This window comes from Streptomyces sp. NPDC098781 (genome assembly GCF_044759995.1).
Lineage (GTDB): Bacteria > Actinomycetota > Actinomycetes > Streptomycetales > Streptomycetaceae > Streptomyces.
Window position 1 is genome coordinate 57,672 of the sequence record NZ_JBIWAK010000013.1, and the last position, 48,603, is coordinate 106,274.

38 protein-coding genes are annotated in these 48,603 nt (G+C 68.5%); 22 read left to right on the forward strand and 16 right to left on the reverse strand.

Features of this window, described 5'->3' with window-relative positions; genetic code table 11:
• Positions 1-457 precede the first annotated feature (457 nt).
• From ACIQWG_RS38000 to ACIQWG_RS38025, 6 genes are all read left to right on the forward strand, one after another.
• Positions 458-1,564 carry a hypothetical protein gene (locus ACIQWG_RS38000; protein ID WP_404104775.1) on the forward strand — a complete coding sequence of 369 codons (1,107 nt, stop codon included), beginning with the start codon at positions 458-460 and terminating at the stop codon, positions 1,562-1,564.
• A complete protein-coding gene (locus ACIQWG_RS38005) occupies positions 1,551-4,235 on the forward strand; it encodes a nitrate- and nitrite sensing domain-containing protein (protein WP_404104778.1) in 2,685 nt (894 codons plus the stop codon). The genes ACIQWG_RS38000 and ACIQWG_RS38005 overlap by 14 nt, the downstream gene beginning before the upstream one ends.
• An 8-nt stretch (positions 4,236-4,243) precedes the next feature.
• Positions 4,244-4,663, forward strand: a complete 420-nt coding sequence (locus ACIQWG_RS38010) for a roadblock/LC7 domain-containing protein (RefSeq protein WP_404104990.1) — start codon at positions 4,244-4,246, stop codon at positions 4,661-4,663.
• Between the two features lie 74 nt (positions 4,664-4,737).
• Positions 4,738-5,091, forward strand: coding sequence for a DUF742 domain-containing protein (locus tag ACIQWG_RS38015; protein WP_404104781.1), 354 nt, complete (start codon positions 4,738-4,740; stop codon positions 5,089-5,091).
• On the forward strand, positions 5,069-5,674 hold the full coding sequence (locus ACIQWG_RS38020; protein WP_404104784.1) for a GTP-binding protein: 606 nt from the start codon (positions 5,069-5,071) through the stop codon (positions 5,672-5,674). Before ACIQWG_RS38015 ends, ACIQWG_RS38020 begins: the two co-directional genes overlap by 23 nt.
• Before the next feature lie 592 nt (positions 5,675-6,266).
• A complete protein-coding gene (locus ACIQWG_RS38025) occupies positions 6,267-6,686 on the forward strand; it encodes a hypothetical protein (RefSeq protein WP_404104787.1) in 420 nt (139 codons plus the stop codon).
• A gap of 726 nt (positions 6,687-7,412) precedes the next feature.
• On the opposite strand, the gene ACIQWG_RS38030 is transcribed toward ACIQWG_RS38025, so the two are convergent.
• Together ACIQWG_RS38030 and ACIQWG_RS38035 are read right to left on the reverse strand one after the other, a co-directional pair.
• Positions 7,413-9,026, reverse strand: coding sequence for an FAD-dependent oxidoreductase (locus ACIQWG_RS38030; protein ID WP_404104790.1), 1,614 nt, complete (start codon positions 9,024-9,026; stop codon positions 7,413-7,415).
• A 27-nt stretch (positions 9,027-9,053) separates the two neighbouring features.
• A complete protein-coding gene (locus ACIQWG_RS38035) occupies positions 9,054-11,456 on the reverse strand; it encodes a BTAD domain-containing putative transcriptional regulator (RefSeq protein WP_404104793.1) in 2,403 nt (800 codons plus the stop codon).
• Between the two features lie 113 nt (positions 11,457-11,569).
• Here ACIQWG_RS38035 and ACIQWG_RS38040 point away from each other — a divergent pair, with 113 nt between their 5' ends.
• From ACIQWG_RS38040 to ACIQWG_RS38050, 3 genes are all read left to right on the forward strand, one after another.
• On the forward strand, positions 11,570-13,642 hold the full coding sequence (locus tag ACIQWG_RS38040; protein WP_404104796.1) for an ATP-binding protein: 2,073 nt from the start codon (positions 11,570-11,572) through the stop codon (positions 13,640-13,642).
• Positions 13,643-13,692: 50 nt separating this feature from the next.
• Entirely contained in the window at positions 13,693-15,069 is a 1,377-nt protein-coding gene (locus ACIQWG_RS38045; protein ID WP_404104799.1) for an FAD-dependent oxidoreductase, read from the forward strand.
• Between the two features lie 688 nt (positions 15,070-15,757).
• Positions 15,758-16,096 carry a WhiB family transcriptional regulator gene (locus ACIQWG_RS38050; protein ID WP_404104802.1) on the forward strand — a complete coding sequence of 113 codons (339 nt, stop codon included), beginning with the start codon at positions 15,758-15,760 and terminating at the stop codon, positions 16,094-16,096.
• Positions 16,097-16,175: 79 nt separating this feature from the next.
• Here the strand turns inward: ACIQWG_RS38050 and ACIQWG_RS38055 are convergent, their stop codons facing one another.
• The 3 genes from ACIQWG_RS38055 to ACIQWG_RS38065 form a co-directional block, all read right to left on the reverse strand.
• Positions 16,176-16,391, reverse strand: a complete 216-nt coding sequence (locus ACIQWG_RS38055; protein ID WP_404104805.1) for a hypothetical protein — start codon at positions 16,389-16,391, stop codon at positions 16,176-16,178.
• Positions 16,392-16,849: 458 nt separating this feature from the next.
• Positions 16,850-17,161, reverse strand: coding sequence for a hypothetical protein (locus ACIQWG_RS38060; protein WP_404104808.1), 312 nt, complete (start codon positions 17,159-17,161; stop codon positions 16,850-16,852).
• Between the two features lie 33 nt (positions 17,162-17,194).
• Positions 17,195-17,800: a hypothetical protein gene (locus ACIQWG_RS38065; RefSeq protein WP_404104811.1), complete on the reverse strand. Its 606-nt coding sequence runs from the start codon at positions 17,798-17,800 to the stop codon at positions 17,195-17,197.
• A 451-nt stretch (positions 17,801-18,251) separates the two neighbouring features.
• On the opposite strand from ACIQWG_RS38065, the gene ACIQWG_RS38070 reads away from it, so the two are divergent.
• From ACIQWG_RS38070 to ACIQWG_RS38095, 6 genes are all read left to right on the forward strand, one after another.
• Complete coding sequence (locus tag ACIQWG_RS38070) at positions 18,252-18,944, forward strand: response regulator (RefSeq protein ID WP_404104814.1); 693 nt, start codon at positions 18,252-18,254, stop codon at positions 18,942-18,944.
• Positions 18,845-20,479 (forward strand): sensor histidine kinase, encoded by a 1,635-nt coding sequence (locus ACIQWG_RS38075; protein ID WP_404104992.1) that lies wholly within the window; start codon positions 18,845-18,847, stop codon positions 20,477-20,479. The genes ACIQWG_RS38070 and ACIQWG_RS38075 overlap by 100 nt, the downstream gene beginning before the upstream one ends.
• Positions 20,476-21,009 carry a hypothetical protein gene (locus ACIQWG_RS38080; RefSeq protein WP_404104816.1) on the forward strand — a complete coding sequence of 178 codons (534 nt, stop codon included), beginning with the start codon at positions 20,476-20,478 and terminating at the stop codon, positions 21,007-21,009. Before ACIQWG_RS38075 ends, ACIQWG_RS38080 begins: the two co-directional genes overlap by 4 nt.
• 339 nt (positions 21,010-21,348) lie before the next feature.
• Positions 21,349-21,864, forward strand: a complete 516-nt coding sequence (locus ACIQWG_RS38085) for a hypothetical protein (RefSeq protein ID WP_404104819.1) — start codon at positions 21,349-21,351, stop codon at positions 21,862-21,864.
• 306 nt (positions 21,865-22,170) lie between these two features.
• Positions 22,171-23,082: a glycoside hydrolase family 19 protein gene (locus tag ACIQWG_RS38090; protein WP_404104822.1), complete on the forward strand. Its 912-nt coding sequence runs from the start codon at positions 22,171-22,173 to the stop codon at positions 23,080-23,082.
• 557 nt (positions 23,083-23,639) lie between these two features.
• Positions 23,640-26,420 (forward strand): AfsR/SARP family transcriptional regulator, encoded by a 2,781-nt coding sequence (locus ACIQWG_RS38095; RefSeq protein ID WP_404104825.1) that lies wholly within the window; start codon positions 23,640-23,642, stop codon positions 26,418-26,420.
• Between the two features lie 17 nt (positions 26,421-26,437).
• On the opposite strand, the gene ACIQWG_RS38100 is transcribed toward ACIQWG_RS38095, so the two are convergent.
• The 5 genes from ACIQWG_RS38100 to ACIQWG_RS38120 form a co-directional block, all read right to left on the reverse strand.
• Positions 26,438-26,863, reverse strand: a complete 426-nt coding sequence (locus tag ACIQWG_RS38100; protein ID WP_404104827.1) for a hypothetical protein — start codon at positions 26,861-26,863, stop codon at positions 26,438-26,440.
• Positions 26,864-26,993: 130 nt separating this feature from the next.
• Positions 26,994-27,440, reverse strand: a complete 447-nt coding sequence (locus tag ACIQWG_RS38105) for a hypothetical protein (RefSeq protein WP_404104829.1) — start codon at positions 27,438-27,440, stop codon at positions 26,994-26,996.
• Between the two features lie 114 nt (positions 27,441-27,554).
• Complete coding sequence (locus tag ACIQWG_RS38110; RefSeq protein WP_404104832.1) at positions 27,555-27,959, reverse strand: DUF6009 family protein; 405 nt, start codon at positions 27,957-27,959, stop codon at positions 27,555-27,557.
• On the reverse strand, positions 27,956-29,506 hold the full coding sequence (locus ACIQWG_RS38115) for a phage/plasmid primase, P4 family (protein ID WP_404104834.1): 1,551 nt from the start codon (positions 29,504-29,506) through the stop codon (positions 27,956-27,958). The genes ACIQWG_RS38110 and ACIQWG_RS38115 overlap by 4 nt, the downstream gene beginning before the upstream one ends.
• Positions 29,503-30,537: a bifunctional DNA primase/polymerase gene (locus ACIQWG_RS38120; RefSeq protein ID WP_404104837.1), complete on the reverse strand. Its 1,035-nt coding sequence runs from the start codon at positions 30,535-30,537 to the stop codon at positions 29,503-29,505. Before ACIQWG_RS38120 ends, ACIQWG_RS38115 begins: the two co-directional genes overlap by 4 nt.
• Before the next feature lie 581 nt (positions 30,538-31,118).
• Here ACIQWG_RS38120 and ACIQWG_RS38125 point away from each other — a divergent pair.
• Entirely contained in the window at positions 31,119-31,697 is a 579-nt protein-coding gene (locus tag ACIQWG_RS38125) for a sigma-70 family RNA polymerase sigma factor (RefSeq protein ID WP_404104839.1), read from the forward strand.
• A 204-nt stretch (positions 31,698-31,901) separates the two neighbouring features.
• Here the strand turns inward: ACIQWG_RS38125 and ACIQWG_RS38130 are convergent, their stop codons facing one another.
• Together ACIQWG_RS38130 and ACIQWG_RS38135 are read right to left on the reverse strand one after the other, a co-directional pair.
• The gene (locus tag ACIQWG_RS38130) at positions 31,902-32,156 is read right to left on the reverse strand and encodes a hypothetical protein (RefSeq protein ID WP_404104842.1); all 255 of its coding nucleotides are present in this window, start codon (positions 32,154-32,156) and stop codon (positions 31,902-31,904) included.
• Positions 32,157-32,206: 50 nt separating this feature from the next.
• A complete protein-coding gene (locus ACIQWG_RS38135) occupies positions 32,207-32,428 on the reverse strand; it encodes a hypothetical protein (RefSeq protein ID WP_404104845.1) in 222 nt (73 codons plus the stop codon).
• Positions 32,429-32,721: 293 nt separating this feature from the next.
• On the opposite strand from ACIQWG_RS38135, the gene ACIQWG_RS38140 reads away from it, so the two are divergent.
• Entirely contained in the window at positions 32,722-33,087 is a 366-nt protein-coding gene (locus tag ACIQWG_RS38140) for a hypothetical protein (RefSeq protein ID WP_404104848.1), read from the forward strand.
• A gap of 18 nt (positions 33,088-33,105) precedes the next feature.
• On the opposite strand, the gene ACIQWG_RS38145 is transcribed toward ACIQWG_RS38140, so the two are convergent.
• From ACIQWG_RS38145 to ACIQWG_RS38155, 3 genes are all read right to left on the reverse strand, one after another.
• Positions 33,106-33,510: a DUF6009 family protein gene (locus tag ACIQWG_RS38145; protein ID WP_404104832.1), complete on the reverse strand. Its 405-nt coding sequence runs from the start codon at positions 33,508-33,510 to the stop codon at positions 33,106-33,108.
• Positions 33,511-33,856: 346 nt separating this feature from the next.
• The gene (locus ACIQWG_RS38150; RefSeq protein WP_404104852.1) at positions 33,857-34,855 is read right to left on the reverse strand and encodes an RICIN domain-containing protein; all 999 of its coding nucleotides are present in this window, start codon (positions 34,853-34,855) and stop codon (positions 33,857-33,859) included.
• 560 nt (positions 34,856-35,415) lie between these two features.
• The gene (locus tag ACIQWG_RS38155; RefSeq protein ID WP_404104854.1) at positions 35,416-38,724 is read right to left on the reverse strand and encodes a right-handed parallel beta-helix repeat-containing protein; all 3,309 of its coding nucleotides are present in this window, start codon (positions 38,722-38,724) and stop codon (positions 35,416-35,418) included.
• A gap of 193 nt (positions 38,725-38,917) precedes the next feature.
• Here ACIQWG_RS38155 and ACIQWG_RS38160 point away from each other — a divergent pair, with 193 nt between their 5' ends.
• Entirely contained in the window at positions 38,918-40,111 is a 1,194-nt protein-coding gene (locus ACIQWG_RS38160) for a S8 family serine peptidase (protein ID WP_404104857.1), read from the forward strand.
• A 129-nt stretch (positions 40,112-40,240) separates the two neighbouring features.
• On the opposite strand, the gene eccCa is transcribed toward ACIQWG_RS38160, so the two are convergent.
• Positions 40,241-44,239, reverse strand: coding sequence for a type VII secretion protein EccCa (eccCa, locus tag ACIQWG_RS38165; protein WP_404104860.1), 3,999 nt, complete (start codon positions 44,237-44,239; stop codon positions 40,241-40,243).
• Positions 44,240-44,695: 456 nt separating this feature from the next.
• Here eccCa and eccD point away from each other — a divergent pair, with 456 nt between their 5' ends.
• The 4 genes from eccD to ACIQWG_RS38185 all read left to right on the forward strand — a co-directional run bounded on the left by eccD (position 44,696) and on the right by ACIQWG_RS38185 (position 48,448).
• On the forward strand, positions 44,696-46,090 hold the full coding sequence (eccD, locus tag ACIQWG_RS38170; protein ID WP_404104862.1) for a type VII secretion integral membrane protein EccD: 1,395 nt from the start codon (positions 44,696-44,698) through the stop codon (positions 46,088-46,090).
• Between the two features lie 21 nt (positions 46,091-46,111).
• Positions 46,112-47,626, forward strand: coding sequence for a type VII secretion protein EccB (gene eccB, locus ACIQWG_RS38175; RefSeq protein WP_404104865.1), 1,515 nt, complete (start codon positions 46,112-46,114; stop codon positions 47,624-47,626).
• A 117-nt stretch (positions 47,627-47,743) separates the two neighbouring features.
• A complete protein-coding gene (locus ACIQWG_RS38180) occupies positions 47,744-48,085 on the forward strand; it encodes a hypothetical protein (protein ID WP_404104867.1) in 342 nt (113 codons plus the stop codon).
• Positions 48,086-48,127: 42 nt separating this feature from the next.
• Complete coding sequence (locus tag ACIQWG_RS38185) at positions 48,128-48,448, forward strand: WXG100 family type VII secretion target (RefSeq protein ID WP_404104870.1); 321 nt, start codon at positions 48,128-48,130, stop codon at positions 48,446-48,448.
• Positions 48,449-48,603: the final 155 nt, after the last annotated feature.

Genomic DNA, 48,603 nt, shown 5'->3' on the forward strand with positions numbered 1-48,603 from the left:
AAGGCTGTCTCAACAGCGGCTTTGGATGGAAGGAGCGACTGAAGCGACTGGGATTCGACATCTATGACACGCACGCGAAGATGGGCATTACTCATCCATAGACTCAACCTTCGGTCGCCTCGGTCGCTGATGAACTGGCGATCGGGGCCATGACCTGGGGTTTTTCCAGCAAGGCGACGGACAGCGACTGAAACGGCCCCAGTCGCTGTCCCGTCAGTCGCTACGACGCTGTGATGGCAGTCCCGCCGGCTTCCGCGCACCCAGGCACGGAGGCCCGTCCTCGCAGGTCCGCTGGAGACCCAGTTGGTAATCCGATGGAATTGCCGTGAACCCGAAGGCCGGAGGAGGCGTTTCTTGCCAGTGAGGGAGCGAACAGGCTCGAAACTTTCGGAAGTCGGTGCATCTGTCCATGCCCAGGATGTTCCAGGCGGGCGCGAACCCCTTGAGGGGCCGTCGCGTGCTGTCCACGCTGTGCCTTGCCTTCGCCCTCCTCCTGCCACTCGGCTACACCACCGTGCGTTTCTCCGCGGTGACGAGCAGTGACATCGAGTTCGTGGAGACAGAGCGGAGCGGCGTGGAGTTCCTGCACCCCATGAGCAAGCTGATCGCCGCTCTCGCTGAAGCGCAGTCGGCTGCGGTTGCTGAAAAGCGCGTGGAAGTGCAGGCCGTCGAGGACGCTGTCGCCGCGGTTGATCGAGCCGACCGGGCTGTTGGGGACTTCCTGAAGGTTCACGACGGCTGGTCATCGCTGCAGACCAAGATTGCTCGGCTGGGATCCGGGACCCTCAGTGGAAAAAGAGCCTACCGGGTCTATTCCGAGACGATCGATGTTGCGCTCGCGCTGATGCTGCGGGCGGGGGACACATCCAACCTGATCCTTGATCCCGAGCTCGACTCGTATTACTTGATGGACGCCTCGATGATCCGGCTACCCGGGCTCATCGTCGACACCGGCCGCATGACCGACCTCGAGGTGCTGCGCGCCGGAGCGGGTGACGAGGACCTCGAGTTGGCCCGGGTGCTCATTGCACGCGACCGCATAAGCAGCGCGGCGTCCGCAATCCAGGCGGGGTTTTCCAAGACTTTCAGGACCAGCGCGAGCCGATCCATCGGGAACGATCTCCTGGGCAGGATTGATTCCTTCCGCAGTGCTGTCCAGCCCATGGCACCGAGCGTGCCGCTCGTCAGTCAGCCCCTGCCGCCCAGCGTCGAGGCCCTCCAGAGCAGCCGGACCGCCCTAGCGTCAACTGCCCTGAGCCTGAATACGGCTGCGCTGGCCGAACTGGATCAACTGCTGGAGACGCGTCGGCAATCGATCGAGCGCGACAGGATGAGCGTGGTGTTCGTACTTCTGGGCTCCTTCGTGGCGGCAGGGCTCGTGGTAAGGCTGCGCTCCTCTTCGCCAAGCTTGCGCCCGACACTCGCAGCCGCGGCGGAAGAGGGTTCTGCTGACCAACTGCCGAACCGTTTCACGGAGCACTCACGTGTCTCGGGATCCAGCAACGCAACGGCGACGGCCAAGCCGCAGCACAAGCGTAAGAAGGCCCCGAGTGCGCATCGTTGACTTCTCGGTAGTCCATCGTGTCACTGCGCTCGCGGTAGCTCCGCTGACCGCTGCCGTACTGCTTACCGTTCCCCTGGCCGGTGACCGCGTCGCAGCCGCACGGCAGTCGAGCCAGGCCGCAGTGCAGCTTGAGAAGGCCCGTGAGGTCGGAGGTCTCGTTGCGGACCTGCAACGGGAACGCCTGCTGGCCGGTGCCTACCTTGCGACACCGGACAGTGACGCGAACACGGTGGTGCTCCAGTCCGCGCGGACTGACGGTGATCTCAGCGATCTGCTACGGAAGGGGGCGCCCGGTGTCACGCCGGACCTGACCGATTTGCTGGGGACAACGGTCGAGGAGCTGGCCAGAGCCAGAGACTGGGTGCTGGAGCGGAGGTCGACGGTCGCCGACGTGAACGACGCATACGGAAGGCTCATTTCCGCTCTGATCGACGGTCTGCGCCTGACCAGCGGAGACGGATTTCAGCCCCGCGGGGGCGTGGCCCGGGAGCTCGCCACAGTCGACGCCCTGTTGCGCGTACACGAGGACACCAGCAGCCTCGGCGCGGCCTTGCTCGCGGTGGCGGCCACTCCCGAGCAGGCGGAGCGGCTGATGGCCGACGTCGAGCGCAGGTCCGGCGCACAGAGCATCAACCGCGAACGCTTCTTCCAGTTCGCCGGCCCATCCGAGATCGGTCTCTTTCAGCAGATCGAATCCGGTGCCGCGGCGGTGCGGATCACGGCATACGCGGACGGTCTCGCTTTGTGGGCGCATGGTGCTTGGGAAGACGGCTACGGCGAAATCCAATGGCCCTCCGAGAGCGCGACGGCGAATATAGTTTCGGCGGCCGACTCCCAGGACCAACTCCGGTTGCTGGCCCAGAACAAAATTGCCAAGGACGCGTCCACGGCCGCTACCGAGTACGCGGCATTCGCAGAGCGGATGGCGCTCACGTTCGTGCTGGCTGCCGTTTCGCTGGCAGGCGTCATGATCTGGCTGACCACGATGATCACCAGGTCCATCGTGAAGCCGCTGCGCTTCCTTCAGGGCGCTGCCGCACGGGTTGCGGAAGCCTCAGAGACCGAGCTGACACGGGTTGTGGAGGAGGGCACGCAGCCCTCGCAGGACACGTCGCTGAGCGTGCGCTTGAAAAAGGTGGAGGTGCGCAGCACGGACGAGCTCGGCCGGTTGGCACGTGACTTCAACCGGGTGCAGCATGCCGCGGTCAAACTGATCGAACGCCAGGTGATGGGCTCGCGCAACGCCTCGGCCATGCTCGGCAACGTGGGGCGCCGTACCCAGAATCTCGCCGCTCTCCAACTGTCGGTGATCGATGCGATGGAGCGTGTCGAGACCGACCCCTCGGTCCTTGAGCGACTGTACCGGTTGGACCATCTCACCTCCCGTCTGCGTAGATACGCGGACAGCCTGGTCGTGCTCTCCGGCTGGGCGGAGCCTGCGTTCATCAACGCGCCAGTGGCGCTCGGGGACTTGACGCGCTCCGCTCTCAGCAAGATCGAGGGATTCGAACGCGTCCAACTGATGGGCACCTTTCCTCCCTTCAAGGTGTCCACGCGTGTCGCTGCGGACCTGGCCCTCATGATCGCGGAACTGGTCGACAATGCGACCTCGTACTCGCCGCCTTACACACCGGTCGAGATTTTCGCCGAACCGTTCCGGGGCGGTCGGTGCCTGATCCGGATCGTTGACCACGGTGTCGGTATGTCCGAGGCGAGATGTGCCGAGGAGAACGTCCGACTGGAGCGTCAGGAGCGGCTGGACCTCGCACCCACGGAACTACTCGGACTCTTCGTCGTGGGACGGCTGAGTCGACGTCACATGCTGGGGGTGCAGCTGTGCCGGACTCCCGGCGGCGGCCTCACCGCCGAGATCCTGCTGCCTGCCGCCGCCTTGGACCACGGGCCGATGCCATCTACTCAGCATCAGCCGCCGGACGCCGCGGTGCAGGAGCCGTGGCCCTCTGCGTTCCCGGCGGACGGCGTCAGCGCACAGCCTGTCTCGCACGGCCTTGCTCCTGACGCGCACCGATCACCACGGACATCTTTTCTCTCCCTTGTCCCGCCGACGGCGCACGGGGAACCAGAGCAGGCCGCCACTGCCGGCGCAGCTCCTCCTGCAGTGCAGACGGGATTCGAAGAGCAACGGCCGCTTCCCGAAGCCGGACCCGCTGAGGAATCGCCGCGAGGGCTTGCCGCACGCCCCTTCGACTGGTTTGACGCACAGCTCCGCTCCGAGATCAGGCAGGCGCTCACCAATGAGCCGGCCCTGCCTGGCTCCCCACCACCGGAACGCCAGCGACACCTCGCTCTAGCGCCGGTGTCAGCCGCCCACGCATCCCTCGCGCGAGCCGTGGCGGCTGGGCCGCGGGCGGCGGATCGCGCTACGCCAGCGCCTGCGCAGTCACACGACGAGGAGTCTGCCCCGCCTACAGCGACGGGCCCCGTCGAGAGGAGCACAGTGACGTCTCCGCCTCGCCTCGTGCGCCGCGTCCCCGGAGCCCAGATGCCCAAAGGTGCATTCCTGCCGACCACGGCGCCTCTCCAGAGCAAGGCCGCGGATCCTGAGGCCGCGCGCTCCATGATCGAGGACTTCGAGGCTGGAATAGCCCGGGCACTCCAAGCCGAGTTCGAGACTAGAACGCCATCTCAAGAGAACGGTGATGACAGGTGAACCCGACCATGGCAATGAGCGCCGACGCCGCGAACTTCAACTGGCTGCTGAAGCGTTTCACCGAAGGCACCGCCGGTGTGTACGACGCCATCGCAGTCTCGTCGGACGGACTCATGATCGCGGCTTGCCATGCAGGTGAGCGGGCCGATGCCGATCGTCTGTCTGCCATTGTCGCGGGGATGACGAGCTTGGCCGGCGGCGTCGCCGGCTCCCATCGGCTCGGTGAGCTGAACAAGGTCATCATCGACATGGCTTCCGGCTATCTCATTATCGCCGCGATCGGGTGCGGATCGGTCCTTGGCGTCATTGCGTCGAGGGAGTGCAACCTTGGCCAGGTCGCCTACGAGATGACGGTGTTCGCCAACCGCGCGGGTGACGTTCTCACACCGCAACTGATCCACGAGCTCAAGACTCACGTGCAGGTATGAGCCAGTACTCGCCAGAACCCCCACCCACCCCGGAACGCGAGCTCCGGAGCACGCCGCCTTGGCGGCCTCAGACGGTGCCACCCGCACTGCTCGACATGGCGCCACGGCCGTTTCTGCTGACTCAGGGCCGTACTCAGGCGCACAGCGCGGCGATTGCGATCGAGACGCAGGTGGTGGCGACCGATCACGGTCTGGCCACCTGCGCGCACGCGACATTCGAGCGCCGGGACATCGTCGAGGTGTGCCGCGAGCCGTTGTCCGTCGCGGAGATCGCCGCGCGCCTCGGCTTTCATATCAACGTTGTCCGCGTCTTGGTCGGTGATCTGTACACGGACGGCCTCGTCGTCGCCCACCTGCCCGAGTTCGACGCCTCCCGTGACGTCGCCACCCTCCGGAGGGTCATCCGTGGTCTCCGTGCCATTTCCTGAACCACATTCCGGACCGGCGCGCATACCGCCTCTGCCCGTAAAGATCATCGTCGCGGGCGGCTTCGGTGTCGGCAAGACCACGACGGTGGCCAGCATCTCCGACGCGCCGCCACTCACCACCGAGGCCGTGATGACGGCGGTGGCCGCCAGCGTCGACGATAACAGCTGCACACCGGACAAACTGACGACGACCGTGGCCATGGACTTCGGTTCGGTCGCCATTGACGACGGCCTCAAGCTGTACCTCTTCGGCACGCCCGGACAGGACCGCTTCGGCTTCATGTGGGGCGACCTGATCGACGGAGCGTTGGGCGCCCTGGTCATCATCGACACGCGTCGCATCGAGGATTGTTTCCCGGCCGTGGACTACTTCGAGAAGGCCGGAATGCCGTTCATCATCGGAGTGAACCGATTCCCTGGCCAGATCGACTTCACCGCGGAGGAGGTCCGCTGGGCGCTCGCGGTCAACGAGGAGATCTCGGTCGTATGGTTCGACGCGCGGGACAGGCTCTCCGTGCGGGACGTTCTCCTCATCGTGCTCGACCAGGCGCTGGCTCGCGCGCAAACATCACTGCTTCAGTGAACGTATAGGGGCAGGTGCCCATCCCCGCACCGGTCGTTCGCGGCGCGGGGAGGAGCGCGGATCCGAGACCCATGAGGCCTGTCGTCACATGTCACCTCTACATCAGCAGTGCTGCCAGGGCGACGGCAGCCTCGTAGGACTCGGCGGTTGTGACGTATCGGTGGCGCTGCCGCGCCACTGCTTCAACGCGGTTGAAGTACCGCTCCGCGATGGTGCGGCGTGTGTGGACCTGATGTCAGAGACCGAGGCCAACCATGTGGTTGCCGCTGCAGAACTTCTGCACTGTCCTGTTGAGGACCATCCGGTCGTCCAGCCGTTTGCGGTTTTGCAACGACGCGGGCATCGGCGGCCGGATGAAGTCCCATGAGGACCGTTTAGCTTCAACCCAGCTGCTGCGACTGCGAGTGGGCGCAGAGTGGGGATTCATCTGAGCGTACGGCTCGAAGCTATCCGTCGATGAACCGTGGTGACCGTGAAGCCGTAGAAGCAAAAGCGCGGCGTTGCAATGCTTCCGACCGCGAGCGAAGCAATCCAATCACTTCGGGTCAAGACGGCCTCGGCACCGCATCCACAAATCATGTATGGAGCACACGTGAAGATACCGCTGCGAAAGAAGACAATGATGGCTGGAGCGGCACTTGTGGCCGCTGTAAGCCTTGCAACGGCCACACCCGCAAACGCCGAAAACCGCCACAGCATCCTGATCGACGTAGAGGCGACGTGGTTCGAGGCGGATTACTGCCTGGTGTCGGACCTCACTGCCCAGTGCAGTGGGAAGAAGGGGTGGAGCTCTGAGTTCCGGCTGAGTGTACCGTACATGAACAGGGTATGGCTGGACATCAATATCTGGACGGGCGCAGACCGTAAGGGAATCGAACTCAAGGGCAAGCGCTATCTCAGGGTTCAGGGAGATCTCGGTAGGGTTCAGGTATGCGGGTGGAAGAGTATCGCTTCTCACGGGGCCGGAAACATCGGAGTCGCCCTGCATGGCAATACCAGCTGCGACTTCTAAAACTCACTGTTTTCTCCTTGTGAGTTCTAGCGGTCCACGTAACACGCGACCTGCGAGGGGCCTGAGTTGAGAGCCGGTACTGGCGTACAGCACCGGCTTTTTTCATGCCTGTCCGAACCGACTCGCACGCGCGGGCTGGGCCCTCGAGCTGAGCCAACCGCGTGAGTCTCCAGTCACCTCCGTCAAGGCCAGGGCCATGTTGAGTCAACGGTGTTTATTGGTGCCTTGCAGTCCTCCGACTGCTGCGCAAGGAGTACGACGCCCACGTGAGCCGCTACCTGTGGGGCGGCCACTTCTGGTCCGGCTCAAACTCGCTGGAATCTGTCGCGGGCACCACTGACCGTCGTACGCCAGTACATCGAGAACCAGCAGCGCCCCGTGGGCTGAGGACAGCAGTGCGGACCCGTGCGACAGCGCATTGGGCAATCGATGATCATCTCTGCGCCCGCCGCGATACGTGAAACACCGTACGCGCTCGGCGCGTCGCTCGTTTGCGAGGGGCTGGGTTATTCCTTCATTAACGGACGGAATGTCCCGGCGGCAGTGCTGTCCCCCCTGCCGGTGGTAGACGCAGACCTCCGCGGCATGACTCCGGCGACACCGGGAGGGAGGACGCCATGGAACATGCGGTCTGGGACTGCCATGCTTGGGGCTGCAGGATGGCCGGCCGGGTGGAGAGCCGGTCGGCCCCGACGGCTGCGGACGCGATGGCCGCTGTCCGGCGCGTCAGGCGTCGGCACCGGCGATGGCGAGCAGTTCGCGGCGGGAGGGGCCTTCGTCGCTGTGCCGGGGCCCGTCCGCGCCGAGCGTGACGGTCTTCTCGACCAGGCCCTTCTTGACCAAGGCGTCTTCCGCAGTTGCCAGTGCGCAGGCGACCTCGGCCATGCCACGCAGAATCGCGGGGTCCTTCCAACGTGCTGATTCCAGGGCGACGTTCAGGTTCCAGTCGAAGTCGTCGGTTTTGTAGGTGACGCCCCGTATGTCGGCGTCGACTTCGGCGAGGCGATGCCGGTCCCAGGCAGCGAGGCTGTGCCACCCGGGAGTCAGGTGCTGTTCGGTGGCCGAGTCGAACCGCAGCGCCAGCTCCACGGGGTCGTCCGTGCCGACCATGCGCACCAAGTCCCGCAGCATGGTCGCGTGCGTGAAGCCCAGGGCCATGCCAAGGCCGAACTGTGGGTTGGTGGTGGCCCAGGCGTCGCCGACCGCAAAAATCCCCGTGGCCACGGGCAGTTCTCCGTCGATGAAACGGCGGTACTTGCTTTCCGTTCCCGCCATCGCGAGTACACCGGTGATCGGTTCGCCATGCGTCGCCCAGTGCGCGACGTCGGGATACAGAGCAACAGTCCGCTGCCAGACGTCGCTGTTGCTCAGTGCGCGCAACTCCTGGTCCCGCCCGGATGTCACCAGGGTCACCGACCAGGTGTCGTTGTCACCGGGCGCGGTGATGAGGGAGACGCTGTCGTGGTGGTACAGGGGCCAGGGTGCCTGACGGGGAAGCGTGCCGTCGGTCGAACGGAAGTGGCGGGAGTAGTAGCGAAATCCCGTCTCCGCACGCTCTGTATGGGCCGTCGCGCCGACGTCGGCGAGCAGTTCTGCCACCCGTGAATTACGGCCGCCGGCGTCGATCACCAAATTCCCCTGGAAGGATTCCCCGGTGCTGGTGGTGATCCCGGTGATGTGAGGACGTCCGGAGGTGTGTGCGTCCCCGGTGAGCAGACCCGTGACCTCGAGCCCCCGCCGAATGGTGATGCCGGGAGTCTCACGAGCTGTCGCGAGGAGTGCCGCCTCGAGAACCGGCCGTCGGGTGGCCAGCGTCTTGAACCGCGTGTCGGTGGGCTCTTCGGCGCCCGTGTTTCCGTAACCCCAGGCTCCGCCGATCATGTTGTGATCGCGGGCTCCCAGTTCCCTGAGCCGGGTCACGGTATCCGGAAGCTCGTTTGCCAGGACGCGCAGTCCGCCCGGCATCAGACAGTGAGTCAGTGCGAACTGATTGACCCCGGGACGCTTCCAGTGCGTCCAGACGTCCGTGGCGTCACCGCTGGGGTGCGCCGGGTCCCGGTCGACCACGGTGACCCGCCAGCCCTCCGCGGCGAGAAGCATCGCGGTTACCAGACCCGTGGGTCCAGCACCGACCACCAACGCATGCGTCATCATCAACTCCTGATCAGCGGCTTGGTGGTCACCTTCGCAGCCGGATCTGTTCAGTTCCCAGACCGGATTACTGTTCAGTTTTCGACTCGGAGTAAAAAGTGATTCGTCCCGTGGTGAACCAGGCCTGCCATACCGCCGTAGGCACCGATAACGGGGTGCGGCTCTTCGCCTGTTGATCGCACCCGTCATGCCCTGTTGGCCGCGTCGTGGGGGCGGTCAACAGGGAGCCAAGTCCCCCGCGCGACTCGTCGGCGGAGCCGCGAGGGAAGACAGACCACGCCACCCGCACGCGGCGGCGGTCAGCGCACACTCCCGCCGCAGGCGCAGACCTGCCGCCGACGGCGGGCGAAGCGGGGGACTTTCCGTGCTTGGCACAGTTGCGCCGTCCGGAACGCGCGCCTGTCCCGAAACATTTCGATCCCCTGCCCCTCGGGGCGGCGCCATTAATGGCGCCGCGGCGGTGCGGGACGTGGCCGCCTTCTTGCAGGCCTCGACAGCGGACACCGCCTGGGACAGCCAGCGATGAGCATCCTCCAGCCGACCCTCCTCCAGACACGCTTGGCCGGCCCGCAAGGACCTGCCGGCCAGGGCGGCGAAGTCGACCTGGGGCGAAGCCCCGCTGTGTCTGGTTGTGTCCATGGCGCCGGCGGAGGGATGGAGCGGGTCGCGGAGAGCCAATGCAGTGCGTATCGCGTGCTTCTGGGAGTGGGGTATGGCGTTCAGCAGGACCCGACGAACCAGTCCGCACGAGAAGGCGTAGACCACGGGTTCCTGCTCGGTGGCCTGAGTCGTTTCCAGGATCAGGTCGGCGTCGGACCCCGCGTCGAGCGCGCGCAACACGTCGTGCGCCGGTACCGCACAAATCCGGGAGAGCCGCGCGATGTCGATCCTGTCGCCGAGGACCGCGGCCGTCTCGAGCACTCGGCGCGCGTCGTCGTCCAGAGTCCCCAGACGGACACGTACCACGGAAGCGAGGGATGTGGGCACACGCAGTCCCGGCCCGCTGCGCCGGCGTTGGGGCAGCCGCAGCAACTCGGTGAGATAGAGCGGGTTGCCGCCGGTCAGAGCGTGGAGTTCGGCAGCGTCCGTGCCACCGTCGGCAGCGGCCACCACTTCCTCGACGTCACGGACGTTCAGTGGCCCCAGTTCCAGGTGCTCCGCTCCACGAGCGGCGAGGGCGGCCAGGAGCCCGTCCGTCCGGGCGTTGGTGGCTTGCAGGGTGCAGACCACGACCACCCCGGCCTCGTGTAGCGTCTCGGCGTAGTCGATGAGCGCGTTCAGGTCGACGGACGGCGCCCCCTGGACGTCCTCGAACAAGCAGAGCACGGGGGCTGCATCATGCCGTTCCTCCTCGGCTGTGGACCGCAGCCGGTCGAGTTCGGCAAGGGCCTTACCCGCCAGCGGTGTGCCGGCCCCCTGCCTGTCCTGTTTCGGGTACCAGCGGCGTAGGACGGTGAATCCGGCGTCTTGCGCCCGAGCGGCCAGTTCCTCGGCCAAGCGGGTCTTGCCGATACCTGAGCTGCCGGACAACGCCGCCCATGCTGTCCGGCCTGAGCGCGCGAGCGGTAGCAGTCGCAGCAGCCGCTTCTGCTCTGAGTCCCGGCCGGGTAAGGGCGCTGCCTCAGTCGGCCTCTTGGACAATTCGGCGGTCAGGGAGGCCGGGCGCGACCTGGGCACGCGCAAGGCGTCCGTGTCGTGTCTCAGGATGGCCAGATATGTGTGCGCCAGCTCGGGACCGGGGTCGGCCCCCAGATCATGTGCCAGTATGCGGCGTACCACGTCGTAGCGTCGCAGGGCCTCGGCCGCGCGCCCGGCGCTGTAGAGGGCGCGCAAAAGCGTGACCCACGATGCCTCTCGAAGCGGATCGTGACCGATCAGCTCCTCCGCGGTGGCCACTGCCTGAGCGACGTAGCCGTCCTCCAGGAGGAGCCTTGCCCGCAGTTCCTGGGCGGAGCGACGCAGCTCCCAGAGACGGTCTGACTCGCGCCGCGCGAAGAGCCTGCCATGAGCGTCTGCGTAGGGCTGGCCCCGCCACAGGCTCAATGCACGCTCCGCCTCCCGGCGCGCCGGTGCGCCCCGGCCCAAGTCAGCGAGGCAATGGGCTTCCTCGACGGCGCGCTCGAACGTCGAGATGTCCCGCTGTTCCGGTGGAACGCGCAGCGCATAGCCGGCGGCCGTGTACACCAGAAGCCGTGGGGCGCCGTTGCCGCGTGGTGGCTCAAGAGCGGACCGCAGTCTGCTGATGTGCGCATGCAGGGACGACATCGCAGAGGAAGGAGGGCTGCCGTCCCACACGTCCTCGCACAGTCGCTCCGCACACACCGGCTGGCCGTCCTCAGCGAGAAGCCTCAACAACATCACCCGTCGCTGAGGCGGACCCACCTCGACCGGACCGGAGGCGCCCCGTACCTCCAGCGGGCCGAGCAGGGCGAACGCCGGCCGGGCCGGCGCGCCGGCCCGGCCGATGCCGGGAAGGCCTGAGCCCCCCGCGCGGCTCGCGTTTTCCTCTCCGACGCTGCTCTGTAGCTGCCTGCCTGGTGTCTCTTGGCCGTTCATCGATAAGCCCCCTTGATCGCGAATGGCGAAGTCGCGGACAGGTTCCTGCTGACCGTTGCTCATCGCACAGGCCGGTCTGCTGCTCACTTCTTGCTCAAATGACGTGAGCACGTAGTGCTGTCCGGGCCCCACCCGGCCCGTGAAGCACCCCGGCGGCCGGGGCGTAATCTGACCGCATGGCATCGGGCGACGGTGGACTCCTCAGCAGCCGGCTGGTCACGGCACGTGATAGGGCCTTCGTGGGACGAGCGGTGGAACGGGCACAGTTCCGGGCCGCGCTGGCGGGTGATCCAGGTGCGCCGCCCGTTCTCTACCTGCACGGTCCGGGCGGTATCGGCAAGTCCACCCTCCTGCGGCGGTTCGCCCGCGAGGCCCAGGAGGCGGACCGCGTGGTCGTCGAGGTGGACTGCCGCACCGTCCCTCCGACCCCGGAGGCCTTCGCGCAGGCCGCAGGCGATGCGGTCGCCGGGCCCGAAGTGGTGCTCCTGGTGGATACGTTTGAACGCTGTCAGGGACTGGAGGGCTGGCTGTTCGAACACTTCCTCCCGCAGTTGCCCCTCGGCAGCGTCGCGGTGATCGCCGGACGACATGTCCTGGATCCGCGTTGGATCTCCGATCCCGGATGGTCGGAAATCCTCCACGTCATGGCTCTGCGGAACCTGGCCCCCAGTGATGCCGCTGCTTTTCTCCAGGCGCGGGGCGTGCCGGCGAGAGCGCAGAGCACGTTGCTGTCGTTCACCGGAGGCAACCCGTTGGCCCTTGCGCTGGCGGCGGCGGTTGTGGTCAACGACGACAAGAAGGGCCTGGAAACCAAACAGTGGTCGCCGAGGCAGGACGTGATCGCGACGCTGCTGCCACAGCTCATTGGTGAACCCCCCACGCTCCTGCACCGCAGGGCGCTCGAGATCTGCGCTCACGCCTACGTCACCTCAGAGGCCCTGATGCGCGCGTTGCTGGGTGAGAGCGCTCCCGAGATGTTCGCCTGGTTGCGCACCCAGCCGTTCATCGAGTCCAACAGGTCAGGCCTTTTCCCCCACGACGTGGTGCGGGAGGCCTTGGAGGCCGATCTGCGCTGGCGGGACCCAGAGGGGTTCGTCGCCATGCACAAGGCGATGCATCAGTATCTGTTCGAGCAGGTCCGGGCCGCTCCGGCCCGGCAGATGCTCCAGGCAGTGGGCGCCCTGCTGTACATGTACCGGACCGACGGCTACATGTCCGAGTTCCACCAGTGGCGCGCCGAGGGCCTTGTTCAGGACCAGCCCTGCACGCCCGCCGACGAGGAACGTGTCCTGGAGCTGGTCGAAGAGGCCGAAGGGGCCGAGTCGGCCGAGATCGCCCGGTACTGGCTCGATCGACAGCCTTCGGCCTTCCGCGTCTACCGATCGACGCAGACCGGTCTTGTCGTCGCCTGCTCTGCATGGCTGGTACTGAGCAGCCCGGAGGGTGAGGACGTCGATCCGGTCGTGGCCGCCGCTTGGGCACACACACGCGCCAGAGGCCCGCTGCGCGACGGGGAGACCATGGCCCTGGCGCGCTTCAGCGTCTACCCGCCCATGTATCAGCGGCCCACAGCGTCCATGGACCTGATGCAGTGGCGCGCCATGGGCGAGATTTTCCGGGGCGATCACCTGTCGTGGTCCTTCATCGTGATGCGGGACGACGGCTTCTGGGATGCCCACCTGGCCCACTTCGACATGCTGCCCGCAGACGTCCACCCGACAGTCGCAGACCACAGGTACAGCCTGTTCGCCCACGACTGGCGCGCGCAGCCGGTCATCGTTTGGCTGGCGGCGAAGACCGACGCGATGCTGGGCGGCGGCGGGGAACCGGATCCCGTGGCTGGCGGCGCGACACAGCACCACGGCGAGTTGGTCGTGCTGTCCCGGCCCGAATTCGACGCTGCCGTACGGGATGCCCTTCGCACCCTGCGACGCCCCGACAAGCTGGCCGAGAACCCCCTCAACCGCAGCCGCCTGGTCGTCGAGAGCGGCCGGAGTCTGGCGGAGGTCGTCCTGGGCGCCGTGGACTCCTTGCTGGCGGAGCGCGGTGGGGAAAAACGCCACCGCGCTCTCGCGACCACCTACGTCAAGGCCGTTTCCACCCAGGAAGCGGCGGCAGAGCGGCTCGGGCTGCCCTTCAGCACCTACCGCCGGCACCTGACGGCAGCCGTGGAACGCGTCAGCGATGTCCTGTGGCGACACGAGCTCAGCGGTGCCCCGATCCCGCCGCCGACCGGGGACGATCAGTAACCGATTAGAGAATCGATCTGTGAAGTGAACAGTGAACGCGCGGATATTGGATGTCGATCCTCAAGACGTGGGAAGGTCTGCTGATGCGCGTGGTGGTGTCCGGGGCGGGTCCCGTGGGGTTGACGGCCGCGCTGTTGCTGGCCGCCGACGGGCATCAGGTGACGGTCTACGACCGTCGCCCCTCCGCGCCCCACGCAGGTTCCCTGGGCGTCGCGCAAGCACACGAGGGCCGGAGAGAGTTCCTGGTCCGCCCACCGCACATCCTGCCCAGTGACGTGTTGCGAGAATTGCACGACGAATTGCCCGACATCGCTCGTGACCTGCTGGGCCGTGACGTGTGGTGGCAGGACTTCCCGTCCCTCGTCGGCGGATGGCGCGGAACCGCGCCGGGGGAGTCCGTGCCCACGGCCTTGGTTGTCCCCCAGCACGTGAGCGAGGCGGTCCTGTCGGACGCCGCCGCACGGACGCCCGGAGTCGGCATCGAGCCGGGTAACGGTGTCGCGGCACTGCTGACCGGTGCGGAACGGATTCCCTCCCGTCCTCATGTACGGGGAGTGCTCACGGACGAGGGCGAGGCCGTTTTCGCCGACCTGGTCGTCGACGCGGCAGGCCCCGAATCCCCGATGGTCAGAATGCTCGTCGAGGCAGGTGCTCCCAGGCCGCTCGACGAGCGGCAGGACATCGGATATCGGTTGTACGCTCGGCAGTTCCGGGCGGAAGAAGCACCGCATGGCCGGCCGAGGTGGTCCCTACACCCGTTTGACGGTCTCTGCGCCGGGGTGTTGTACGACGGCTTGCGGACCTGGTCCGTGACGCTGTGCGCGAACGACGAGGACGCGGAACTGTACTCGCTGGCCCAGGCCCCGCTCTGGTCCCGGGCTCTGGAACTGTATGCGCCGCACCTGCGGCTGCCCCAGGGAACGCCTGAGCCGGGGGTGGTGACCACACCACGGCGGGAAAGCCGGTACCGGCGGTTCGTCGTGGGCGGTCGGCCGGTGGCGACGGGGGTGCTCAGCGTGGGCGGAGCCTGGGCCGTCTCGCATCCGCTCATCGGTCTGGGGCTGGCGACGGGACTGACGCAGGCTCTGTTGTTGCGAACGGTGTTGCGCGGCACCGGACCGCGTGATGCCGAGGAGACGGCGCTGCGGTTCGATCGTCTCATTGAGACCACACTTGCTTCGGTCTACCGCAGGGCTGTCGCCTGGGGGGAGCGTTCCGGCGCGCCGGCGGTCGAGCCTACGGACCAGACGATCGACGGGCAGAACTCCCCGTCTGCCGACGGTTCCGCGAAGATGTCCCGGGCGCTGGTCGATTGGCTCGGGCGACTCGAAGATGTTTCCCGTGCCGCAGCCGGCACCCGTCCCTCCCATGACGACATGCTCTCGGCTGTCGGCACGGGGCCGACGCTGCCGTGCGCCCAGCTGTAATCCTGATGGTCGGCGCCGCAGTGCAAAACGGCCCGCTTTTGCGACGTTCATCGCCTCCCTGCGCAGGGAGGCGCGAGGAACTCCGAAGTAGTGGCGCCCCGTTGTAGATCCCGTCACGCTCGGGCAGTTCTACCTGCCCGAGGAAAGGGTCTATCAGGTCGTCAAAAGCAAAACCCCTTCGCCCGAGATGCTCGTGCCCCGCAGGCCGCACTTGAAGCCGGTGATCTGGCTCTGCCGGGCATGCCGGTTACCGGCCTGCTGACACGCTTGTGACGAACCGTATTCGCCGTGGATCGCGATACGGCAGAGGGCCGCGGCCGTCAGAAGAAAAGCGGTCGTCGCGACGCCGGTCAGCAGGACCCGAGAGAAGTCTGGACGTCATGGGCGTCCCTTGTCCGCTCTGAGCGGTAGGGGGCGCAGGCGGCCCGGGGTAGTTCCCTGCGGGCCGCCACCGTCGACCAAAGTCCATGGAGGCCCTTGCCCCTGCCTTGCGGTCCACGTGCCTTCTCGCCCTTCACCGCTCCGCCGGGCCGGGCACCCCGGATTTCTTGTTCGCTCCGGCCGAACCAGGCGGCTATCGGCCCCGTAGAGGGAATTGACCAGGCTCGCGACGGACCACGGTCTGTCCCACCGGCCCGCGGTTCACCGGCGCCGCCGGTATGACGACCCACCGGCAAGGAGGAAGAGTATGCGGATCGTCAGCCCAATCGTTCCCATGCCGCCGACGACGGGCACCGAACCCTGCGTAAACGCGGACTGCTTCTTCCCCGAGGACTACAGTCCCACAGGGGCCGAGGTTGTCGCGGCGAAGGCAATGTGCGGAAAGTGTCCCATCATCCAGTTGTGTCTGATCTGGTCGTTGGCACATCCGGTGTTGGCGGAAGAAGGCATCTGGGGTGCCACGACGCCCGGGCAGCGGCGAACTCTGCGCCATGAACTGCGCCACCGTCTGGGGATCGAGGGAATGGAAAAGGGTCTCCGCTCGGCTTACGAGAGGGCGATGACCGAGCACCGGGCGGCTGCGTAGCGCCTGTGCAGTGTCATGCCGGAACCGCTCGTCACGGCCTCGGGGATCGAGGCCGTGACGAGCGGCGGGCCGGCGGCGCTCACGAGGTGGTGAGATAGGGCCTCTCGATCGTCTGGGCCAGGGTGTTGTCGTCGCGGTCCGCCAGCTTCGCGCGCAGCGACACCGAGCCCGGCCGCTTCGGGTGGTGCAGCGCCAGATGCTTGCCGCCGACCGCCTTCGGGGGCTGCCAGGTCGCACCGTCGTCGTATGACACCTCGAAGGCGAGCTTCGCGGGCCGCCGCCCCGTCCGTCGCACCCTCGATCGTGAGCGGCACGTCGAACCGCTTCCTCGCCTTCGCCGTGCTGCTCAGAGTCAGGTCCGGGGAGAAACGGATCACGGACAGCGGTAGCGTGACCGGCTCGTCCTCGGGGGCTGTGACCGAGCGGAACGTCCACTCGGCACGGACACGGGTGCTGACCGGGTGCAAGGACGGATCACGGGAGTTGTCCACGGTCAGCTTGTAAGCACTGTCCCCTGCCGGAGCCGTGTACTCGGTGAGCCCGTCGGTCGGCGGGATCCCGTAGTTGTCGGAGTTCTCCTTGCCGTCTTCCTCCAGCGTGGTCCTTACTGAGGTCGTCTCCCGTACCGGATGACTCCGGGGAATCCCGGGCCCGGTCCGAGGGCCTCGGGGCCGTTCAGGACTGGGCCGAAGACTCCGACGTTGAACCGCTCCTGGTAACTGCGGCCGGCTTCCCAGGATCGGGGCATCCGCATCAAGTTCTCGGGGTGCCTCTCCTCGCCCTCGCCATCATCTGCCGGGCGCGGATGGACCACTTCACGCCGTTGTCGAGGATGCATTCGGTGCTGCGGAACGGCAGGTCGCCTCGGAGGTCCGCGGCACCGAGTACCAGCCTGTCGTCGGCGGGCCGGCGCGGAGACAGCTCGACCCGGGCGCTGAAGCCCTCCACTTCGCTCGTGTTCTCGGCCGCCGGGTCCGGCGCGGTGATGTCGACCGGCTTCGCCCGCCGGGCATCGACGCTGACCGTAGTGTCGCGGTCCAGCCGCATCCTGGGTTCGACCAGCACGGCGTGGGTTTTCGAACGTGAGGTACGGGTGGATCACGCCCTCAAGCGCGTTGTCGCCCTTGGGCAGCCGCACCGTGAGCTCGCCGTCCTGTTCGTCGTGAACGTGCCAAAGAAGTCCCTGTCGAAGCCCAAGACGGAGGTGGCGGCGTCACCGGTCGGGCTACCGCTCTCGTCGATGTGCTTCAGCGTCAGGTCGTACGACTCCACCTCGCACTCCACACCGACAGCGGTCCGCACCTGGACCCTGTCGTCGGCCGAGGTGGCGGACACAGCGCCGCCGAAGCTGCCGTCGGTGGTGCCGACGCGGGTGTCCGCGGTGACCTCGGCGCTCGCCCCGCCGCCCACCGAGACGGTGATCCGGCCGGGGGAGACGGAGAACATGCACTCAGCCGCGGGCTTGCCGTCCACGGTGAGCGCGCCGGCGGAGAGGCCCAGGGTGACCGGCTCGGTCCCGAGGTTGCTGTAGGTGAGCTTCGTGACGACCGGCTTGTTGTCGTCGTGCGGCCATAGCTGCTTGCCGAAGTCGAGCGGCCCCTGATCGGTGACGACGCTCTGGTCCAGCGCCCGGACCAGGTCGGTGCGGCCGGTGCCCTGCTGGAAGGAGCTGTACGCGCCCGGCTTCGCGGAGGCGGTGAGCACGGCCTTGATGCGCTCGCCGCTCCAGTCCGGGTGCTGCTGGGCCGGCAGAAACTCCTGGTCGGTTGGGGAGCAGTGATGAGTTGATCGTGATGTGGCGCTGAGGGGGATCGGCTGGTCCAGGTGACGAGGCCGACGGCCCCGCGGACGACGCGCGCCGGAACGCCGAGTGTCCGTCGGCGGCCGAGCCGCCCCGGCTGGCCAGGATCCAGCCCCGCCGCCACCGCGAAGCCGGGGCCTCGAGCACGGCCGGACAGCTGGTCGGCCGCCTCGGCCGCCTCGGCCCGCCGCACCCCCGCTTTGACACCATGCGTGGGTGCCTCAGGGCGACGGTGAGCAGGGGCGGATCTCCCCCGGTACGTGATCACGACGACTCACCGTGCGCCGGCCATTTGATCAAACCCGGCCCGGAAGGTAACGGATTAATAACGGAGATGCTGTGGATACTTGGTGCATGCCACGCGTGCTGCTGATTGAAGACGACCGCGCCGTCCGTGAGGGCGTGGCCCTGGCTCTGCGCCGTCAGGGCCACGAGATGGCCGCCACCGCGACCGGAGAGGAGGGACTTGAGCGCCTGAGATCCTTCCGTCCGGACATCGTGGTTCTCGACCTGATGCTGCCGGGCATGGCGGGACTCGAGGTGTGCCGGGGCATACGGGCCGTCGACCAGACACTGCCGATCATCATGGCGACCGCCCGGGGAGACGAGGTGGATATCGTCGTCGGCCTGGAGGCGGGAGCGGACGACTACGTCGTCAAGCCCGTGCCGGCGCGGGTGCTCGACGCCCGGATCCGCGCGGTCATGCGCCGCGCGAGCGGGGCCCCCGCCGAGACCGGGCTGCCGAAGATCGACACATACGGCGACCTGGCCGTCGACCGGGCCGGCCTGGCGGTCACGCTGAACGGCGAGCCGGTCGCCCTCGCCCCCTCTGAGATGCGGCTCCTGCTCACCCTCTCCGCTTCGCCGGGCCAGGTGTTCAGCCGGCAGCAGCTGCTGGAGGCCGTCTGGGAGCACGACTACCACGGAGACGCCCGGCTGGTGGACGCCTGTGTGAAGCGGCTGCGCACGAAGCTGGACGAGCCGCCGCGGGCGCCTCGCTACATCCACACCGTGCGGGGTTTCGGCTATCGGTTCGCGGCGCGGTGAAGTGGCGGAAGACCCCCGGCGTGAAGCAACAGCAGACGCCTGGCATGAAGAAGACGCATCCGCTGAAGACCGGCGGACTGCGAACGCGGCTGGTGGTGGCGTTCGGGCTGGTGGCCGCCGTAGCCGCCGCCACGACCGGGGCCCTGACCTTCCGCGAGGCGCGTACCGGAGTCCTCCAGCAGAGCCAGGACTCCGTGATACGCCAGCTGCGCACCCAGATCGGCCAGCTCGCCCCCGAACTCGTCTACCCCCCGACCGAGTCGGCGCTGCGGCGGTTCGCGACCGCACTGGCGGCCACCGAGGCGCCGGGGAACTGGCGCGTGCTGGTCACATACCGGGAGCTGAGTGCCGTATCCACCCCTGGGGACCGCGTCGAGGAACTGACGCCCGCCCTGCGCGAGGCCGTGGGCTCCCGCCGGACCACCGTCTTCCAGCGGGTGCGCTCGGGCGGCCATACCTCCCTCGTGGTCGGCACGCCGGTTCTCTTCGACGCCGAGAACGCCTCGGATGTCTCCGGAGTCCGGGTGTTCCTCGTCGTCCCGCAGACGGCGGAACAGGCCTACGTCGACGCCCTGGTGACCGCCGTGGAACGGGCCATGGTGCCGGCGCTCGCGCTCGCCGTGGCACTCGCCCTGTTCGCCGCGCGGGGCGTCCTGCGGCCGGTGCGGGCGCTGCGCAGCGCTACTCGTAGCATCGCCGAGGGCCACCTGGACACCCGGCTCGAGGTCAACGGTTCGGACGAACTCGCCGATCTGTCGCACACGTTCAACGAGACGGCAGCCGCGCTGGAGGCGTCGGTGGCCGAGCTGCGCGAGATGGAGGCGCGGGCCCGGCGCTTCGCCGCGGACGTCTCGCACGAGCTGCGCACCCCGCTGGCCGCGATGTCCGCGGTGACGGACGTGCTCGACGAGGACGTCGTCCGGCTCGATCCGGACACGGCCACGGCGGTACGCCTGATCAGCGAGGAGACGGTCAAGCTGACCTGTCTGGTCGAGGACCTGATGGAGATCTCCCGCTTCGACGCGGGCGCGGCCGTGCTGCACCTGTACGAGATCGACCTGGCCGAGTCGGTCCGCCGCACGCTCGCCTCCCGGGGCTGGTCGGACACGGTGGAGACATCGCTGCCGCCGCCCGACGCACTGCGCGGCCGAGTCGACCCGCGCCGGCTCGACGTGGTGGTCGCCAATCTGGTGGCCAACGCGCTGCGGCACGGGGCGCGTCCGGTGCGGGTGCGGGTGGACGAGACGACCGGCCCGGTGCGGTGGGCGGTCATCGAGGTGCGGGACAGCGGTCCCGGCATTCCCGACGACGTGCTGCCGCATGTCTTCGAGCGGTTCTACAAGTCGGACGCCGCCCGGACCCGCTCCGAGGGAAGCGGCCTCGGTCTGTCCATCACCGCCGAGAACGTCCGCCTGCACGGCGGCACCGTCGACGCGGCGAACCATCCGGAGGGCGGGGCCGTCTTCACCGTACGCATCCCGTTGCGGCCGGACGAGCAGTCCCGGGACAACGGTCGTGAGGTGGTGGGGTCGTGAGAGCGTTTCGTCGAGTCACGCTGCTGGTGGCACCGGGACTGCTCGCGCTCACCTCGTGCGGGATCCCCGCGACCGGGGTGGTGGAGGCCGGCGGTCCGGCGAGCGGGATCAGATCCATCACGCCGCTCTACTTCGTCCAGGATGGCGGGCTGGTCGCCGTGGACCGCCCGACCGAACGCCCCGGAGACCCCGCTGAGGCACTGGAGCTGCTGCTGAATGGACCGCAGCCCGGGGAGGCGAGCAAGGGCGTGAAGACCGAATTGCCCGGACCGGTGGTCGCGGCGGTGAGACCGGACACGCCCTTCAACGTGGAGATCACGCCGACCGTGTCGGTGACGGGAGACACCGTCGTAGTCGAACTGCCGTCTTATGCAAGAGAGTTGTCCGGCCTGGCGCGGGCACAGCTGACATGCACGGCCGCCGCGGCGTACCGCATCTCCACGCCGTCCGCCGGCAGGGTGACGGTCGAGGTGACGGACGGTGCCGGTCGGCGGGCCGAGGGGACGGATGACCGCTGCCCCGAACGCTGAGCCCAGCCGGCCAACGCCGGCCGCTCGCGGTCGACGGCGGTGATCGCGCGCCGCCGGACAACGGACGGGCGTCGGTGCGCCCGGCTCGCGCGTATGAGGACGCGCCGCCCCAACCGTCACTCTCACCTCTCCCTTCGCCCGCCACCGGTGAACCTCGGTCCCCAACTCCTCGTAGGCAGGTCCGAACAGCGCTTCGCGCGCGAGGACGAGAGTGACGAGATACAGGGAAGGGTGGCCACAGTGAACTGGCGCACCGTACCGGTGGCTTTGACCGTAGCGGCAATCACACTCACGGCAACGGCGTGCAGCGTGGGAGGGACCGACGGACCGAGCAAAAGCGTGACGTCGACCGCTCAGGGCGACATCCATCCGAGCGAGGTGACGGACATCGAGCCGACCGAGACGGCCGACACTGAGTCGAAGGACCCGGCCGGCGCTCCGGTCACGGGTAGGAAGTCCGGCTCCGCGGGTGCGCTGATTCTGGCGAACGACTCGAAGCTGGGCCCGGTCGTCACCGACAGCAACGGGTTCGCGCTGTACCGCTTCACCAAGGACGCCGCGACACTGCCGGAGAAGTCGGCGTGCGTGGGCGACTGCGTGAAGGTGTGGCCGCCCGTCCCGGCCGAGGGAGCGTCCCTGCCGAAGGGGCTCGACCCCAAGCTGCTTGGCTCCCTGACCAGGTCGGACGGCTTCAAGCAGCTGACGGTGGTCGGAATCCCGGTCTACCGCTACTCCAAGGACACCGAGCCCGGCACCGCCAAGGGTGAGGGTGTGGGCGGAACGTGGTTCGCCTCCCTGCCGACGGAAGGCATTCCCGCCCTGAAGGACGCCCTGAAGGACATCACGTCCCCTTGAGGGTGGTTCTTCGTCCGAGGGGACGCGCCGGCGCGGCCGGCGAGCCGCACCGGGAGAGGCGGAACGGGAGACACCAGAACGTCCCCCTCGTGGCGTCGCTCACCGACCACGGGTGAACTGGGCTCACCATCGGCGGTTATGACGTGAGACGGCGCGACGGCTATGAACCGACCGCGGATCGCGCCGTAGTGGTGAGTAAGGGAAGGCCGACCGGACACGGTGCCTCTGTCGGCGCCGGTGGTGCCGTCGCGCACCCTCGGCTCGGCCCGATCACCGGGCCCCTCTCACCAGGAAAGGTCGACATCCGTGTCACGACGCATTACCACGCTGGTGGCCGCGTTCGCGGTGGCCGTCGGTATCGCGGTCAATGTCCCCACCGCACCCGCGGTTGCGGCTGACTGCAGCGGTGGTTGGAATTCCTCCTCCGTCTATTGGGGTGGCATGACGGCGTCCCATGACGGTCACAACTGGCAGGCCAAGTGGTGGAGTCAGAGCGAGACTCCGAGCATCGCTGAGGTGTGGGTCGACCAGGGCCCGTGCGGCAGCGGCGATACGGCACCCGAGCCGGCCCCTGTTCCGGACGGCGGCAGCCATGACCCTTCGCGGTTCGTCGTCTCCGAGGCGCAGTTCGACCAGATGTTCCCGAACCGGGCCGAGTTCTACACGTACAGCGGTCTGACCCAAGCGCTGAGGGCGTACCCCGCCTTCGCGAACACTGGAAGCGACAGGGTCAGGAAGCAGGAGGCCGCGGCCTTCCTCGCCAACGTCTCGCAAGAGACGGGCGCTCTGGCCCACGTCGTCGAGCGGAACACCGCCAACTACCCGACCTACTGCTTCTGGGGCCCCATCGGCTGCCCGGCCGGGCAGTCCGCGTACTACGGCCGCGGCCCGATCCAGCTGAGCTGGAACTTCAACTACCGGGCCGCGGGTGACGCCCTCGGCATCGACCTGATCAACAACCCCTGGCGGGTCGAGCGCGAGTCGGCCGTCGCCTGGAAGACCGGCCTTTGGTACTGGAACACACAGAGTGGTCCGGGCCCGATGACCGGCCATGACGCTGTGGTCAACCGGGTCGGCTTCGGCCACACCGTCCGGAGCGTCAACGGGGCGCTGGAGTGCGACGGCAAGAACCCGGCGCAGATCCAGAGCCGGGTGGAGACCTACCGGCGCTTCACCCAGATCCTCGGCGTGCCGACAGGCGGAGATCTGTACTGCTGAACCCCGTGAACGAACGTGCGGGGCGGCGGCCCTGGCCGTCCGTCCCGCACTCGGGTGTTACGGGCGACCGGCGACATTCCCGAGGGCGGGCTGTTATCCCGAAACCTCGTCGTCGTACGGGCCGGGCTGCTCGTGACGGCCGCTCTGAAGCTGAGCTGAGACGTACGACGCCGCTGCGGGGCCGCGGCGGACGGGGGTCCGCGACGCCGCAGGCACGTCGCGCGAAGCGACCAGGGGAATGCTGGCGATCGCGGCGGAAAGTCCCGCTCAGCGGGATGGATCATCTAGATCACGCTTGCGTGCCTCATGCCGTTTGCTGACCTGCTGGCCCGGCGCGCCGACGACGGGACGGCTGCTCATGAACCTAATCGCCTGCATCACGTAGTGGCTTGGGGAGACGAAGGCGTCTCAAGGCGTTTCAGCGGCCGCGCTGCGTCGTACCTCAGTGACGACGCGCACAGCGCCCGGTGTGCAGCGCCGTCACTGGAGCAAGGGCGACAGATGTCGCCGGGCGTCATGGCTCCGGTGAAGCAAGCGAGAGCCGAGGGCAGCAGCTGATGAACCGCACGACCGTAAGCGCGGCCGGAGAGCCGCACGAGGTGTATGTCGATGTGCTGGGACCGCTGAGGGTCCGGCGAGAGGCAACGTTTCTCCACCTCGGGCCGCCCAAGCGGCAGGTGATCCTTATCCGTCTGCTGTTGGAGGACGGCAACGCAGTGTCAGCGGACGAGCTCTGTGAGGACGTATGGGCAGGGCGTCCGCCAGCGAGTGCCTTGTCCTCGCTGCACGCCCACATCAGCCGGCTGCGGGCCGTCCTGGAACCCCGACGTCACCCGCACGGTAAGGCCGAGGTACTGGTCAGCGAGCCCCACGGCTACGCACTCCGCATTCCTCCGCAGGCGCGGGACGCGGTCCGCTTCGATACAGCGGTCTCCCGTGCACAGGTGCTGCTGAGGGAAGGCCAGGGGCGCGCGGCACGCCGGCATGTTGAAGACTCGCTGGCGATGTGGCGAGGAGCGGCGATCTCCGAGGCGCGCGACTATCCGTTCGCCGCGCGCGCCGCAGCACAACTGGAGGAGGGCCTGCTCGCGGCTCAGGAGCTGCACGTGTCTGCGCTGATTCACGACGGTGCCCTGCAGCAGGCGGTGTCCGCCGCGGAGACGCTCACGTCCCGGCATCCCCTGCGCGAGGTCGGGTGGGGTCTGCTGATGAGCGCCCTGTACCTCGCCGGGCGTCATGCGCACGCCCTCGAACGATACGAGAAACTGCGCAGGTATCTGGCCGAGGAGCTTGGCCTGGCCCCTGGGCCAGCGCTGGGAGCTCTGCAGGAAGCGATTCTGCGGCATGATGTCGCGCTCGTTAACCGGCTGCTGCAGTGCGACGCCAAGGGCATGCAGACCGGGCTGACCGCTCGGGAACGGTCCCACGGTCACGGGCCGGTTCCCGATCTTGGGAGACACCGTGGTTGGTCCGAGAGCGACCGGGGGACCGGCGTGGACCCGGCCGTGAGCGGTGTCCAGGACGACCAGCGATTCACCGATCGCTACCTGAACCGACCGGCACAACTGCCCGCCGATCTGGGCTATTTCACTGGCCGCCGTGCCGAATTGGCGCAGGCGGACGAGCTGCTGCGCACAGCGCTGCACAGCTCGACACCCACGGTAGGCGTGATTGGCGGGGCACCCGGCATCGGCAAATCGGCCTTCGCCGTCCACTGGGCTCACCGCGTCGCGCACCACTTCCCGGACGGACAGCTGTTCGCCAATCTCCGCGGCTTCGACATCGGCGGTGCCGTCCTGGAACCGGCCGAGGCGCTGCACGGCTTTCTGACCGCCTTGGGTACGCCGGCCCACAACATCCCCGACGGGGCCGATTCCAGGGCGGCCCTCTATCGCAGCATGCTGGCCGGCCGGCGCATGCTCGTCGTCATCGACAACGCGTGGGACGAGGAGCAGGTCCGCCCGCTGCTCCCGGGTATGCCCGGGAGCGTCGTCCTTGTCACCAGCCGCAATCAGCTTCCTGGTTTGGTCGCGGCGGAGGGCGCGCGGGTGCTGACACTGGGAGTCCCACCGCTGGAAGAGCTCCACGAAGGGATGGCCCTTCGTCTCGGGGCCGCGCGAGTGAGCGCCGAGCCGCGTGCCGTCACGGAGCTCATCGAACTGTGTGCGCGGCTGCCGCTGGCGCTGGCCATCGTGGCCGCGCGAGCGACACTCCATCCGCACTTCTCGCTGGCCTCAGTGGTTGAGGACATGCGCTCGACGGAGGGCAGCCTGGACGCCTTCGCCGGAACGGACGTCGCCACCGATGTGCGCGCGGCGTTCTCGTGGTCGTATCGCGCACTCAGCACCGGCGCCGGCCGGCTGTTCCGTCTGCTCGCCCTGCACCCCTGCGGGGATCTGCGCATCGCCGCGGCCGCCAGCCTCGCCGGGCTGCCGCTCGGCGACACCCGCGCCCTGATGAGGGAGCTGCTGCGGACCAGAATGGTTGTGGAGAACGACGCGGGCCGCTACAGCCTGCACGATCTGCTCCGTGTGTATGCCACGGAACTCGTGTACTGCGAGGACTCCGGAGCCGAACGGGTTGCGGCGCTTCGGAGGATGTTCGAGCACTACGTGCGTAGCGCGGCTGCAGCGAGCTGCCACTTCACCCACTCCCGGGAACCGGTGCTGCCGGCACCCGCCGCCGAGGGCGTGACCACCGAGCACTTTCCCGCATTGCTCCAGGCCATGCTGTGGTTCAGCGCTGAGCGTCAGAACCTCAAGACCCTGGTGAAGCACGCGACGGACACCGGCTTCGACGAGCACGCCCGGCAACTGCTGCGCAGCATGCGCGAGTACCTCAGTACCAAGGAGGACCACCCTCAGGCGTTCGCGAAGTCCTGGACAGCCGGGGGTCTCGCGCGAGACGGGCTGGACACCGTGGATCTGGCGGAGACCTACAGCGACGGGGGGCAGCGTCCCTTGGCCTCGGCGCTGGCCCGCTGCCGCCGCTCGATCGCCCTCTTCCGCGAACTGGGCGCCCCGCGTCGCGAGGCCTTCGCCTGGGAGAACCTTGCCCACGTGCATTACCAACTCGGCGAGCACGAGCAGGCCATACGCTGCTACGAGGCGGCCCTCGGCCTGCTCTGCGACGTGGCGGACACCGAAGCCACCGTGAGTGCTCTGACGCGGCTCGCGGACGCCTATCGTGCCGCGGGGGACCCGGATCAAGCCCAGGAAGCATGGTCCCGGGCCCTGAAGCTGGCGCGATCCGGTCCTCGTGGTGATCAGATCCAGACGGTCATGCGACGCGCCTTGCCCACCCGGCGGACCGCCGCTCATGGGAAACTCAAGGGGTGAGGCCGCCGCGGCACAGATCAGATCCGCCATGTGTCATGCGAAACCCACATCTCTTGCAGGATCAGAAAGTCACCGGCGGCGGCGGTCACTTCCTTCACCCAGTGTTCGGCGTCCCAATTCTCTCGGCCAAGTTCTCTCATGTAGTGGCTCATGAAGGTATAGAGCGCGGGGTCGTCGTGCTCGAAAAGGGCCAGCAGTAGTTCGCACAGTGGCCCGATTGCGGTGGCGTCACCGTGTCGCCGCACCAGGTGGCCGATCCCGCTGCGCAGAGTCTGCAGCGTCGAGCCATCGGGGTACGGCTCCACGGCCCAAGCATGTCCCGCCGGGCGCGAGTAACCGCGGGTCTCGACTATGTGCCAGAACAAGAAGTCCTCGCTGCCGGGCACTTCGTCGAGGAGCATGGAAAGGCGGGCCTCAGCGCACTTCTTCTGAAACTGTGCCATGCGTCGTCTTTCTCGGATCGTGGATCGTGCTTGCTGCTACGTTTCAGACAAGTGGCTGGTTCACGATCACGAGGGATCCACCGCTGGTCATCTCCCGCGGGACCAGCGGTCCGGACGGCGTTGCGGCGACTCACCCACCGCGGCCGCCACGCGACGCGGACCGCAGGGCGAGGGCACACCACATGGCCACCGCCGTCAGCAGGGCCACCGCCATCGCGCCCAGCAGCGGTGGCTCCGGGCGCCAGCCCAATGAGAGTCGTGTGCCCAGCGCGGTGAGCGCGGCGGTGATCTCTCCCGGGGCGTACACCGGCACCCTGGCGGCGACAGCCCGCAGTGCCGCTGCGGCGGCCAAGCTCGTCATGGTCCAGAAGATCAGATACGGCCAGACTGGCCCCGGTGCGGCGGCCGGTAGGCCGTACTCGCCGGAGCCGATACGGAATTGGGAGATTGCCCAGCCGGCACCGACGCCGAAGAGGGTGATGCCGATCACCCAGGAGGTGTGGCGCCACAGGGGACCGGGTCGCACTGTCTCCTCGTCGTCATGAGGACCGGAAGGAGTGAAGATGCCATCGATCATGGTGAGTAGGACGCGGCCGGCTGGTCAGGCGTTCTCCGGGAGGAGCGTTCACGCGTGACAAAGGTCGTGGCGGCCTGGTCCAGGCCTCCCTTCTGAGGCGTGTGGGTGGGTGGTTCAGGTGGTGGGGAGGGTGATGCCGAGTTCGCGCATGGCGTCGGAGGGGGGTCCGCCTTCGGAGCGTTGGGTTTTGTAGCCCTTGACTTTGGGGGCGAGGGTGCGGGGGTCGACGGCTTCGGAGGGTGCGGCGGAGTGGTAGAGGCCGTCGGGTTGTCTGTCGCGGTCGTGGGGGAGGAGCCAGAAGACGCGGCGGAGGAAGGTTCCGGAGGCGCGTGAGGAGCGGGCTTGTGGTCCGAGTTCGGCGTATCCGATGATGCGGCCGTCGCGGCGGTAGGCGGGTTTGCCGGCCCGTGTGGGGAGTCGGTCCAGGCTTTGGCGTACGTAGTCGAGGCAGGCGATGTCCTCGAGCCAGACGAGTTGTGTCTCGTGGGCGAGTTGGGAGGGGTCGATCAACGCGCTCACGTCAACCCGCTCCCTTCCACGACCAAACCGATACCGGGATAGAACTTGCGTTGGTTGGAGAGGACCATGTCCTTGGGTGTGGCGATTCCGACGGCTTCCCTGACGCGTGCGGCGAAGGCCCTGGAGGAGACGGGGCTGGCACCTTCTTGTTGGCACCAGCCGCGGTAGGCGCTGTAGAGCTGTGCCTGTTCGGCCCGCATGGCGGGATCCAGCGCGCAGCACTCGGAGATGAATCGGCCGGTATGGTCTTCAGTCTCGGCGTACGCTGTGGTCGCGACCTGTACCCTGGTCGGCCCTGTCAGGTCGCGCGCCCCGTTGAGGTAGCGGCGGGCTCCTGTGACGAGCCAGTTCATGATGCCTGGACCCTCCTCAGTCACGAGAATGTCGGCGAGGTTGTCGACTTTGCGGTCGTCCGCGACCACCCGCTCGAAGGGGATGAGTTTCATCCGGCGCCAGAAGGCGTAGCCGCCGGTGCCGACCTCGGGCCGGTGGTTGCCCAGCAGCCAGAGTTTGTGGGTCGGGTTGAAGCTGAAGAAGTCCTGGCGCATACGGCGGGCCTTGATTCGGTCGCCGCCGGTGAGGTGCTTGACCCGGGCTTCGTCGAACCGGTCGCCGGGCTTGAGTTCGGAGCACACGATGATGCGTCGGCCATGCAGCTCGGCAAGGTCGGTGGGGTGCCCCTCAAAGGGGCGGGCCATCAGAAACCCGGGCGGGGCGGCGTCGGCGTAGTCGCCGAGGAGCTTGACCATGACGTCGAGCAGCACGCTCTTGCCGTTCTTGCCTTGCCCGTACAGAAAAGGCATGATCTGCGCTCCCACGTCGCCCGTGATCGAGTAGCCCAGCAGCTCATGGAGGAATGAGACCATCTGGGCGGCTTCGGCATCCTCTCCGAAGATGTCGGTCAGGAATCGCTGCCAGCGTGGGGTGGGCATGGCACGGGGGGACACGGCGGTGGCGCGCGAGTGATGGTGCTTCTCCGGGTCCGGCGTTGTCAGTGTGCCGGTATGGAGGTCCACGACGCCGTCGGGCGTGCACAAGGCATAGGGATCCGCGTCGAGTTGGGAGGCGTTGAGCACCATCCCGGGTGCGGCTTTCGCCTGTGCGAGCATGGCCTTCATACCTGACGTCGACAAGGCGCGGCGGCGGTGACGGCGCAGAGCCGACGCGGTGTGCCGCCTGGTGCTGTCCACTTCGGCGAGCGCTTCAGCCATCTCGCCGGCGGCCCACAGCACGGTGTCGTCCTCGTCGATCTCCCAGCGATATCCGGACCAGCGGTACCAGCCGAGTCCGGGAACATGCCGGAAGTCCTGCCCGTACAGCTTCACGAAGAGCTTCGCGTTGCCCCGGTCGCTGAGGCTGTCGGGCACCAGACCGTCCTCCGTGGCTGTCACGGAACCCCACGCGGAGGGGGCGGCTGCCGGTTCACGCGCGGCGGGCAGGGAGCTGTTGAGGATCTGGCGAGCCACCTCGGCTGCGTCGAACAGGCCGTCGTTGAACAGCGTCTCGCTGAACGAGCCCTCGGTGTCCGGATTGGGGGAGTGCGTCATCTGGGCTCTCCCGGAGTCAGCGGGCTCCGTTCGCCCGCGCGTATCCCGCTGCGGATGATCTGCAGGGCACGGCGTTCCTGGCCCGGCCTAGCGTGTACGGCGGCTGACAGCAGGGCGGCTTCGGCCGCCTTGGTGCCCAAATGACCCGCCGCGACGAGTCCGCCCGCCGTGTACGCGGCGCGGTTGAGCTTGTCGCTGAAGCCTGCTCCCTCGGCTGTCGCGGCGCACTCGACAACAGGGGCAAGGACATGGGCCAGGACGGCGGAGGCGGCCGAGCGGCCTCCTCCAGCGGCGATGACGGCGCCGCGGCCGCGCCAGGGCACAGGCGAAAGGCTGCGCGAGGGCTCCGGAGCGGGTAGGTGCCCGGTGCGTGTCAGCTCCGCGGCGAGCCAGTCGGGCAGCGGGGCCGGGCGGCGCGTGGTGCCCAGCGCCGTATACGTGCCGGCCGCTGTGACGGTGCCGGGTGCCACGATGTAGCCGCCATGGGCGCGTACGTCGACCTGCCAGGCCAGGGCCCGTCCCCGGCTGGAACCGGCCGAGCAGCGCCAGCCTTGGCGTACGGGGACGGAATACCAGATGTGCAGCCCTCCGGACGGCGTGCGTACCCGCAGAGTCGTGGTGTCCTTGGCGGGATCGGGGGCTCCACGCAGCGCAGCGAGTAAGGCGAGACTGTGGAATCCGTTCCGCAGCCCCCGGAGGGAGACCGCTTCGGGGATGACGATTCCCGGCAGTAGACGCTCGCGGTCGGGCAACGGCGTCGCGTGCGCGTCGACGTCGATGACGAGCAGACCCGCCGGCCCGCACGCTACGCCGGCGCCGAAGCCGGGCTCCATGTCCCACCAACGCCGGATGCGTTCCTGGTCGGTGGTAGCCGCGCGGAAGCCGTGACACGAGCGGCCCGCGGGGATGCAGGGACAGGACTCCGGCATGTGCTGCGTGGTCCGGCAGGCAGAGCAATTGGCGGCCGGGGTCTTCCTGCCCGGTGCCAGCGGGTGTACCGGCCAGCCCTGTGTGGCGCACCACTGTGCCACGCGGTGCGGCTCGTACGGCGGTGTCCCGTCATGGGTCGCTGCGCAACGTGATGAGCCGCTGCCGACAACCCCCAGCTCAGGCGACACCCGAACTCCTCTCAGCGACTGAAGCGACTCATGGTCGAACTCTTTGGCGGTTTGTTGTTCCCGTGGCAGACACGGCGACCGAAGCGACCGAAGCGACCGTGCCTATGACAACCGCAACGACCGTTTCACGGTCCTGGTTCACCGGCCGAGCCAGCGAGGTGTGAGCGACCAGGGATGCGTTGAGGTCCTCGGCTTGGCACCGGGCAGGGGATCGACTCGTTGTATCCCCGAGGTATGACTTCTCAGTGAGGGGGAATGAGCAAGGAGTACTGACGGCCCGCATTTCGTTACGGTGGAGTGCCACGCGACTCCGGTCGGTGGTTGTCCGGTCCCAGGTCGTTATCCCGCGCGGTCGCTGCTTCCGCTTTGACAAGTCAGTGACAAGGTTTGGCCAAGTCCTCCCCGCGAGTGTGGATCTGCTTTCGCCTTCTTCGCGGAAGCACGCCACGGCTCAGCTTGAACGATGGATGAGGACGCCACCCATGAGGCGGACCATGGACGCCGGGGCGGGCATGCGCACGCTCCCCCCCACCGGTACACAACGCCCCACCGAAGCACCGGGCACTGACTGCGAGGAGTTCATCCGGGATCTGTATAAACAGCATGGAGCGCTGCTTCTGCGCTACGCCGCACGGCTGCTGGGAGGCGACTGGCACCGTGCCGAGGACATCCTCCAGGAGACGGCCGCACGGGCTTGGCGGCATTCCGCCATTCTGGGAGCCGACGCCGAAGAAGCGCGTCCGTGGCTGTTCACCGTTGTGCGGAACTTGGTGATCGACCACCACCGTGCCCGCCAGATACGTCCTTCGGAACTCATGTCGCTCGACGACCTCGAAGTTGCGGTTGCGGACGACATGGAGCGTATGCTCACCACTCAGGTCATCGTTGAAGCGCTTGGCCAGCTGACTGAGCAGCACCAGGAAATAATCAAGCTCATGTACTTCCTGGAATGCAGCGTCGCCCAGGTCTCGGAGCATCTCGGCATTCCGCCCGGGACGGTCAAGTCCCGTTCGTACTACGCTGTGAGGTCGCTCAGGAACGCGCTTGAAGAGCGCGGAGTCCGCGGCACTTGACCCCCCGTCGTACCGCACGGGCCGGGAACCGCCCAGGACCGGTCCGTGCCGTCGTATCCATGACTCCGACGTGGTTCGGGAACCGCTTGCGACGAGGTCGAGCTCTGCTCGCATCAGATCCAGTGCCAGGGTGTCGGCGCCCACCGCAGTACACGTGGTAGGTGCGCTGCCGTCGTAGGACCCGGATCGCTTGGGCCGGTGGCTTCACGACGGATCCGGCGGATCGTAGATGTGGTCGGCGCTCACGTGGAAGCCCGCGGAGCGCAGTCGTGTGACGACCGACCGGACGCGCACGATCTGATCCCGATCCGCGTCCTGGAGGGCCCACATCTGCTGGCCTGGTATGACCTGGAAGCCCAGGTCTTGCAGCGCGACGTGCACCTCGGCGGATCGACGGTTGACAGCCGCGACACCGAACTCTGGATGGCTTCCGATGATGACGTCGGGCTCAGCGGACATGGTGCTCCCTTCCTGATGACAGCGGACTCCAACGCGCAACAGTCACCCCGTCACGGCGAAATACGGACCACGTCCTGCTTCACTCCGTACGCGGAGTCCTGGGTCATGAAGTAACCCGTGGTGTGCAGTTCGGTGTCAGGGTCGTGGCCGACCACGGTGAAGATTCCCTCCGGTCCAGCGAAGTCGGCGACGCCTTTGAAGCGATACACCGTGCCGTCGGGAAACGTGCGGGTGACCAGCACAGTGTCGCCGGTCCTGAGCTCGGTACTCATGAGCACTCCGGAAGATCGGGGGAGTGCCGTGCTGCGCCGGGCAGCACGGCCGGAACCTGCGCTCTGCTGGGGTTTTTCGCGGGCTCTCGACAGGTATCTACGAGGAGTGTGAGCAGTGGGTTCACCCTCCGCCTGCAGGAGTGCCTGCTGGCGGGGGTGAACCCAGCGAGGCGTGCGACCGACATCAAAGCCACACACGTGAAGGATGAACCTTCCGGGCCCGGCCGACGTGTCACCAACGGCGGCGTGGGGTTGATGAACGCGGGTGAGTGGTCTTGGATTGCTATCAGGTGATGACTGTTCTGGCTGCCCGGGCACTGGGCAACCGCGACCAGGGCGGGTACGACGAAGACGATGCCTTGATCGCCGCGCACCTGAGTTGGTGCGTGTCCTGCCAGGCCGAGCAGGAGGAATTCGCCCGGATCGCCGGGCTGCTGTCGGAAGTCGCTCTCCATGAGCTGGACGGCATTCCCGTCCCCGACCCGGAGCCGGTCATCGCGGCCCTGCGCCGGGCGGATCTTCCGGAGTACGGCGTCGAGCGGAGGCTCACGAGCCGTAGATGCGGCCGTCTTATGGTCTCCGCGCTGTCGTCCGTGACCGAGCGCTGTGCGAAGGGCAGTCCGCTGGGTCCCCGTCGCCGGCGGTTCCCTCCCTTCTGAGGCGTGTGGGTGGGTGGTTCAGGTGGTGGGGAGGGTGATGCCGAGTTCGCGCATGGCGTCGGAGGGGGGTCCGCCTTCGGAGCGTTGGGTTTTGTAGCCCTTGACTTTGGGGGCGAGGGTGCGGGGGTCGACGGCTTCGGAGGGTGCGGCGGAGTGGTAGAGGCCGTCGGGTTGTCTGTCGCGGTCGTGGGGGAGGAGCCAGAAGACGCGGCGGAGGAAGGTTCCGGAGGCGCGTGAGGAGCGGGCTTGTGGTCCGAGTTCGGCGTATCCGATGATGCGGCCGTCGCGGCGGTAGGCGGGTTTGCCGGCCCGTGTGGGGAGTCGGTCCAGGCTTTGGCGTACGTAGTCGAGGCAGGCGATGTCCTCGAGCCAGACGAGTTGTGTCTCGTGGGCGAGTTGGGAGGGGTCGATCAACGCGCTCACGTCAACCCGCTCCCTTCCACGACCAAACCCATAGCAGGATTAGCGTGCGTGCCCCGGCATCCCGTTCACGGTGCCGGGGTCCCGGATTCCGGGACCGCCTGCACACGCCGGGGCCGATGAACGCGACCACATCGCCCATCGCTGACTACGGGCTCATAGCGGTTCGGTTCACACAGCGGCCGTGTTTCCTGCGTCGGCGCAGCCGCGCACGGCCGTCCGGTTCGCTGATCCGCCCGCCCCGGACTTCCGGGACCTCGCTCAAGTCCCGGAAGTCTGCTAACGGCCCGGCAGGGCTCTCAGACACAGGTCATCAGGGAGGAGCCTCCGCCCGTTCGTCAGTGGACCATCAGCACTTGGTCAGACCAGGGAGGAGCCACTGCTGCTTCTCCGGGGCGGTGCCGGCGGCCGGGGCCAGCGTGATGTTGCCCGCGTCCCAGCCGGTCAGGTTCTTGCCGAAGTGCTTGCTGGTCAGGACGGCGACATTGCACTCGCCTGTAGTCATGGGCATGCGCCACACCTGGCCGGGGTCCGCGGTGGTGCAGCTGGAGACGTACATCTTGGTCCCGTCGGTGTCCAAGCACCGCTTGTCTGCCGGGTTCTTCAGCAGGAAGGTTCCGTCGCCCACCACATAACGCAACCAAGTGGCGTTGTCGCACGAGCCCTGAGTGCCGATCCTGGTGTCTGCTTGCTTGGCCAGACACTTGCCCGTGTGCTCGTTCTTCACGGTCCGGGCCTGGGATTCCCAGTAAGGCTTCCTCTCCGTGGGCCCCGCCGGCCCCGAGAGCGGCTCGGGCTTCTTCGACTCGTCCTGACCGTCAGGAGTATCATCGGTCTTCGGGATGTTCAGGAGATTCGGGACCCCGCCCTTGCCGGGTGGCGCGCCTGCATCCGGCGGGAGCGGGACCTTTGGGGCGCCGCCCGGCTCCGGCTTCTGGCCGGAGGGCTGTTCCACGAAGCGTCCCGACGACCCCAGCTCGCCGTCGCTCTGCGCCAGTTGTATGTCCTCCGAGGCGGCAGTCGCCTGGTCGGTCTTCTTCTCCTCCCCTCCCTGAGTTGCTATCAGGAGTGGCACGGCGAGGAGTACGGTGCCAACGAGCGCGGCTGCCGCGAGCATGGGCTTCTTGGGGCGGCCGGGCCTCGGCTCTTCGTCCGCTTCCCCTGAAGGGGTGTCGTCGTCCGGCGGCGACCCGACGACTGCGGCTCGTACTGACGCGCTCTCGGCTTCTTCCTCGGCATGTGCCTGGTCGGCGTCCAGGTCGGCCTGTGGCGTGCTCGGCGCCGCCTCGGAGCGAATTGTGTTCGCGGCCGTGGTGTCGGTCGTGGAGTGGGTTGTGGTGTCGGTCACCGGCGCGCCCGCGGTGGCCGCCGACGGGCGAACGGCGCTCGGTTCCGCAGGGGCGACCGTGGTCTGTGAACCATCCGGACGGGCTGACCGGTTCCGATGCGCCGGTTCAAAGGCGGCACCAGGGTCATTCGCCACTCCGGCGAGCGTCACTGCTCCTCGTACAGCCGGGGATCCTCCGAGGGACCGGCTTCCTGGTTGGCCTCCTGACGTCGTACGGGACTCCCGGCCGCCTGGATCTCGTCCAACGGGCATCTATGTCCTCCACATCTGTCCAGTCGGGCAGGGGCGATGGCCACCGCCCAGGAGTTGTCCAGTGGGACGGTTCTCGGTGTCCGGTTCGCCGAGACACGACCGAGCGCAGTCCGTGGGGCAGCTCCAACGGGTGAGGTGGTGGCTGCTGAGGCCGATCGATCGGGCTCGGAGCCGGAAGCGTGTACCACACCGCCCTTCACTGACTACGTGCGTCCCGGCGTTCGGTTCACCCGTGGAATCGGATCAGCCGGATACGACCGCCGACGGGCGGGGGGGCGGCGCAGGCCCGTGCCCCTCGCCCGCGGTCATCAGGCGGAATGCCTCCGGGGTGGCGCACCGGCGTTCGGCAGGTCCTGCGGAAGCAGCAGCCGCAGGTCGTCCAGGCCAGGCGAGGCGATCGCGCTCAGTCGCCGCGCGTGCGCGGTCATGGTCCTCTCCAGCATCTGACGCGCCGTGCGGGCGTTGCCGAACGTGTGATCGCGCGGCAGCGAGCCCACCAGTTCGGAGAGCGCCGTGAGAGTCTCGGGGGCGCACTCGTACCCGGAGGACTCCGCCTGGCGGGCCATGATGGTGACCAGCTCGTCGGTGGTGTAGTCCTCGAACTCCACCATCCGTGAGAACCGCGACGCGAGGCCGGGGTTGGAGGACAGAAAACGGTCCATCTCACGCGTGTATCCGGCGGCGATCACCACCACCTCCTCACGGTGGTCCTCCATGAGCTTCAGCAAGGTGTCGACCGCCTCCTGACCGAAGTCGGTGGAGGCGCCCTGCGGTGTGAGGGTGTATGCCTCGTCGACGAACAGGACACCGCCCCTCGCGCGTTCGAAGACCTCGCGGGTGAGCTGCGCGGTATGGCCGACGTAGCGGCCTACGAGATCGGCGCGGGCCACCTCGACGAGCTGGCCACGGGGCAGCACCCCCAGGGCGTGCAGCAACTGGGCGTACATGCGTGCGACGGTGGTCTTGCCGGTACCCGGGGGGCCGGAGAACACCAGATGGTTGCTGATCCTGGGTGTGGGAAGGCCGGCCGCCTCCCGTTGTCTCGCTGTCGCCAGCATGGTGACCAGGTCGGTCACCTCACGCTTGACGGCGTGCAGGCCGATCATGGCGTCCAGTTCCGCGAGCAGCTTCTCCGGGTCGCCGGGGGCCTCGGCCTGCGCCGCCGCGTCGTCGCCGACGTCCTCGGGCAGCAGCAGCCGAAGGTCCTGCTCCGCGGGAGCGTCCATCGACCCGAGCCGGAACGCCTGGCGGTCGACCATCTCCTCGAAGACCCGCCGGGCGGCGCGGCCGTTGCCGAACGTCGCATCCCGCGGCATCCGTTCGTAGTGCGCTGCCAGCGCCTCACGGGTGCCCGGCCCCAGTTCGTACTGATGGCTCCCGGACATGTTCTCCGTGATGGTCACCAGCTCCGGCACCGAGTAGTTGGCGAACTCGATGGTGCGGGTGAACCGTGAGGCCATACCGGGGTTGGCAGACAAGAAGGCGTCCATCTCCGCGGTGTATCCCGCGGCCACCACGACGACGTCGTCGCGGTGATCCTCCATCAGCTTGACGAGCGTGTCGATGGCCTCACGGCCGAAGTCCGCGCCGGAACCCTTGCCGTCGGAGAGCAGGGTGTACGCCTCGTCGATGAACAGCACCCCACCGAGCGCCTTATTGAACGCCTCGGTGGTCTTGATCGCGGTACCGCCGATGATCTGCGCCACCAGATCGACCCGGGCCACCTCCACCAGATGCCCGGAACGCAGCACCCCTAGCTCGGCCAGGATGCCTCCGTACAGCCGCGCCACGGTGGTCTTGCCGGTGCCGGGCGGGCCGGCGAAGATCAGGTGGCGGCTCATCGGCGGAACGGGCAGGCCCAGGCTCTCCCGGCGCTGTGCCAGCTGGTTGAGATTCACCAGAGTACGGACCTGGCGTTTGACCTCCGCCAGGCCCACCAGGGCATCCAGCTGAGCCAGCGGCCCTTCTGGAGCGGGCGGCGTGTCTCCGGCCTTGCCCGTGGCGGCCGCGTCCGCGCCCCACAGGTCCGCCTCGGTGTTGTCCATGCTGGACAGCGCTTCCACTTCGAGGCGGCCGCCGGACCTGCTCTGGCGCAGGCCGCTGCCGCGGTTGTCGCGGACGGTGCAGTGGGTGACGGTGACCTCCTCGGCGGAGTCCACCCGGATGCCGTCGCCGCCGCTCTCACTGATCTCGCTGTTGTTGAGGGCGGCCCGCGCTCCCTCGTCGATCCGCACCCCGTGCGCGCCGGAGCCGGTGACACGGGTACGGGTCACCGTCACTTCCGCACCCTTGCGGAGGGCGATCCCCGCGCCCTTGCTGTCGTGGACGGCACAGTCCCGCAGCGTGCCCATACCGCCGGCCGCGACGGTGACACCGCTGTCCCCGGCGTTGCTCAGGACCGTGTCGCCGATCCGGGGATCGCCGCCGTCCGCGATACGCACGCCCGACCCGCCCGGGCGCTCGACGGCGCAGCCCTCCAGTCGGCCGTGCCCGTCGTCGGTTACCTCCACGCCGTGGCCGCGGGGCGCGGCGACCACGGCCTGGCGCAGCATCGGGTTGGCGCCCGAGCGGATGGCGATTCCGACCGCGCCGGCGTTCACGATCGTCAGCCGGTCGAACTCGGCCACACTGTTGTCCTCCAGCAGCACGGCGGGGCCCTGGTCGCCGCAGTCGTGCACCGCGGTCCTGTTCAGCACGGGGGTGCTGCTGTCCGTCACCCGGATCGCGGGGGCGGCGGAGGAGCGGAACTCACAGTCCTCGAACGTACCGCGGGACCGGTCCGCCACGGACAGGGCGCCGCCCTTGGTCCGCGCGGTGCGGCACCACCGCAGCAGGGGATCCGCGCCGGAGCCGAGGGCGATGCCGGGGCCCGTGGTGGTGGTGACGGTGACCTCCTCCAGCGTCGGACGCGAATCGCTGGTGACGTACACCCCTACCGAGACGTCGTGCACATGGCTGCGCAGGATCCGAGTGGTGCAGCGGCCCTCCAGGGCGATGGCGGGCTTGTCCGTGCCGGATATCTCACAGTCCTCGACCGAACCCTGTGCCTCGCCGTTGGCCAGCACTCCGTTGCCGCGCGCGTCGCGCAGTCGGCAGCCCCGGATCGTGGAGCGCGCCTCGTCGGTGAGGACGACCGCGGACGTGCCGAGGTTCTCGATCACACAGTCCTCGATGACGCTGCCCGTCGCGGCGGTGTCGACGACGCCGGCGCCCTCGGCGTTGGTGATCCGGCAGTGCCGCATCGCCAACGCGCCCGTCTCCCGCGCCAGTACGGCAGTCCAGCCCGAGCCGACCACCGTGCAGCCGTCCATGGCCATCTGCCCACGGGGGGCATCCACCACGGGAACGTCATCGCCGCCGCCGCGCAGCGTCAGATCGCTGAGCATCACGGCGTCGGCCACGAGGACGAGCGCGGTGCCACGGCGCGGACAGATCTCCACGCTGCCACTCTCACCTTCGGCGACGATCGTCACCCGGTTGCGGACGGTCAGATTCTCCGCGTAGCGCCCCGGCTTGACTCGGATCACGGCGCCCGTGCGTGCCTGTGCCAGTGCCTCGCCGATCGTCCGGAACCCCTCGCCCTGCTCCGGACTGACCGTGAGCAATTGACGTGACACGCGTGAACCTCCTGGATGCCATGGTCGAAGCGGGCGCGGCCCGCTCGAACCCGCGAACGCAGGCCCCCATCTTGCAGGCAGCTCGGGCAGTCCAGCCCCCTGGCCCCATGCTGGACTGCGCAGCGAACGTGTCGCTTGTCGGATCCTTGTCGCGCCCTGCGCCCGCTTCCCGCGGTCACTACCCTGATGCGCCATGCGACCAGCCCTCTCCCGCCTTGTTCGGGCGGCGGTGGCCACCGCGCTGTGCGCAGTGGCGCCCGTTGGTGTGCCGTCCGGCGCCGCGGCGGCCGAAGGCCCGGTGGCCCTGCCCGCCGTCAAGAGCCGCCTGGAGGACGGGGAGTCCTGCGCGAAGGAGTCGGGCACCAAGGCCGTCGACCAGCCCTGGACCCGGCAGGCCCTGGGCCTGGACAGAAGCTGGCAGTTGAGCATGGGCGCGGATGTGACCGTCGCCGTGCTGGACACCGGCGTGGGCAACGATGTGCCGGGCTTGTCCGGCCGCGTGGCCTCCGTGGACGGAGCCGGGAGCACCGCGGACTGCGTCGGCCACGGCAGCTTCGCGGCCGGGCTCATCGCCGCCGAACCGATCGGCGGTACCGGTGTCGTCGGTGTGGCACCCCGGGCGCGTATCCTGGCGGTGCCCGTGACCGGCGAAAGCGGTGACACCACCCCGCAGTTGGTGGCCCAGGGCATCCGGCGCGCCGTGGACGCCGGCGCCGACGTCGTCTACGTGGCCCACGCCTTCCGTGGCGGACGCGAGGAACTGACCGCGGCCGTCGAGCACGCAACCGAGCGTGACGTTCTGGTGGTTGCCCCCGCCGCCCCGGACGTCGCTCCGACCGACCCCGGCACCGGACAGCCCGACCCCATCGCGCGACCGTACTTCCCCGCGTTCATCCCGCAGGTGCTGTCCGTCATGGACCACGGCCCCGGCGGAGCCCGCCCCGAGTCGGCGCCCGAGGCGTTCGCCCCCGATCTGTCCGCCCCCGGTGACGAGGTGGTCAGCGTCGGTCCCCGCGGCGCGGGTCACTACATCGGCTCCGGTTCCTCGCTGGCTGCCGCCGGCGCGGCCGGGGCAGCGGCCCTGGTACGGGACCGGTACCCGGAGTTGACGGTCGCGGAGGTCTCCCGCCGACTGCAGGGCGCGGCCTACCCGGCGAGCGTACCGGTGCTGGACCCCTTCGCCGCTCTGTCCATCGTCCTGCCCGCACAGCAGGCCCCCCTTCCCGGGCCCGGCCGCGCGCGGGTCGCCAAGGCCACCCCCGAGGGGCCCCGGGTGCGCGCCCTGGCCATCGCCGGTGGCTTCGGTGCCCTGGTGCTCCTGGTCGCCGCGGCCGCGGTGGTCATCCCACGTGGTCGCGCCCGTTCTTGGCGCCCTGCGGGCCAGTAGCGCCAGACCTCCGACACCGCCGACGAACGCGGCATCGCCGAGCTGCTTCCCCGCCGTGTCCAGGTACCCGGAGGGCACCTGGATACAGGAGACACGGCACGGCGGCACCCCAAGGTGCCGCTGCCACAGTCAGCCGGCCGGCGGCGTTCCCGGCGTACCGCCCTCGTCTAGCAACGCCGTCTGGACCTGTGTGTTCTTGCGACGGGCGACGTGCAGGGCCCGCCCCGGGATGAGATTGCGGCCCTTGACGTTGCCGAAGAGGAAGCCCTCGGCCGGCGGGCACGACAGCAGCAGTGCGGGAGTGTTGACTTCCTGGAGGCGCCTCATCAGCGATTCGTTGAGCCCGCGTCCTGCACCCGCCGCGCTGCGGGTGACGATCAGGTGCACGCCCAGTTCCCAGCCCATGGGCAAGTGGTCCATCAGCGGGGCGAAGGGCTGGTTCGCGACATTGGTGCCGACCAGGTCGTAATCGTCGACCAGGATGAACAGTCGGGGGCCGCTCCACCAGTCGCACTGTCTCATCCGCGAAGGCGACACGTCGGGTCCCGGCTGCCGGGTCCCGACCGCCCGCGCGACACCACCGACCAGGTCCTTGAGACCGTCCACCGAGTACGCGTGCCCGAGCCGGTACTCCTCCGGTATGGCCTCCAGCAACTCGCGACGGTAGTCGATGACCATGATCCGGGCCTCGGCGGGCGTGTACCTCTGGGTGATGGCCCGCGCGAACAGCCGCAGCAGATTGGTCTTGCCGCTCTTGTCGTCGCCTACGACGATCAGGTGCGGGGTCTCGCTGAAGTCGTGGCGTACCACGGACAGCTGTTCCTCCTCGACGCCGAGCGGGACGCGGAAGTCGCCGTCGGCGGCGGGCAGCGAGCTCGCGGGCAGCTCGGTGGGCAGCATCCGCACGGCGGGGGCGGCCGGTCCTGCCCAGCTCTCCCGGACGGCCTCGACCAGGGCGTCGACACCCTCGGCAAGGTCACCGACGTCCTCCACCCCGTCGATGCGCGGGAGCGCGGTCATGTAGTGGAGCTTGTCCGCGGTCAGTCCCCGGCCGGGAATGCGCGGGACGGTCGCGGCCCGGCGGATGTCGATCTGGGACTCCATGGCGTCACCCATGCGCAGCTCTAGGCGTGTGCCGGACTGGTCGCGGATCGCCGCCGAGAGTTCCACCCAGCGGGCCGTGGTGACGACGAGGTGGATGCCGTAGTTCAGGCCGCGCGAGGCGAGCGCGTTGAACGTGGTCACGTGGCGGTCGTAGTCCTGGCGCACCGTCGACCAGTTGTCGATGACCAGGAAGACATCCCCGTGCGCCTCCTCGGGGAACTCCCCGGCGGTCCGCCGGCGCCGGTACGTCGCCATCGAATCGATGCCGTGCTCGAGGAAGAAGCGCTCACGTTGGGTCAGCAGCGCGCTGACGTCGGCGATGACGCGGCCCACCCGCTCGGTGTCCAGGCGGGCGGCGACGCCGCTCATGTGCGGCAGTCCGGCGAGACCGGCCAACGTGCCGCCACCGAAGTCCAGGCAGTAGAACTGCACTTCGCGCGGCGTGTGGGTGAGCGCGAGCGCCGTGAGCAGGGTGCGCACCAGGGTGCTCTTGCCGCTCTGCGGACCGCCGGCCACGGCGATGTGACCACCGGCGCCGGACAGATCGACGGTAAGCAGCTCGCGGAGCTGGTCGAAAGGCCGGTCGACCATGCCGACGGGCACGACGAGCTTGCCCCGGCCGGGCCAGTCGGCAGCGGTGAGTCCGTACCCCGGGTCAGGGGAGAGCGGCGGCAGTACCTGGTCCAGCGTGGGCGGCAGGTCGAGGGGAGGCAGCCACACCTGGTGTGCGGGCGGCCCCGAGCCGCGCAGCCGGTCCACGGCGACCGACAGCAGCGTCGGGCCCTCCTCGCTGTCGCCGGGGGTCTGCTGTTCCTCCTCCTCCGGCTCGTCGGGCACGCCGGGCAGCGTGCTGGGCACGACATAGCCCGCCGTCCAGGGCACCACCTGGCTCGCCACTCGTGCCTGCTGTGCTTCGCTGCTTGGCTGCCGGTAGGGCCCGGAGGCATACGCGGCACGGAACCGGGTCAGCGCCTCCACACCCGTCTTGAGGTAGCCGCTGCCCGGCTCGGGTGGCAACTGGTAGGCGTCCGGTACGCCCAGCACGCCGCGGCTCTCCATCGCCGAGAACGTGCGCAGGCCGATCCGGTACGACAGGTGGCCTTCCAGCTGGTGCATGCGGCCCTCGTCCAGCCGCTGCGAGGCGAGCAGCAGATGCACCCCGAGGCTGCGGCCGAGCCGACCGATCATGACGAACAGCTCCATGAAATCGCGGTGGGCCGCCAGCAGTTCGCTGAACTCGTCCACCACGACGAACAGGCTCGGCAGCGGATCGAGCTGCGCTCCGCCGGCGCGCGCCTTCTCGTACTCCAGCGCCGATGTGTAGTTGCCGGAGGACCGCAGCAGTTCCTGGCGGCGCATCAGCTCGCCGTGCAGGGCGTCATGCATACGGGCCACGAGCGCGACCTCGTCGGCGAGGTTGGTGATGACCGCTGAGGTGTGCGGCAGCTCGTCCAGGCCGAGGAAGGTGGCACCGCCCTTGAAGTCCACCAGAACGAAGTTGAGTGTCTCGGAGGAGTGGGTCAGCGCCAGCGCCAGCACCAAGGTGCGCAGCAGTTCGGACTTGCCGGAGCCAGTGGCCCCGATCAGCATGCCGTGCGGGCCCGAGCCGCCCTGGGCGGACTCCTTGATGTCCAGCTCCACCGGCATGCCGTCGGCGCCCACCGCGATCGGGACGCGCAGCCGCTCGGATCCGGTGCGCCGCTGCCAGAGCGCCCGCGGGTCATGGCGGTACAGGTCGGGAATGCCCAGCAGCGACGCTAGTTCCAGCGTGGCGGCGAGCGGCTCGCTGTTCTCGCCCCCGACACCCATCCGGTACGGAGCGAGCTGCTTGGCCAGGGCGGTCGCGGCCACCGGGCCAAAGCTGTCCGCGGCGCCGAGCAGTGTGGTCTCCTCCTTGCGGTCGCGATCCGTGCGCACCAGCTCCACATGGTCCTCGGTCAGCTGAAGACGCAGGGTGGTGCGGCCCGGGCGCCAGGTGAGGGAGCCGGTCAGGTCGAACACGACGGCGTTGCGCAACCCGTGGCCGTCGAGCCGGTGTTCGCCGGGCACGTGCTCACCGTCGATCACGAGGACGGTGAACGGCTCCTCCCGTCCGGGGATCGCACCCGGGTCGAAGGGGGGACGTTCCCAGAACTCCGCGCCGAGCTGGTCCTCCAGCTCATTGAAGGCCGAAACGATCATGCGGGCGGGCCCCGCGCCATCGTGGTTGTGCGGGTGCAGACTGTGCGGCAGCCACTTCGCCCAGTCCCACTCCTCGCGCCGCTCGTCGGCCACGCACAACGCGACGGACAGATCGTCGGGCGAGTGGAAGACCACCAGCTGCGCGAGCAGGGCGCGCACGGTGGCCCGTATCCGCGCTTCGTCCCCGCGGAACAGCACACGTGACCAGGAACGTACGGAGATGGCGATGGGCTGGTCGGGGACGGTGGCGTAAGCCCGGATGAAGCTGCGCAGCGCGTGCGCGCTCAGCGGCTCCAGGTCTTCCACCGGCTGGGTGGACAGCGGTGCCAGGCGCAGGCCCAGCTTCTGCTCGCCGACGGCGAGGCGCACCTCGCCGAAATCCGGGTCCTGGGCCCGGCGTTCCCACAGCCGGGTGGTACCCACCAGCGACCACAGGGCGGCGGGCTCCGGGTGGTGCCAGGCCGACGCCTTCTGCTGTTCCGCCACGGCCGCGCGGACCTTGCGCCGCATTTGGGTGAGGTAGCGCAGGTAGTCACGGCGCTCCCCCTTGAGCCGGTGCTTGCGCTCGCTGTTCTTGCGCATGAACTGGCCGAGGATCATCGCGGCGGAGGCGATCACCATCAGACCGATGGCCAGGTACATGAAGCCGCCGCTGCCATGCCCGGGACGGAGGAACATCAGCATCATCGACACCGACATCAGCGCCATGGGCAGGTAGTTCCATACGGCGGAACTGTCGGGCACCACCTCGGGCAGTGTGGGCGGCTCCTGGAGACTGAGTTCGCCTTCGGGCAGGTCCGGACCACGACGTCGGGCAGGCCTGCGGAACAGCACGACACTCAACGGACGGTCTCCTCAACGACGGTGCGTGGCCGACCCGCGACAGGGCGGAGCCCTCGGGGCCGGGGGAGGGGCGGCGCGCGGCACAAGCCGTGCGGCACAGTGATATGGACACGCGGGCGCCGCGACGTGAAGGACGTGGGCGCGTACGCGCAAGATGCGAGGAGAGGAATCGCGGTGGGGCTGCGGAGTGTACGGGAGCAGGAGCAGACTGCCCGGCCGCAGTGAGAACTTGACTGTACGATCCTTCCGCGCGGATCGCCAGTCCTACCTTGAGAACGCGCCACGGTCGAGTAGGGTGCAGTGACTCCTCTTCCGCGCTCCCTCTCACGCTCCCCTCGGCCTGCTTCGCCTCTCGCCCTGTCTGCCGCACTTGTGCCAGCAGGCATCGTCGGACGGCGCTCGCCGTTCGACTCGACCCGGAGTTCAACCGGCAACCCGGAGAGCGTGATTCACTCCATGACCGACAACACCCTGGCGGGGCTGTGTCGTCTTTCGGTACAGACGCCTGCCAAGTCCATTGATCTGGCGGTACCAGCCGACATACCCGTGGCCCACCTTCTGCCCGCATTGCTGAACTTCGGTGGTGACGACCTCGCGGAGTCAGGGCTGGAGCACGGTGGCTGGGTGTTGCAGCGGCTCGGCGGTGAACCGCTGGACGATGAGATCAGCTTGGAGGCCCAGAGTCTGCGCGACGGCGAGACCCTGTTTCTGCGGCCGCGCGTCGAGACCCTGCCCGAAGTGCGCCTGGACGATCTGGTGGCTGGTATCTCCAGCACCATGCAGGACCGGCCCTATGGCTGGAGTGCGCGGATCAGCCGGCGCGTCCTGCTGGGCCTTGCGACCGCGGCGCTCGCCGCTGGGCTCATCGTGCTGGCGTTGCCCGGTTCCCCGTTGCTCCGGGCGGTGGCTGCCCTGGCGGGGGGACTACTGCTGCTAGGCGGCGCCGCGTCGGCCAGCCGGGCGGTCGGCGACGCGGGCGCCGGCGCTGCCTTGGGCCTCATGGTCAGTCCCTACCTGGCGCTCTCGGGATGGCTGCTGCCCGAAGGGGAGCTGGGCGGAGCCGACTTCACCGTACTCGGTTCCCGGCTGCTCGCGGCAAGCGCGGCGGCGGCCGGCGGCGCGGTGCTCGCACTGGCCGCCGTCGCGGCCTTCGCCTCGCTGTTCATCGCCGTGGCCGCCGTGGCGACGGCCGGGGCGCTGGCCGGAACCCTGATGCTGGTGTGGAACCTGCCGCCCTCGCACACCGCCGGGTTGGTCGCGTTGGTGGCCGTGATCTTCGGCGCGTTCGTACCCACGCTGTCGTTCCGGCTGGCGGGCCTGCGCATGCCGCCGCTGCCCACCAACGCTCAGCAGCTCCAGGAAGGCATCGAGCCGCAGTCCCCGAGCGTCGTGGACGAGCGAGCCGTCCATGCCGACGGCTGGATGACGGGGTTGTACGGGGCCGCCGGCGCCGTCTGCGCGGCGTGTCTGGCCGGACTCGCCCACGATGTGGACCTGCCCCAGGTTCTCACCGTCGTCTGTCTGTCGGTGCTTTTGCTGCTGCATGCGCGCGGCCTGGGTAACACGGTGCAGCGGCTCTCGCTGGTTGCTCCCGGGGTGTGGGGCGTCGCCCTGCTCGTTCGGGCGGGCGCGGTGCACTACGACCAGGGCTTCCGGCTGCTGATGGTGGCCGAACTCTTCGCGCTCACAGCGGGCATCACCATCGCCGCCTGGACGGTACCGGGGCGGCGCCTCGTGCCGTACTGGGGCCGCCTCGCCGAGATCCTGCACACCACCGTCGCCATCGCCCTGCTCCCACTGGCGCTGTGGGTGCTCGGTGTGTATGGCGCGCTGCGCGCCATACACACCTGAGCCGGAAGGAACGCCAACACCATGCAGAACAAACGCGATCAGGTGCAGGCTCACATGTTCCTGATGGGGCGGCTCACGTCCAGCATGCTGCGCACCGACCCCGATGCACCCGAGAGCCCACAGGGACGCACCAACCGCGGCATCGCCATCGGCGTGCTCATCGCCCTGATCGTTTCGGCGGGGTCCTTCGTGTTCGGCTTGCTGTCCCCCGGCAAGAAGGACTCCTGGCGCAGCGAGTGGGCCTTCGTCGTCGACCGGGAGACTGGCTCCCGCTACCTCTACCTGGACGGGCGGCTGCGGCCGGTGCTCAACTACGCTTCGGCGCGATTGCTGAGCGGCCCGGATCTGACGCCGGTGGACGTCGGCACGGCCTCACTCGACGGAACCCCCCATGGCTCCCCGGTGGGCATTCCGGGAGCCCCGGACTCCCTGCCGAAGGCGGCGGGCCTGTCCACGGGTCCCTGGCAGGTGTGTACGGGCAGCGGCGGTTCGGGCCCGGGCAGCAAGGACGCTGCCACGACGCTCGCGGTGGGCGCCGCCGTTGACGGCGAAGGGCTGGGCGCGACCGAGGGGCTGCTGGTGTCCGGACCCGACTCCTCCCTCCATTTGGTCTGGCGGGGTGTCAGGTTGCGCGTGGACAGCAGGGCCGGCGCGCGAGCGGCGCTCGGCTACGAGTCCGTCGCCCCCGTGCCCGTGAGCGCGGCCTTCCTCGACGCCCTGTCCGCCGGGCCCGACCTGGCGCCGCCGGAAGCCAAGGGCCGCGGCGAGGCCGGACCGAGGCTCGACGGCCACACCACCACGGTCGGGCAGGTATTCCAAGTCGCCTCGCCCGGGTCGAGGCCCCGGTACTACCTGCTGCGCGGCGATGGCCTGGCTCCCTTGACCGCGACCGGAGCGGCCCTGGCACTCGGCGACCCGAGCACCCGCGAAGAGGCCTACGCGGGCCGCGCGGCCACCGCACTGCCGCTGGGCGCCAGCGCGCTCGCCGGACGACTCGTCCCTGGCGAGGGCGAGTCCACGGCGCCCGTGACGCTGCCGGCGGCCCCGCCGAGGCCGGTGACGGCCGGGAAGGACGAGGCCGTGTGCGTTCGTGTGCAGCCCAGTGCCTCCGGACCGCGCACCAGCGTGGCGTTGACTGCCGCGAAGTCGCTCGGACCGGCCGCCGAGCCCCCGGCCGAAGGGCTGACTCCGGCATGCTCGCCGGTCGACCGGGTGACGGTGGCGCCCGGCGGCGGCGCCCTGGTCCGCGCGCTTGGCGCAGGCGGTGGAAAGTTGGGCGACACCACCTACCTGGTGACGGACACGGGGATGAAGTACCGGATCCCCACACCCGAGGCGCTGAAGTCACTCGGTTACGGGGGAACGAACCCGACGCAACTGCCCTCACTACTGCTGTCCATGTTGCCCACGGGGCCCGATCTGCACCCGAATGCGGCAGCAACAGGCAAGGCGGTCACCACCGTTCAGCGGTGCGCCCCGCTGCGCGGTACCGCTCGGTCCTATGCGCCCACCACCAACGCCCGGGCGACAAGGTGAGAACAAGAAGTCGGCAACTCCGGTCCCCTAGCGTGGTCTCCCGCTACCCGCGCGCGAATACGGCGCTGTCCGCCACTGGACGCTCGACCGGTGCCGGACCGGACGATAAGGGGAACCGTGTCTACCAACGGCATGCTGCAGTCGGCGGAATCCGCCACACGTAATGGCATCCAGGCTCTGGAGATGGCCTTCAATGGCGTTCTCAGGTGCCGCCAGGACGTCGAAGCCACCCGGATGAACCTCGCCTCCGGTTATGGCGGCGCGGACGGCGGGCGCTTCCAGAACGTCGTAGTGCGCTGGGAGGAGCAGGCCGACATCATCCTGAAGAACCTCGAAGGGATGGTCGACGCCCTCAATGAGACGCTCACCCAGCACGGAATGGCACAGGGCTCCAGCAACGAGGCCATCGACCAGCAGTTCGCCGCCTCGGAGCAGGTCTTCGACGCGCTCGTCGGCTGACCGGATCCATTTCCCGTCTACCTCAGGACAAGGACACCTCCGATGAGCAACTACAGCGACGGCTACATCTACGTCGATTACGCCCACATGAACAACGCGGCCGATGACATGGTTCATCAGACCGATGCCATCGCCAAGATCCTGAGCCAGCTCGAAATGGAGCTGAACGAGCTGCGCAACTCGTGGATCGGTGACGACCGGGACGAGTACGAGCTGAAGCAGACCGCGTGGAACAACGCCGTGGAGAAGATGAAGGAGTTGCTGCTGAGCAACGCGACTCTGCTCACCGACGTTTCGGGCAACTACCGCCACACCCAGAACTCGCTGACTGACATGTGGTCATCGGTGCGGATCGGCGCCTGAACCAGCGGAATCGACCTATGACCCGCCCGGTGGGGGGGGGCCCCCCCCCCCCCCCCCCCCGGGGGGGGGGGGCCCCCGGGGGGGGCCCCCGGGTAGAACGGGGGCGCAGCCGCAAGAACCGTAATACACGGGGGCCCCACAAGCGCGCCCAAGAG

Bases quoted from the DNA above. Each gene is read 5' to 3' on its own strand.
- ACIQWG_RS38010 (WP_404104990.1), top strand. From the start codon at position 4,244: ATGGCAATGAGCGCCGACGCCGCGAACTTCAACTGGCTGCTGAAGCGT.
- ACIQWG_RS38030 (WP_404104790.1), bottom strand. From the start codon at position 9,026: ATGACGGGTGCGATCAACAGGCGAAGAGCCGCACCCCGTTATCGGTGC.
- ACIQWG_RS38035 (WP_404104793.1), bottom strand. From the start codon at position 11,456: ATGAGCAACGGTCAGCAGGAACCTGTCCGCGACTTCGCCATTCGCGAT.
- ACIQWG_RS38040 (WP_404104796.1), top strand. From the start codon at position 11,570: ATGGCATCGGGCGACGGTGGACTCCTCAGCAGCCGGCTGGTCACGGCA.
- ACIQWG_RS38045 (WP_404104799.1), top strand. From the start codon at position 13,693: ATGTCGATCCTCAAGACGTGGGAAGGTCTGCTGATGCGCGTGGTGGTG.
- ACIQWG_RS38050 (WP_404104802.1), top strand. From the start codon at position 15,758: ATGCGGATCGTCAGCCCAATCGTTCCCATGCCGCCGACGACGGGCACC.
- ACIQWG_RS38070 (WP_404104814.1), top strand. From the start codon at position 18,252: ATGCCACGCGTGCTGCTGATTGAAGACGACCGCGCCGTCCGTGAGGGC.
- ACIQWG_RS38095 (WP_404104825.1), top strand. From the start codon at position 23,640: ATGAACCGCACGACCGTAAGCGCGGCCGGAGAGCCGCACGAGGTGTAT.
- ACIQWG_RS38100 (WP_404104827.1), bottom strand. From the start codon at position 26,863: ATGGCACAGTTTCAGAAGAAGTGCGCTGAGGCCCGCCTTTCCATGCTC.
- ACIQWG_RS38105 (WP_404104829.1), bottom strand. From the start codon at position 27,440: ATGATCGATGGCATCTTCACTCCTTCCGGTCCTCATGACGACGAGGAG.
- ACIQWG_RS38115 (WP_404104834.1), bottom strand. From the start codon at position 29,506: ATGACGCACTCCCCCAATCCGGACACCGAGGGCTCGTTCAGCGAGACG.
- ACIQWG_RS38125 (WP_404104839.1), top strand. From the start codon at position 31,119: ATGGACGCCGGGGCGGGCATGCGCACGCTCCCCCCCACCGGTACACAA.
- ACIQWG_RS38130 (WP_404104842.1), bottom strand. From the start codon at position 32,156: ATGTCCGCTGAGCCCGACGTCATCATCGGAAGCCATCCAGAGTTCGGT.
- ACIQWG_RS38135 (WP_404104845.1), bottom strand. From the start codon at position 32,428: ATGAGTACCGAGCTCAGGACCGGCGACACTGTGCTGGTCACCCGCACG.
- ACIQWG_RS38140 (WP_404104848.1), top strand. From the start codon at position 32,722: ATGACTGTTCTGGCTGCCCGGGCACTGGGCAACCGCGACCAGGGCGGG.
- ACIQWG_RS38160 (WP_404104857.1), top strand. From the start codon at position 38,918: ATGCGACCAGCCCTCTCCCGCCTTGTTCGGGCGGCGGTGGCCACCGCG.
- eccD (WP_404104862.1), top strand. From the start codon at position 44,696: ATGACCGACAACACCCTGGCGGGGCTGTGTCGTCTTTCGGTACAGACG.
- eccB (WP_404104865.1), top strand. From the start codon at position 46,112: ATGCAGAACAAACGCGATCAGGTGCAGGCTCACATGTTCCTGATGGGG.
- ACIQWG_RS38185 (WP_404104870.1), top strand. From the start codon at position 48,128: ATGAGCAACTACAGCGACGGCTACATCTACGTCGATTACGCCCACATG.